Raw genomic sequence first — 45,041 nt, forward strand, 5'->3', positions numbered from 1 at the left:
TGAAGCCGAAGCCTTTTTCATCGTTGAACCACTTAACGGTTCCGGTTTGGCGATTAGACATGGTGTAACTCCTTGAACAAAGATAACTGCGACGCAGGAAGAACCCTGGCCGAGACTGAGTGCAAAGAGCAGGAAAAATTCTTGTAGATGGTTGGATCGAAATTCAACATATCGTGTAGAGATTCTCAGTGACACAAGCAGCACAGTGGCGCCACCTTAACCCTTTTTCCCGAACGTGCCAATGCTTCTTGCGAAGGTTTCTCTGTTTTAAGGATCAGCGGTGCGACAGTTCGTCGCCAGAACCCGTATTTTCAGCGTGTTCGGCGAGAATTGCAGCGCGCACTTTGAACCCGGCGGCGCGCCCGGTAAGATGCCGGACAGAATTTTTCCACCTCGCTATTCAGGACACCCGCCATGAGCATCAAATCGGACAAGTGGATTCGCCGCATGGCGCAGGAACACGGCATGATCGAACCGTTCGTCGAGCGCCAGATGCGCGGCAGCGACGACAGCCGGGTGATCTCCTACGGTGTGTCGAGCTACGGCTACGATGTGCGTTGCACCAGCCACTTCAAGGTGTTCACCAACATCAATTCGGCCATCGTCGACCCGAAAAACTTCGACGCTGGCAGCTTTGTCGATATCCACAGCGATGTCTGCATCATTCCACCGAACTCCTTCGCGCTGGCCAGCACGGTCGAATACTTCCGCATTCCGCGCAACGTATTGACCATCTGCCTGGGTAAAAGCACCTACGCGCGCTGCGGCATCATCGTCAACGTCACGCCGCTTGAGCCGGAGTGGGAGGGCCACGTGACGCTGGAGTTTTCCAACACCACTAACCTGCCGGCGAAAATCTACGCCAACGAAGGCGTGGCGCAGATGCTGTTCCTTGAGTCCGACGAGGAATGTGAAGTGTCCTATAAGGATCGCGGCGGCAAGTATCAGGGCCAGCGTGGCGTCACTCTGCCGCGTACCTGATCGTCCATCCGGCGGATGTCGGGAATTCTTTGGCGGGCAGACACTCTATGGGGTGTACTGCCCGTTTTTGTTTCTGGCAAAACGGGCCTTCGCTGAGGAGTGTTCCATGAAGATCGATCCGCATATCACTGCCGAACTGGCAAGGCTTGAGCCCAATCAGGTTGGCGTTTTAGCCTGGTCCTTGTTGGCACACCCGACCCTGAGCATGGCGGGGGGAATTCCCGGTCAGCCCGATCCTGATACCCCCAACGAACAACCGACCGAGCCGGGTGAGCCGACGCGTCCCGACGAGCCGCCACCGGCGCCAGTTGCCTAACTCAGATGCGATGGCCCGTCATTTGAAGTCCTCGAAGGCTTCAACTGACGGGCCATACTTCGTTATCACCGATGACAAATATCCTGCAGTTGTCATCTCGTTTGATCGCATAACCACCGGTGAACGCGCCGAACGCCGGCATCAAGCTGACGCGTTCGCCCACGCTGAAACACGCCAAACGCAAACTCTGCCGGCCCTTGCCATGCAGCCGATAAACCGGGTGCACATGACCGGCCAGCACATGTCTTTCGGGATGAGGAATCGGTTCATGCTGCAAGGCAAATGGCCCGAGCAGCATCGGTTCTGCAACCACTCTGATGTTAAGCGCCGCTGGTGGATCGCCCGCACGTTTGTCGTGATTGCCACGGATCAGCGTCATCGGCAGATCCGCGTGGCGAGCTCGCCATTGCGCCAGCGCGTTCAATGTGCTGGGCGAATGAGAGCCCGGACCATGAAGGAAATCACCCAGAAAAATGAGTTGCCGACAGGGATGCTGGCTCAGCAGTCGATCGAGCATCGCGATATTGCTCGCCGTCGTGCCTTGCGGAACGGGCTGCCCGAGGCTGCGATAGGCGCCAGCCTTGCCAAAATGGACATCGGCGATGAGCAGCGCCTGTTGTGCCGGCCAATACAGGGCTTTTTCCGGCAATAGCCAGAGTTCTTCACCGGCCAGATGCACAGGGTAGAGCGTACTCATCAGCGTTTGCCCGTGTCGGCAGATTGCTCCAGGTCGCCGACCATCCGTCTGATACGGTCAGCGAGTTTTTCCGAACTCATGCGCTCGCGCATACGTTCCACCAAGAGGGGAAACCCCAGGGGCGTAGGGCGTTTGATCCGGTGCATGTCCAGTTTCATTCCTTGGAGGCGCTCCAGCGTCTGTTCCAGCCTGCGAATATCCAGTTCTTCACGCAGGACTTCTTCCCCGGCTTGCGCCAGCAGCAGATTGTCACGGTCATATTGTTTGAACACTTCGAAGAATAATCCGCTGGAGGCTTGCACCTGGCGGGTACTTTTCGGTGCGCCTGGAAAACCGGCGAACACCAGTCCGGCGATCCGGGCGATTTCCCGAAAGCGCCGCAAGGCCAGTTCTCCGGCGTTGAGACTGGCCAGAACGTCGGCTAACAGATGATCGCAAGTGAATAACGCCTCGTTCAGGTGTTCTGCCCAATCAACCGGCGTGGCGCTGAGCAATTCCAGCCCGTAGTCATTGACGGCAATCGAGAATGTCAGCGGCTGACGCTCACTGACGCGCCAGGCCAGCAGGCTTGCAAGCCCCAGATGCACTTGTCTTCCGGCGAACGGGTAGAGAAACAGGTGCCAGCCTTCACGGGATTTCAGCGCTTCGGTCAGCAGGTGGCGGGTCGTGGGCAAGCCAGAGGCGCGCGCCTGCGTTTCCAGCAGGGGGCGCAGTGCCTGCATTTCCGGACCGGCAAACTCACCTTGCGCGGCGGCGCTCAAGCGCGTCACCACCGCTTGCGCCAGTTCACTGGAAAGCGGCATGCGTCCGCCGTTCCAGCGTGGTACGGCGGCTTTTTTAGCGGCGCTGCGTTTGACGTAAGCGGTCATGTTTTCCACGCGCACCAGTTCCAGCAAACGTGCGGCGAACAGAAAACCATCACCCGGTTTAAGGCGGGCAATGAAGCCTTCTTCGACGCTGCCCAATGGCTTGCCTGCGCCGCCCTTGCTCCAGAACTTCAACTGCATGCTCGCGTCGCTGACGATGGTGCCGATGCTCATGCGGTGCCGCCGCGCCAGTCGCGCATCGGGCACGCGCCAGACACCATGCTCATCCGGTTCGACCCGGCGGTAATCCGGATAAGCCGTCAGAGACATGCCGCCATGGCGTACGAAAGCCAGCGCCCATGCCCAATCGACGGGTGTGAGGTCGCGATAAGCCCAAGCGCCACGGACTTCTTCGTACAACGCTTCGGGTATAAATCCGCCCCCCAGTGCCATGCTGACCACATGCTGCACCAGCACATCCAGCGGTTGATGCGGCGACCATCGCGGTTCAATTTGTCTTTGCTCCACGGCATCGCGAGCGGCGGCGGCCTCGATCAGTTCAAGGCTGTGCGTCGGCACCAGCGTTACTCGTGAAGTGCGCCCCGGTGCGTGGCCAGATCGCCCGGCGCGCTGCATCAGACGTGCCACGCCCTTGGCTGAGCCGATTTGCAGCACGCGCTCTACCGGCAGGAAGTCCACGCCCAGATCCAGGCTTGAGGTACACACCACGGCTTTGAGTTGCCCGTCCTTGAGCGCCTGCTCAACCCAGTCGCGGGTGTCGCGGGACAGCGAACTATGGTGCAAAGCGATCAACCCGGCCCAGTCCGGGCGCGCCTCAAGCAACGCCTGATACCAGATTTCCGACTGCGCCCGGGTGTTGGTGAACACCAGGCTGCTGGCGCAGGCGTCGAGTTCGGCGACCACTTGCGGCAGCATCTTCAGACCGAGATGCCCGACCCATGGAAAACGTTCGATGGTCGGGGGGAGGAGGGTGTCGACTGTCAGGGATTTTTCGCTCTGGCCCTGAATACTCACGCCACCGCCCTGTGGGATCAGCACCTGTTCGGCGTGGGATTGATTACCCAGCGTAGCGGAGACGCCCCAGACGATCAGGTCGGCTTGCCAGTGGCGCAGGCGGGCGAGGGCCAATTGCAATTGCACGCCGCGTTTGTTACCGAGTAGTTCGTGCCATTCGTCGACAACCAGCATACGCAGGGTTGAGAGCGCAGTTTGTGCGTCAGCGCGGGCGAGCATCAGCGTCAGGCTCTCAGGTGTGGTGATCAGCGTGGTGGGCAGGCGTCGACTCTGACGGGCCCGTTCGCTGCTGGCGGTGTCGCCTGTGCGCAGGCCGATGCTCCAGGGAATGTGTAAATCATCGACAGGCATTTGCAGGGCGCGCGCAGTGTCGGCGGCGAGGGCGCGCATTGGCGTGATCCACAGCACGGTCAGCGGTTCGGCCAGCGGTTTGCGTTTGCGCGATGTTTCGACGGTTGGCGCGGATCTGGCGAAACGATTGAGTGCCGCAAACCACACGGCATAGGTTTTACCGGCGCCGGTGCTGGCATGGAGCAAACCGGATTCGCCGTTTTTGACAGCGGCCCACACCTGTTTCTGGAACGCGAAGGGCTTCCAGTGTCGGGCGCTGAACCAGGTTTTTGCGAGGTCGGGGGATTTCGCCATGCGGGCTGCGCGCATTCTGGAGGGGTTATTCCAGTGACCGCGGTGCCCGCTAACAAGTTTAATTTCGTCAGTAGCTCAATACCCTTGTGGGGGCGAGCCTGCTCGCGAAGACGTCGCCACATTCAACATCATCGTTGGCTGACAGATCGCTTTCGCGAGCAGGCTCGCTCCCGCAGGTTTTATGTGTGCAAATTATTTGAGGTTGCCGCTGAGGAATTGTTGGAGGCGCTCGCTTTTCGGATTGCCCAGCACGTCCTCAGGCGCGCCTTCCTCTTCGACCAGTCCTTGGTGCAAAAACAGGACCTGACTGGATACTTTGCGGGCGAAGCTCATTTCGTGGGTCACCATGATCATGGTCCGGCCTTCTTCAGCCAGCCCCTGAATCACCTTCAGTACCTCGCCCACCAGTTCCGGATCCAGCGCCGAGGTCGGTTCATCGAACAGCATGACTTCCGGCTCCATCGCCAGCGCGCGGGCAATCGCCACACGCTGTTGCTGGCCGCCCGACAGAAACGCCGGGTACTGATCCGCCACCCGCGCTGGCAGGCCGACCTTGTCCAGATAACGTCGGGCACGGTCTTCGGCTTCCTGTTTGCTGCAGCCCAGCACCCGGCGCGGGGCCATAGTGATGTTTTCCAGCACGGTCATGTGGCTCCACAGGTTGAAATGCTGGAACACCATCGCCAGGCGCGTGCGCAGGCGTTGCAGTTCATTGGCATCAGCCACATGCACGCCATGGTGGTCGGTGACCATGGCAATCGCTTGGTCGTCGAGACTCATCGCGACTTGATTGGGTTGTTCGAGAAAATTGATACAGCGCAAAAAGGTACTTTTGCCCGAGCCGCTGGCGCCGATCAGGCTGATCACGTCGCCAGTCCTGGCCTTGAGCGAAACGCCTTTGAGCACCTGATGGTCGCCATAGCTTTTGTGCAGGTTTTCAACGGTCAGTTTGTACATGGGACAGACATCCTCAAGGCGAAAGTAGGTAGCCGCTGCGATAGGCTTCAGCGCCCGCGACGTGGGCGATCACCATGCCGGCCGTGGCCATGCGCCGCAATGAGCGGGCGTACATCAAACCGGCAATGGTGCAATGAATGGGCGTGACCCGGTCGTTGATCGGGTCAATGATTTCGGCGATCTGCTGACCAGCCTCCAGGTATTGCCCCGCAGTGGCGCAATACACCAACAGGCCGCCGACTGGCGTGATCACCGGTTCCACCCCGGCCAGCGGCGTGGCGGGGAACGGCAGTGGCGGCTGCGGCTTGGTTTCGCCAACGATTGCATCGAACTGCACCAGATAATCGAGCAGCGCCTGGCAGTCGCGGCTGGCCATCGGGTGATTGACATCGCCCTGGCCGCGCAACTCCACGGTCACCGAGAAACTGCCCAGCGGAATCTCGAAGTGTTCGCCGAAACGTTCTTTGAGTTGCCACCAGAGCAGGGTGAAGCATTCATCGAACGACTGACCGCCGGAATCGGTGGCCAACAGACTGGCCTGGGATTCGATGTAACGCGCCAGAGGCTCGACCTGCGGCCACGCTTCGGGCGTGGTGTAGAGGTGAACCACCGATTCGAAGTCGCAATGCAGGTCGAGCACCATGTCCGCATCGCAAGCCAGCCGTTGCAGGATCAGGCGTTGGGATTGCAGTTGCGTACTGGCGGTCTGGCGGGCGAGGGCGCTGCGCAGGCTGGCGCGGATCAGCTCGAGGTTGCGCTGCGGGTCGTCGCTCAGTCTGGCCTCGATGTCGTTGCCGATTTCTTCGCTCAGGTCGACGAACCAGCGGTTGAAGTTCTGCCCGCTCTCCAGCTCGTAGCGGCCCAGCGGCACGTCCATCAGCACTTGTTCGAGGCCAACCGGGTTGGCCACCGGCACCAGCACGATTTCGCTGCGCAGGCGCCCGGCGGCTTCGAGCTCCTTCAGGCGCTGCTTGAGGTGCCAGGCCACGAGCATCCCAGGCAGTTCGTCGGCGTGCAGCGAAGACTGGATGTAGACCTTGCCTTTGGCCTGCTCCGGGCCGAAGTGAAAACTGTGAATCTGTCGTGCGGTCCCCGGCAGCGGGGCCAGCAAGTCATGTATCTGGTGGCGCATTTGAGCTAAGTCCTAGTGGGTCGGCCCGAGGAAGGCCAGCCATCGGCGTTCGGCGAGGCGGAACAGGCCGACCAGTGCGAAAGTAATGGTCAGGTAGATCAGCGCGGCGATGCCGAACGACTGAAACGTCAGGAAGGTCGCCGAGTTGGCGTCCCGGGCCACTTTCAAAATGTCAGGGACGGTCGCGGTGAAGGCCACGGTGGTCGAGTGCAGCATCAGGATCACTTCGTTGCTGTAATAAGGCAACGAGCGGCGTAGCGCCGAGGGCATGATCACGTAGGCATACAGCTTCCACCCTGTCAGCCCGTAAGCTTTGGCCGCTTCGACTTCGCCGTGGTTCATGCTGCGAATCGCCCCGGCGAAAATCTCCGTGGTGTAGGCGCAAGTGTTCAGGGCAAAGGCCAGAATGGTGCAGTTCATCGCATCGCGAAAGAAGCTGTCGAGAATCGGCTGCGCGCGCACGGCGGCCAGGCTGTAGATGCCGGTGTAGCAAATCAGCAACTGGATATACAGCGGCGTACCCCGGAACAGGTAGGTGTAGAACTGCACGGGCCAGCGGATGTAGAAGTGCGTGGAGACCCGAGCGATCGACAGCGGAATGGATGCGAAGAATCCGATGAAGATCGAGGCGCTGAGCAGCCACATCGTCATCGCCAGCCCGGTGATGTTGTTGCCGTCGGTATAAAGGAAGGGTTTCCAGTATTGCTGTAGAAGTTCGATCATCGTACGGCCTCCCGGGAGCCGGCGGCATAACGGCGTTCGAGCCTGCGCAGGATGATGTTCGAGGCGCTGGTGATCAGCAGATAGATCAACGCGGCGAGTACCAGAAAGTAGAACAGTTGATAGGTGCTTTTGCCGGCGTCCTGCGCGGCTTTGACCAAATCGGCCAAGCCGATGATCGACACCAGCGCGGTGGCCTTGAGCATCACCATCCAGTTGTTGCCGATGCCGGGCAGGGCGAAGCGCATCATCTGCGGGAACACCACCAGGCGAAAACGCTGGCCGCGTTTGAGGCCATAGGCGGTGGCCGCTTCAACCTGGCCGCGTGGCACCGCGAGGATTGCGCCACGGAAGGTCTCAGTGAAATACGCGCCATAAATGAAGCCCAGGGTCAGGACCCCGGCGCTGAACGGGTCAATCTCGATGTAATCCCATTCCAGGTAGTCGGTGAGCAGGGTCAACCAGGTTTGCAGGCTGTAGAAAATCAGCAGCATCAGCACCAGGTCGGGCACCCCGCGAATGAGCGTGGTGTAGAGCTGGGCGGGCAGGCGCACCAGTTTGACTTTTGACAGCTTGGCACTGGCGCCGATCAGACCGAGCAGCACGGCCACCAGCAGCGACATCGCCGATAATTTGATGGTCATCCAGGTGCCTTCCATCAGCAAAGGACCGAAGCCCTTGAGGCTGAAGGCAGAGAGCCCCAGATTTTGTAAGAGGGTTTCAAACATAAATCAGCAACCTGAGCGGGTGGAAAAGGCGCCCATCGAGTGATGGGCGCCGGGGTGTTATTTGCCGCTGTACAGATTCAGATCGCCAAAGTGTTTCTTCTGGATGGTGGCGTAGGTGCCATCATCGTGTAACGCTTTGATACCTTTATCCAAAAGTGCCTTCAGCGCAGTGTTACCTTTCTTAATACCGACAGCAGTTTTGGCTGGCAGCAATTCGCTGTCCACTGGCTTGCTGACGTCATAATCGGCGCCCTGTGGCGACTTCAAAAAGCCCAGTTCGGCTTGCAGCATGTCCTGGATGCCAGCGTCGAGACGGCCGGACGTCAGGTCGGAATACACCTGATCCTGGTTTTGATAGGCCTGGGTTTTCACGCCTGCCTTGTCCAGAACGGCTTTGGCATAGGCTTCCTGAATGGTGCCTTGCTCGTAGCCCACGGTTTTGCCCTTCAGGGACGCCACGTCCGCTGTCACGCCAGAACCTTTCTTGAACACATAAGCGGTTGGACCGGAGAACAGTTCGCTGGAGAAGTCGATGACTTTTTCACGGGCCGGGGTCACGGTCATCGACGAGATCACACCGTCGAATTTATTGGCCTTGAGGCCCGGAATCATGCCGTCGAAGTCACTTTCGACCCACTTGCACTTGACCTTCAGTTCGGCGCAGATCGCGTTGCCCAGGTCGATGTCGAAGCCCACCAGGCTGCCGTCGGCCGCTTTCGACTCAAACGGTGCGTACGAAGGGTCAACGCCAAAGCGCAACTCTTTGTATTCCTTGGCCAGCGCGGAGCCGGCGGCCATGCACAACGCCAGTGCAGAAAGGGTCAGCAATGCTTTTTTCATTATTCAATCCCTAAGAACCAATATGAGCGCTTGTGGCGCAGAATTATTGTTACTGGAACGCGTACGACCTATTAAAAGTAGCAATTTCCGAACCACAGTCCCGAACAAGTGTTTTAAAAGGTTGGGGAAGGGAGAGGAGAGAGTGATTGGTGCACAGAAACGGGCATCGTAAATACCTTGCACCAAATCAGTTCAAATGGCGTCGACGCGCGGCGTGGTACTGATCCAGTCAGGCCAGCAGATCTTGCAGTGTTGCCAGACTGTCCGCTTCTTCTACGGTTTTGTCCTGGCGCCAGCGCAGCATCCTTGGGAACCGCACCGCAATCCCGCTTTTATGCCGTCGCGACAGGGCGATCCCTTCGAAACCCAGTTCAAATACCAGGCTCGGCTTGACGCTGCTGACCGGGCCGAACTTTTCCACGGTGGTCTTGCGTACGATGCTGTCGACTTCGCGCATCTCTGCGTCGGTCAGCCCGGAATAGGCCTTGGCGAACGGTACCAATGTACGTTGACTCGACTCCGGCGGCCCGTCCCACACGGCAAAGGTGTAATCGCTGTAGAGGCTGGCGCGCCGCCCGTGACCGCGCTGTGCGTAGATCAACACCGCATCGACACTGAACGGATCGACCTTCCATTTCCACCAAACGCCCATGTCCTTGGTGCGGCCGATGCCATACAAGCCGTCGCGTGCCTTGAGCATCATGCCCTCGACACCTAATCGGCGGGAGGCTTCGCGCTGGCGGGCGAGGTCAGACCAATCGGTGCCGGTCAGCACCGGCGAGGCGAGCAACACCGGGCTGTTGCAGCGCGCAATGACCTCTTCCAATTGGGCGCGGCGCTTGGCTTGCGGCTGGTTGCGCCAGTCTTCGCCCTGCCATTCAAGCAGGTCGTAGGCAAGCACCACCACCGGCACCTCCTGGAGAATTTTCCGGTCAAGGTTTTTGCGGCCGATCCGCTGTTGCAGCAGGGCGAACGGTTGCACCGCTGGCGGCTCTGGCGATTGCGGATCGAAGGCGTCTTCAGTGCTCGGGTGGGTGCTTTTCCACACCACGATTTCGCCATCGATCACCGTGCCATCGGGCAGGCCGTGTACCAGCGCATCAAGTTCGGGGAAGCGCTCAGTCACCAACTCTTCGCCCCGCGACCAGACCCACAAGCGGCTGTCACGCTTGATCACTTGCGCACGAATGCCGTCCCACTTCCATTCCACTTGCCAATGACTGGCAGGCCCGATCAGCCCTTCAAACGCTTCAACCGGTTGCGACAAAGCATGAGCAAGGAAAAACGGGTACGGCTGACCGCCGCGCTGGGCATGTTCATCGGCAGATTCTGGCGCGATCAATTTCAGATAGCTGGCGGCGTTCGGTCGGTTGGACTGATCGGTGTAACCGACCAGGCGTTGCGCTATGCGCTTGCTGTCCAAGCCGGCCATTGAGGCCAACGCCCGTGTCACCAATAGTTTCGACACGCCGACGCGCAAACTGCCGGTGATCAACTTGATGCACAACATCAGGCTCGGTCGATCCAGTTGCGCCCACAGCGCCGGCAGTTGCTTGGACAGGTAATCCGGGGTTTCACCGCGCAGCGGCAGCAATTTGTCCTCGATCCATTGCGCGAGGCCGGCATCGGAGCTGTGCGGATTTTCCGGAAGCACCAGCGAAATGGTTTCCGCCAGATCGCCTACCGATTGATAGCTTTCCTCGAACAGCCAGGGTTCCAGGCCGGACACCCCGACCGCACGTTCACGCAGGATGCGCACCGGGACCAGTTGCCGAGGGCGTCCGCCGCAGAGGAAGTACACCGCCCACGCCGCATCTTGCGGTGCTGCCTGGGCGAAGTAGGCTTGCATTGCCGCCAGTTTGGCGTTGCTCGACGTGGTCGCGTCGAGCTCGGCGTACAACTCGGCGAAGGCTTTCATGCAGACGTCTCGGCAATGGTCGGTTCGACGGTGATGTTTTCGTCTTCGTCATCGCCGTATTCGGTGTTGAAGCCTTGAGCATCCAGACCTTGTTCACGCAGATGGCGCACCAGGACGCCTATCGAGCCGTGGGTGACCATCACCCGTTCGGCGCCGGTCTGATTGATCGCCCAGAGCAGGCCGGGCCAATCGGCGTGATCGGACAGCACGAAACCGCGATCGACCCCGCGCCGTCGGCGGGGGCCGCGCAGGCGCATCCAGCCGCTGGCGAAACCGTCGCTGAATTCACCGAAACGCCGCATCCAACTGCTGCCTCCAACCGAGGGCGGAGCAATGACCAAGGCCTGGCGCATGATCGGGTCGTTCTTTTTCAGGTCGCCGGCATAGATCGTCGGCGGCAGGTACACGCCAGCGTCGCGGTAAACCCGGTTCAGCGGCTCCACAGCGCCGTGGCTGAGGATCGGGCCGAGTGTTTCATCGATGCCATGGAGAATCCGTTGGGCTTTGCCGAATGAGTAACAAAACAACACGCTGGCTTTGCCGGCGGCGATGTTGGCCGACCACCATTGATTGATCTCGCTGAACACCTGTGCCTGCGGCTGCCAGCGGTAGATCGGCAGGCCGAAGGTCGATTCGGTGATGAACGTGTGGCAGCGCACCGGTTCGAATGGCTGGCAGGTGCCGTCCGGCTCGATCTTGTAATCGCCCGACGCGACCCAGACTTCGCCGCCGTATTCCAGACGTATCTGAGCCGAGCCGAGTACGTGGCCAGCCGGATGAAAGCTCAATGTGACGCCGTGATGAGTCAGGCGCTGACCGTAAGCCAGGGTTTGCAAGTGGATGTCCTGGCCGAGGCGGGCGCGCAGGATGCCTTCGCTGGCGCTGCTGGCCAGGTAATGCTGGTTGCCGGTGCGGGCGTGATCGCCATGGGCATGGGTGATCACCGAGCGTTCGACCGGCCGCCACGGGTCGATGTAAAAATCCCCGGCGGGGCAGTACAAACCTTCAGGGCGGGCGATAACAAGATCCATGTCGTTACCAGAATGGAGGGCTTGTTAGCTATGAGGTTTGGGCGTGCTCAGAAGTTCTATGGATTTTTCAGTGCGTGGGGACAAAGCCAATGTGGGCTTGTTCGCGAGGGTGTCGTGTCAGTCGAGATATTTCGTAATGACACAGCGCTTTCGCGAGCAAGCCCGCCACAGAGGGACGGCGTTTTATTTACCCGGCGTAAGGGTCAAGCGCGTCTTGCCGTAAACCCGCTCAAAGTTCTGCGGTTGCATCGGCAAACCGATGTACTGGCCCTTGAGCCATGCATCAATCCCGTTGAGGTAATTCGGGCTGACCGGATTGCCCGACTGGCCCGTACCGTTTTGCCCCATCAGCGGTTCGGTCTGGCCGAAGTCGACGATAAACCGCATCGACGGCGCATGGGTCGTGTTGAAGTCCTGCCCCCAGTTAAACGCCGCCGTGTTCAACGTCGTGTGATCGCCGCCCGCCGCCAGCGGCCCACGAACGGTCTGGCCATCGGCATTCTTCCACGCGTAGCTGTGCAGTTTGCCCCACTGCCAAGCCTTGTGATCGCCACCCAACAGACTGTCGCCGGCGGTAATCGCTGCGGCCAGGCTGCGGGCGAGAATCAGCGCTTTATCCTCTTTCTGCGCCGTGCGAATGTCATCCCAGAACGGACTGTCCTCGCGTCCCAGCAGATGATCAGCCTGGGCTGTGTAGGATAAGTTGCCATTGGCAATAAACGCTTTCCACGCCGGGCTGGACTCGGGGCCGAGTTCGTCGAGGAAGATCTGTTTCATGCTTTCTTGCAGGAACAGTTCGTAGATCGCCGCGTCGGCGGACGTCGGGCTGAGCTTGCCGTCGAACGCCATCAACCGGCTAAAGGCTTCGCGGGCCTTGCCGCGTTCAATCGGCGGCAAAGCGTCGATGGCCTGTTTCAGCGATTGTTTCATGCCCGGTGCTTCGAATACCTTTTTCAGCTTGGCGGCGAACGTGGTGGTCTGGTCGTATTGCATGGCAATCACGCTGCGACTGTCGTGTTTGCCGCTGCCGGCCAGTTCGGCCAAGCGTTCGCCACGCTCCGGCGCGGCCCAGGAGTTGGACAACTGCATGCCGTAACCGTGGGGGATGACACGCTGGTTGGCGGTGCCGAGCCAGCCCTGTGCCGGATCCTGATCGTAGGGATGTAGCATGGGGTCGGCGTAGCCGTCCCAATCGTAACGGCCTTCCCAGCCCGGCGATGGCAGCAGGCCTTCGCCTTCACGACGGTTGGGGAAACGCCCGGTGACTTGCCAGCCGATGTTACTGGCGTCGGCGAACACCAGATTCAGGGCGATCGCGCGGATTTCCCGGCTCGCGTCCGAGGCGCGCTCAACATTCTGCGCACGGCTCAGGTCAAAAAACGCGTCCAGGGATTTGTCGTCGGTAAAACTCGGCGTCTGCAAGGCCAGGCCAAAACCGTTGCCTTGTGCCGCCGCCTGAGCGCTATTGAGCAGGGCACCGTGACGGGTTTCGTACACTGCTTCGCGAATCGGCCGCTGGCCTTTGACGAAGTAGGTTTCGTTGCGCACGCCCAGCGGCTGCCATTTGCCGTTGACCTCGTAGGTCAGGCTGCTGCCCTGGCGGCGGATCTTTTCCAGAAACAGGTCCTGGTTGTCGCCGAGCACGCTGCTCAGGCTCCACGCCACTTTGCCGTTGAAGCCCCCGAGGACCATCGGCAAACCGGCGACGGTGACGCCGGCGGCCTGATATTTCGGCGCGCGGATCTGTACAAAGGTCCACAACGACGGCGCGGCCAGCGGACCGTGGCTGTCGCTGGCCAGCAGGCTTTTGCCGCTGCGGCTGCGTTGCGGGGCCATTGCCCAGTTGTTCGAAGAGGTGGCGCCGAGCAGGTTCAGTGCCGATAGCTGCTGGCTGGTGTTACTCAGTTCGTTCAGGCCCGGTATTTGCCCGTTGAGCTTGAGCCCTTTGAGCTTGTCGGCTTCAGCCAGCGGCAGGTTCTCGTCTGGTGCGGAGGGGGTCAGCCAGGCAAGTTTGTCGGTGGTCATGGTTTGCGCCAGGACCAGCGACGAGATCTCTTGCGGCAGATTGGCCGACTGGCTGAAGTTCAGCAGTGCAAAAATCAGCGCCGAATCTTCCGGTTTCCAGTATTCAGGCTTGTAACCGCTGGAGGCGAGATCCCCCGGCAATTTGTCGGCGTAGCGGAACAGGTAGGCGTTGACGCCCCGGGCATAGACTTCGAAGAAACGCTTGAGCCGTGGCGACGAGGCTTTATACAACTCGCCGGCACTTTTCTTCAGGTTGACGGCGCGCATGTAGCGGTCGGCATCCAGCATCGAGGCGCCAGACATTTCCGCCAGACGGCCCTGAGCCAACAGACGCAGCGTGACCATTTGGTTGATGCGATCGCTGGCATGCACGTAGCCGAGGCTGAACAGCGCGTCATGGAAGCTGTTGCTTTCGATCAACGGCATGCCCATGGCATTGCGCCGCACCGAAACGTTCTGCGCCAGCCCCTTGAGCGGTTGCACGCCGGAGGTGGGTGGGAGGCTGTCCTGAGCGTTCCAGGCCTGGCAACCGGACAGGCCCAAAACACTGGCCACTGCTGCGGCAACGCCGAACCGGGGAAGAAAATGTGTAAGGGCTGGCGAGGCCATGGCAAAGCTCCTGCGGGGGGTAGCGTCAGTAAAGGCGCTACGTTAGTGAGCAGGAGGATGCCGCGCAAGCGGGGGCGGGGGTTATTTCCAGATTTATGGCGGACGGTAAACCCCGGCATCAGGTCGTCCCGTGTGCGTTCGATCGCTTGCTTTGAGGAAGGGGGGGATGCTCAAGTGCACATTATTCAATGAACCGCGTGAGAGAAATCGCCATGGAGCTTCAGGCCAACGCCGCACTGATCATCATCGACCAGCAAAAAGGCATCCTGCATCCGCGCTTGGGGCGGCGCAATAATCCTGACGCTGAAGCGCGAATCCTTGATTTGCTGGGCATTTGGCGTAGCAGTGGGCGACCGGTGATTCATGTGCAGCACTTGTCGCGCTCGCCGGAATCAGTGTTCTGGCCCGAGCAGTCCGGAGTGGAGTTTCAGGCAAGGTTTATGCCGCAGGACGGCGAGTGGCTGATTCAGAAACAGGTCCCGGATGCATTTTGTGGCACGGGGCTGGAGGCGCGGTTGCGTGAAGCGCGGATCGCACAGGTGATCATCGTTGGCGTGGCGACCAACAACTCGGTGGAATCCACCACGCGCACGGCGGGCAATCTGGGGTTCGAGGCGTGGGTCGCGGAGGATGCGTGTTTCACCTTCGACCAGGCCGATTATTTCGGTACGGCGCGTTCAGCCCAGGAGGTACACGCGATGTCGCTGGGGAATCTGGATGGGGAGTATGCGACGGTGGTCAGTTCAGGCCGGATTCTGGCTATCGCCTGAGAAACCTGTGGGAGCTGGCAAGCCCGCTCCCACAAGGATCGCGATGCAAACAAAAATGGCGACTGACGTTGATTAACCTGTAGGCGTGAGCCTGCTCGCGATGGCGACTTTCAGGCAAAGAAGATCTGCGCCCGAGGCATCAGGCGCCGTGGCACTTCTTGAATTTCTTGCCGTTGCCGCATGGGCAAGGGTCGTTGCGGCCGACGTCTTTCAGGGCGTTGCGCACCGGTTCCTGGTGGGCGTGGCCGCAGTTCGGGCCGTGGACATGGCCATGGTCGTGATCGTGGTGATGGCCATGATCGTGGTTGCAGTCAGGGCCATGGACATGAGGTTGCTGAGTCATCGGTGTTGCTCCGGAATTAAATCGGCGGGGATTATCACGCCATTGCGCTCAAGGTGCACGTAGTGGGCGATGAATAAACCGGTTTCCATGTCGCCCTGCAGTCGGTAAGGAATCTGCTGGTTCGGCCTTTTCAGCATTTTCACCACCTCTTTGACCTGAGGCCACAGGTTGGTGCGAATCGGCACTTTGTAGAAAGCGCTGCGTTTGGCCCCGACAGTGATCCAGCGTTCATACGCACCCTCGGTCAGCAGCATGTCAGCCAAATGGATGCGGTATTCCAGGCCGCGCACGGTCAAGTCACTGCTGTTGGGGTTGTCGATGCGAAAGTGCAGGATGAATTTCTGCTCAAGTAACCTGGCGCGCACCACTTCGACTTTGACCAGATGCACGGCGGGGTCGACGCTGACATCCCTGAACCACGAGGCGCAACCGCCCAGGTTCAGGATCAGCATCAGAGATAAAGCCTGAAATGTGCGCCGTTGACTGAGCATCGCGTAAAACTCCCTTTCGCCTCAGTCTAGTCGCCGGCGGATTTACACGCCGAAATACCCCGCGCAGCACTTTTTAAACTTCTGTCCGCTGGCGCATGGGCAACTGTCATTACGGCCCAGCTTCAATTGCACAGTCGGGTCGATGAAGTACCAGCGCCCGGCGTTCTGTACAAACGAGGAGCGCTCGCGGTGACTGTGTTCGCCCTGGCTGTCATGCCAGCGTGCGGTGAAGGTGACGAAGGCATGTTCCGGCTGGCCGCCGAAGACTTCCGAGTTTTCGACGTCGAGGCCCAGCCAGGTGCTTTGTGCGCTCCAGGCGCTGATCGACTGACGATCAAGGCCCGATTGCTGGGCGGGCAGGGTGGTCGCCACCAGATAGTCGATCAGCCCCAGCACATAGGCGCTGTAACGCGAGCGCATCAAGGCTTCGGCGCTCGGCGCCGGGAGGCCGGCGTGATAGTGACCGCAGCAGGCATCCAGCAGATTGCCGCTGCCGCAAGGGCAAATAGCTGTACTCATTGCATTACCACCAGTATTTCCCGAAGTTTTCCGGATTGGCCCAGAACCGTGAATTCAGCCAGTCGGGGACTTGTTTGTAGTCAAGCAGGTCGTAGGTGAACAGGGTCAACACTTGATCGTCACGCTGAAAGCGCTCACTGGCTTGCAGTGCCAGTGAGTAAAAATCAGTCTCCTGCCAGCCACTGGCCGACAGATCCGCCATTACCGCGATGCGGCTGGCGTTGAGGTTGCGAATCCCGCCCAGAAGATTCAGGCCGTCACGCTTGGGCAAATGTTCCAGGCAATCGACCACCAGTGCCAGGTCGAAGCGCTGTGCCGCCAGTTCGGCAGGCAAGGTGCCGGGTTCGGCGTGGGCGACGCAGCAGTCCGGGTGCGCTTGTTTGAAAGCGGCCAGCGCCGGAAACTCGCTGGCGCCGATCAGCAGCAAGCGCGCCGGGGCGTAGCGATCCAGCAAAGCGGCCAACGCCTGTTGCGGCGTGCGGGAAGAAATGGCGACGTTCATCGAGGCTCCTCAATCAGACCGCCAAGACTAGCCTGCCTGACGGCGGCGGCAAAGCGTGGTGTGCCGCCGGTTTGCGGCCAATGCGCCAAAGTCCTGTGAACTCGGTCGCAAACAGCCATGGCCTATTGCTGGCGGAGATTAAAACTCCGGTCTTTACTCCCTGAATCGGTTCTAAGCCGATCCCTCAGGAGAAAACCAGATGAGCATAGTTCGGACAGCGTTACCCTTGATTCTGTTAACCAGTGTGTTGACTGGTTGTGCAGGTTTGCAGAAAACCGACTGGCCGACCTGTGCGGCGGTCGGTGGCGTCGTCGGTGCCGGTCTTGGTGCCACCGAGAGCTCCTCGTGGGCAGGTGGTGGTGCACTGATCGTCGGAGGCATGGCGGCGGCCTATTGCTGGGTTCATGGTGATGGCGATGAGGACGGCGATGGTGTGCCGGACAGTCGCGACAAGTGCCCGGGCACGCCTAAAGGCGTACAGGTCGATGCTGACGGCTGCCCTCCACCTGCACCGATGCCTATGGTCGAAGAAGCTGTAGTGGTCAAGGAAGAAACCATCGTCATTCGCGATGTCCACTTCCAGTTCGACAAAGCCACGCTCACGGGCTCTGATAAACAAGTGCTCGACAAGGTCGCCACACGTCTGAAGCAGGAATCCTCTACAGCGCAACTGACTGTGACCGGTCACACCGACAGCGTGGGCAGCGATGCCTACAACCAGAAGTTGTCTGACCGTCGTGCGCACTCGGTGGTGGAATACCTGATCCAGCAAGGTGTGCCGCGTGCCAGCTTCGTTTCGGTGTCCGGTATGGGTGAGATGCAACCTGTCGCCGACAACAAAACCGCTGACGGCCGTGCGCAAAACCGCCGTACCGAAATCAAAATCGTCCGCTAGACCTCTCGCATCCTCGGCTTGTGCAGTCGCGGATGCGGGTCTTTACTCCTGTGTAACCGGTATGGGCCGGTGACACAGGAGCTTTCAAAATGACTGTTTTCTCAAGGTCCGTCTTGCCGGTACTGCTGCTGGGCAGCTTGCTTACCGGTTGCGCTACTCACAGCGATGGCACTGCCCCCCTCAATCAACGTACCTGGCCGATCTGCAGCCTTATTGGCGGGCTGGTCGGTGGAGGTCTAGGCGCCATCGAAAGTGGTGGCTGGGCCGGTGGCGGCGCAGCGCTGGGGATCCTGACCGGCGGATTGATCTGTTATGCCCAGGATGGCGATGAAGACGGCGATGGCGTGTTCGATCGCCGCGACCGTTGCCCTGATACACCGGCCAATACGCCGGTCGATCACCGGGGTTGCCCACTGCCGCAATATCCGGTGACTGAAAAAGTACCGGAGCCTGCGCCTCAGACTGAAGTCATCACCCTGAGCGATGCCGGCGATGTACTGTTCGATTTCGACAAGTCCGACCTGACCCCGGCGGCCAAATCCCAGCTTGATACGCTGATGGATAAACTGCGCAATGCTGATGTGGTGAGCATCAAGGTGATCGGTCATACCGACAGCAAAGGTTCGGATGCCTACAACCAGGCATTGTCGGAACGACGCGCCAGCAGTGTGGCGGCGTACTTGCTGAGTCAGGGCCTGGCCCCGAACAAACTCACCAGTGAGGGGCGCGGCGAGAGCGAGCCGGTGGCCGATAACGCCACCGACGAGGGCCGCGCGAAAAACCGTCGAGTGGAGTTGCACATCAATCGTTAGGATGGCGCTGAAGTGCGCCAGCTAGAGCTGTCGGGCGACGATCTTCGTCGACCCGGCAGCGATTTGGCGGCCAAGCGAGTTTTTTTCATTTAACCCTCTGGCTTATCCCCCGTAGAAGCCGTTACTGTGCGTGCAAAGAATAATTCGCAATACAGGGGAGCGTATGAAAGTGTTTTGGGGGCTGGGGCGGTTATTGACCCTGCTGTTCTGCTGCGTGGTGCTGGTCAATCAGCTCATGCCGTTCGTACATCCGTTGCACCTGCTGGTCAATCTGGCCGGCGGTCTGCTGTTGCTGATCCATGTGCTTGAAGTGCTGTGCAACCGCAGCCTCAAAGGGCGCCCGCACCCTTGGCATGACCGTGGCCGCATCCTGCTGTTCGGCATCTTCCACCTGCAAACCATCCCGGCCCCGGCCGCTCCGGAGGCTTCTTCCCATGCGTAAACTCTGCCTGCTCGCTGCATTCATCAGCCCTTTGGCCTGTGCCCAAGTGGTCAGCGTCGAAGCCAACTCCCTGATGCGTCTGCCCAACACTGCCAACACCTTGCAGTTGGACAAGCTGGAAGTGGCCGATTACGGCACGTTGCTGATTCCACCGAATGTGACTGAGCTCAGCGTGGGTGAATTGCGCCTCGGTCATGATGCGCGTATCGCTATCGTCCCGGGTGAACAGGCTTTGGACATGAAAGTCGTTCGAGCCGAACTGAGTGATGGCAGCCAGATTACTGCGCGCGGTGCGCCGGGAACTTACGAAAAAGCTGCGCGTGCGGGGCGCAATCTGAATCTGCAATTCAAGGCACTGGATGCGCCGCAACTGGTGGTCGACGCTCGTGGCGGCCGCGGGACGCCAGGTTTTGTCGGTCTTGACGGTGGCAACGGTGAAGATCCGGGCTGCACCTGGGGTCAGGCCGGACACGGTGCCGACGGTAGCGATGGCAGCGACGGTCAGCCGGGCGCACCGGGTGGGTTGGTGCGTCTGCAAGTGCCGCGTGAATTCCCGGCCGAACAGATCAAGATCAACGTTGCAGGCGGTGCCGGTGGGCCAGCGGGCGTTGGCGGCAAGGCCGGCAAGGGTGGCAAGTCCAAGGGCTGTCTGGTGTATCGCGCCGATGGCGGCAAGAGTGGCAAGGCCGGGGCGGATGGCCAGGCTGGACCGGTTGGGGCCGCTGGCTCGGTGACTGTTCAGCGCCTCTAAAGATCAACGCCAGTGTTGTGGCGAGGGGGCAAGCAGCCTCGCCACAACAGTGTCCAGCGCAAATGATGGGTACCGATCAAAACATCGGTCGTGCCGCCGCAACGGCCACCAGCACCAGCCCGACCAGCAGATTAATCCCCACCACCCGGCGAATTCGCCCCAGCACCGCCGCACCTGCCGGCCAGTCCTTGGCCTCAACCGCTTTACGCAACTCTGGCAGCATCAAGCCCTGAATCCGGATGAACAGCGCCGTCATCACCACATACAACCCGATCATCACCTGCACATATTTCGGCGCGGTCTCAAACCCGACCTGCTGAAGATGCAACATGCCCACGCCGCTGACCGGCAACACGATCACGGCAACCCAGACCCAGCGAAAAAAACCTTGAAACACTTCCACCCACAGCGTCAGCCGATTTGGCCCGTCCAGAGCCTTCACTGCCGCAGGACGCAAGATCATCCAGGCGAAAAACATACCGCCGACCCACACCAGAGCGGACAGGACATGCAGCGGATAAACGAGGCTAAAAGGTGTCATTGGGGCACTCCGTTCTGCGCGGGATTAATTAGCGGGGTATGATAGCCGCCATCTGAAACCACTGAAAATTTATCCAGCGTTTTTTTGCGCCCGACAATCCATGATCAGCACTGAACTCAAAACCACGATCCAGGGCGCCTACTCGCGTTTTCTTGAAGCCAAGAGCCTCAAGCCGCGTTACGGCCAGCGCCTGATGATCGCTGAAATCGCCAAGGTTCTCGGGGATATCGACACCGACGACGAAGGCCGGCGCAGTGGCGACCCCGCGATTGTTGCGGTGGAAGCCGGCACCGGTACCGGCAAAACCGTGGCCTACAGCCTGGCAGCGATCCCTACGGCCAAACTGGCCGGCAAGCGTCTGGTGATCGCCACGGCGACCGTGGCCCTGCAAGAGCAGATCGTCTACAAGGATTTGCCCGACCTGATGCGCAACAGCGGGCTGACCTTCAGCTTCGCGCTGGCCAAGGGGCGTGGCCGCTACATGTGCCTGTCCAAGCTCGACATGCTGTTGCAGGAAGGCCACGCACAGACGGCCACTGCCCAGCTTTTCGAAGAAGAAGGCTTCAAGATCGAGGTCGATGAGGCCAGTCAGAAGCTGTTCACCAGCATGATCGAGAAACTCGCCGGCAATAAATGGGACGGCGACCGCGACAGTTGGCCCAATGCCCTTGAAGACGCCGATTGGGCGCGCCTGACCACCGATCACAGCCAGTGCACCAACCGGCATTGCCCGAACTTCGGCCAGTGCGCCTTTTACAAGGCCCGCGAAGGCATGGGCAAGGTCGATGTGATTGTCACCAACCACGATATGGTGCTGGCCGACCTTGCATTGGGCGGCGGCGCTGTTTTGCCTGATCCGCGCGACACCATTTACGTGTTCGACGAAGGCCATCATCTGCCCGACAAGGCGATCGGCCATTTCGCTCACTACACACGTCTGCGCTCTACCGCCGACTGGCTGGAAACCACCGCCAAGAACCTCACCAAACTGCTGGCTCAGCATCCATTGCCGGGCGATCTCGGCAAGTTGATCGAACAGGTGCCGGAGCTGGCGCGGGAGATCAAGGCCCAGCAGCAGTTCATGTTCAGCGCCTGTGAGCAGATTGCCGATTTCAAACCCGGTGAAGATGTCGAGGGCCGTGAGCGCCCGCGTCATCGTTTCGTCGGCGGGGTGATTCCCGAGCACATGCGCGAAATGGGCATCGAGCTGAAAAAGGGCTATTCGCGTCTCAATGATCTGTTCACCCGCCTGACCGACCTGCTCAAGGAAGGCATGGATGGCGAGGTCAACATAGGCATCGCCAGCAATCAGGCCGAAGAGTGGTATCCGCTGTTCGGCAGCCTGTTGTCCCGTGCCTCGGGCAATTGGGAACTGTGGACGGCGTTCACCGCCGAAGATCCGGAAGACAGCCCGCCAATGGCGCGTTGGCTGACACTGGCTGAAAGCGGTTCGCTGTTCGATATCGAGGTCAACGCCAGCCCGATCCTGGCGGCGGAAACCTTGCGCCGCAGCCTGTGGAACGTGGCGTATGGTTGCCTGGTGACCTCCGCAACCCTGACCGCGCTTGGCACTTTCGACCGCTTCCGCATGCGCGCGGGCCTGCCGAAAAAATCCATCACCGCCGTGGTGCCGAGCCCGTTCCATCACGCCGACGCTGGCGTGCTGCGGGTGCCGGATCTGAAAGCCGACCCACGCGACGCCGCGGCCCATACCGCCGCAATCATCCGTGATTTGCCTGACCTGGTCGAAGGTTCGCGCGGTACGCTGGTGCTGTTCTCCTCGCGCAAACAGATGCAGGACGTGTTCGACGGCCTCGACCGCGACTGGCGCAAGCAAGTGTTCATTCAAGGCAACCTGTCGAAACAGGAAACCCTGAACAAGCACAAAGCACGGGTCGATGGCGGTGACTCCAGCGTGTTGTTCGGTCTGGCCAGTTTTGCGGAAGGTGTCGATTTACCCGGGGCTTACTGCGAACACGTCGTGATCGCCAAGATCCCGTTCTCGGTGCCGGACGATCCTGTGGAAGCGGCATTGTCCGAGTGGATCGAGGCCCGGGGCGGCAATCCGTTCATGGAAATCTCCGTGCCCGACGCTTCGTTGAAGCTGGTTCAGGCTTGCGGCCGTCTGCTGCGCACCGAAGAAGATCGCGGCACCATCACGTTGCTGGATCGGCGACTGGTGACCCAGCGTTACGGCAAGGCGATCCTCAATGCGTTGCCGCCTTTCCGTCGTGAAATATCCTGAGACATCGGTGGGCCGTTTTGCCCGCCGCGTTGTCTATCTCTCTGCCATCGCGTTTCCATTGGCCTTTGTTGGTCGCTAGGGAGAACTCCGTTCTTATGATCCGCCGTTCGTTGCCTGCCGTGTTTGCCTTGCTCTTTGCTGCCCCGTTGCTGGCGGCGCCTGCTGGTCAACAGACCCTGTTCAATTTTGTCCGTCCCGCTGACGTGGTGAAAGTCGCGACCGAAAACGCTGACCTGCCGCAAGCCAATGCCGAACAAACGGCTGAAGGTGAAGTGCTGCGTCGTGTGACGTTCAACCCGGTGGCCCGCCCGACCTTGCGTCTGACGCCACAAACCGGCGCTTGGGACTGGTCACAATCGGGCATGATGACCCTGCGTTTGCAGAGTGCAATGAACTGGGCCGTGACGGTTTATGTGCAGATCCAGAGCAACAACGGGCAGACGCTGACCAGCCGCGTCGATTTGCCGGCCGGCCCTGCACAAACCCTGTTGGTGCCGCTGGTCGCCACTTCACCGCTCAGCCAGGGCATGAAAGCCGGGCCGCCGATGCCGATGCTGGTCGAGGGTCAGCGAATATTGCTGGCCAGCAGCAGCGGCGAGATTGATCGCAGCCAAGTGGTGTCGGTGAGCTTGTCGATGGATCAGCCAAAAGTTGCCCAGAGCCTGTTGCTCGAGCGTTTCGGCGTGGAGGACGGCGATGCGGTCATGCGAGCGGTGTATAGCAATCTGGTCGACGCTTACGGGCAGTCGACCCGCAGCAAATGGCCGGAAAAGGTCAGTAATGATGAACAGCTCAAAGCCGCCGCCGGTAAAGAACAGCAACAGCTGAAAACCTGGCTGGCCCAGCGCGAAAAATCATCGCTGGACACGTTCGGCGGCTGGAACAAAGGCCCGGCGTTCAAGGCCAGCGGCTTCTTTCGCACTGAAAAGCGTGACGGCCGCTGGTATCTGGTGACGCCTGAGGGGCATCCGTTCTACTCCCTTGGCGTCAACACCGTCAGCCCGGAGGTCAACCAGACTTACGTTGCCGGTCGCGAGAACATGTTTGAAGCCTTGCCCAAACCTGACGAACCGTTGGCCGGGCATTTTGGCGAGGACGACCACCGTGGTGGCAATGGCGCCGATCAGGGCCGAGGTCATGCCAGCGGGCGTTGGTACGATTTTTACGGTGCCAACCTGCAGCGCCTGTATGGCGAACCGTGCAAGCCGGCCAGCGCCACCAAGGCTGGGGTCGCCGAGGCGGCCAAGGCGGGTGCGGCTGAGCAAAGCGCAGCAAACGCTGCAGAACCGCTCGCTACGTCTGAGCAGCCCAAGGCTGGCGTTGCTGAAGCGGCCAAATCGTCATCATCCAATCCGCCCGCTGCTGTGCCTTGCACCGCTTCGGTCGATGAACAGAAGTGGGTGAGCCACACCCTTGATCGCCTGCAAGCCTGGGGTTTCAACACCGTCGGTAACTGGAGCGCGCCGTCGCTTGGCAACGCCGCTCGCGTGCCTTACACCTTGCCGCTGTCTATCGTCGGCGATTACACCAGCATCAGCACTGGCAGTGACTGGTGGGGCGGTATGCCGGATCCGTTCGATCCGCGCTTTGCCATGGCCACCGAGCGCGCCGTGGCCATCGCTGCCCGCGATCACCGCGACGATCCATGGCTGATCGGCTACTACGCCGACAACGAGTTGGCGTGGGCCGGCCCTGGCGAGGATCCGAAATCCCGCTATGCGCTGGCTTACGGCACCTTGAAAATGACCACTGACGTGCCGGCCAAACGTGCGTTCCTCAAGCAGTTGCGCGACAAATACCGCAATCAGGCCGGGCTATCGAAGGCGTGGGGCATTGATCTGCCCGCGTGGGAATTGATGGAAGACCCGGGCTTCGAGCCGCCGTTGCCGAGCGCGGAACACCCGGAAATCGAGGCCGACTTCAAATACTTCCAGAAAGTGTTCGCCGACACCTATTTCAAGACCATTTCCGACTCGCTGAAATGGCACGCGCCGAACCAGTTGCTGCTCGGCGGCCGCTTCGCTATCAGCACCCCAGAGGCCGTGGCGTCCTGCGCGCAGTTTTGCGACGTGCTGAGCTTCAACATGTACACCCTCAAGCCGCAGGACGGTTATGACTTCGCCGCCCTGGGCGCCCTGGACAAACCGGTGCTGATCACCGAATTCAACTTTGGCTCCACCGATCGCGGCCCGTTCTGGGGCGGTGTGACGCAATTGGCCAAGGAAGAAGACCGCGGTCCGGCGTACGCCAACTTCCTCAAACAGGCGTTGAGCGAACCTTCGATTGTGGGTGTGCACTGGTTCCAGTATCTGGATCAACCGGTGACCGGGCGCTTGCTCGATGGCGAGAACGGCCACTTTGGCTTGGTAGGCGTGACAGATCTGCCCTATCAGGATTTCGTCGAGACGGTGCGCAAGAGTAATTTGCAGGCGATTGATCAGTTGGGCAAAGAGGCTGGGAAAGCCGCGGCCGCGGCGGGTCATGAGGCTGAAGGTGGGCGAAAGGCTGAAGCCGGCAAAGGGCCAGGGCGGGGCGTAGGCCATGCGGGTGGGCATTCCGGCAACGGTCACTAGTCTTTACGTGCGCGTTAGCGCTCTTCGCGAGCAAACCCGCTCCCACAGGTTGTTCGTAAACTTTGTGGGAGCGGGCTCGCTCGCGAAGGCCTCGATTGTTGCACCACAGCATCAACCGTCCAGCCCATAGCTGTTCCCAAATCCCTCAAGGGCTGGAACAATGCGGGCCACTTTGTAGAGCGTTTTCGCGGGGGAGTTGCGGGTGCAGATTCAGGGACATTACGAGCTTCAATTCGAAGCGGTGCGCGAAGCTTTCGCCGCACTGTTCGACGATCCCCAGGAACGCGGCGCAGCGTTGTGCATTCAGGTCGGCGGAGAAACTGTTCTCGATCTCTGGTCCGGTACCGCCGATAAGGACGGCGCTGAGGCCTGGCACAGCGATACCATCGCCAACCTGTTCTCCTGCACCAAAACCTTCACCGCTGTCACGGCACTGCAACTGGTCGCCGAAGGCAAGTTGCAGCTCGATGTTCCGGTGGCCCGCTATTGGCCGCAGTTCGCCGCCGCCGGCAAAGAATCCGTCACCCTGCGCCACTTGCTCTGCCATCAGGCCGGTCTGCCGGCCTTGCGCGAACTGTTGGCGCCCGAAGCCCTTTACGACTGGCAAACCATGGTCGACGCCCTGGCGGCCGAAGCGCCGTGGTGGACGCCGGGCACCGGTCACGGGTACGCCGCGATCACATACGGCTGGCTGATCGGCGAATTGCTGCGTCGTGCTGATGGTCGCGGCCCTGGCGAATCGATCGTCGCCCGTGTCGCCAAGCCATTGGGCCTGGATTTCCACGTAGGCCTGGCCGATGAAGAATTCCACCGCGTGGCGCACATCGCTCGGGGCAAGGGCAATGCCGGCGATGCGGCCGCGCAACGTCTGCTGCAAGTGACCCTGCGCGAACCCACCGCCATGACCACCCGCGCTTTCACCAATCCGCCGTCGGTGCTCACCAGCACCAATAAGCCGCAATGGCGACGCATGCAGCAACCGGCGGCCAACGGCCACGGCAATGCGCGCAGTCTCGCCGGTTTCTACGCCGGACTGCTCGACGGCAGCCTGCTCGAAAGCGACATGCTCGAAGAGCTGACCCGTGAGCACAGTCTCGGCGAAGACAAGACCCTGCTGACCCGGACCCGTTTCGGCCTCGGCTGCATGCTCGATCAACCGGACGTGCCCAATGCCACCTACGGCCTCGGCCCAAGGGCGTTCGGTCATCCGGGGGCGGGCGGCTCCATCGGTTTTGCTGACCCTGAGCATGATGTCGCGTTCGGTTTTGTGACAAATACCCTTGGGCCATACGTCTTGATGGATCCGCGCGCGCAGAAGCTCGCGCGGGTGCTTGCCACTTGTCTATAAAGCATCAAAGGAGGTTCCAGGGCTGGAACCTCGACACGATTTTCGATTCAAAGCGACTGTTTATCCGGGCGATAGTGCTCTGATTTTTCATTACTTCATTTTGTGGATTTTCAATGTCATCTAAAAAGACGCTCGCCCTGGCCTTGTGTGTTGCGATCACCGGTTGCGCACAGACCCCGAAAAACGATGCGGACGGCAGCAGTTGGTGGCCGTTCGGATCTTCCGACAAGGTGGCGGCCAAAGAGCCGGCCCCGGCCCCGTTGAAGCCTCCCGCCACTGCCCCGGTTGCCAAAGCCGAGAGTAGCAACCCTTGGTACTGGCCGTTCGGTTCCGATGATTCGGCTACCAAAACTGAAGCAAAAAACGAAGCCAAACCGGCCGCCGTGGCCAAGGCTGACGCTGAGGCGGGCGGTAAATGGTGGTGGCCGTTCGGCGGCAAGGATCAGAACACGGCCAAAATCGTGCCGATGCCTGACCCGAAAATCACTCAGGCCTGGCTCGACGATTATGAGCCGCGCCTGCGCGAAGCGGTCAAGGACAGCAATCTGCAACTCGAGCGTCGCGACAACGTGCTGGTCGTAACGGCGCCGGTCGAAGGCTCGTTCAACCCGGATCGTCCCGCCATGCTGCTGCCGGTCACCCTAGGCCCGTTCACCCGCGTTGCGAAAATCCTCGAAGCCGATCCGAAAACCGCCGTGCTGGTTCTGGGGCACAGCGACTCCAGTGGCGCCGCGCCCGCCAACGTCAAATTGAGTCAGGAACGTGCCCAGGCCATTGCGGCGATTTTCCGTCTCAGTGGCTTGCAACGTGATCGCCTGATGCTGCGCGGTATGGGTTCCGAAGCGCCGCGTGCGGCCAATGACAGTGCAGAGGGGCGTGCCCTGAACCGTCGTGTGGAACTGCTGGTCACTCCGCAGAACACCATGGTTGCGCTGTTGAGCAAGTACAACATGCCGGCGCCGAGGCCAGTGACCCTGGTCGCTAAGCAGGACGTCAAGCCAGCGGCCAAACCGGTGGCCCCGGCACCCGCGGCGAAGAAAGCTGCCGCACCGGCGACTAAAAAAGCGCCGGTCAGGAAAGCTGCTGCCAAGGCGCCGGCGAAGAAAGCACCGGCCAAGGCTCCAGCCAAGAAAGCCGCTCCAGCCAAAGCCGCTGCAACAGACAAGAAAGTCGCAGCGACCGATACCACCAAAAAGTGATTCGCTAACGAAAAGGAATGCGCCATGACCCAGGCTCTGGCAGATATGCGTCGTGATTACACTCGGGATGGTTTGACCGAGGCTCAAGCCCCGCGGGAGCCGTTTGCGCTGTTTCACCAGTGGTTCGCTGACGCGGTGAAAACCGAGCAGGCGCCGGTGGAAGCCAACGCCATGACCCTGGCCACGGTTGATGCGCACGGGCGTCCGCATTGCCGCATTCTGCTGCTCAAGGGCTTGGATGAGCAGGGTTTCACCTTCTTCACCAACTACGACAGTGCCAAGGGCCAGCATCTGGCGGCCAATCCGTTTGCCGCCATGACCTTCTTCTGGCCGTCCCTTGAGCGCCAGGTGCGTATCGAAGGGCGGGTGGTGAAGGTCACTCCTGAGGAATCCGATGCGTATTATCAGGTGCGCCCGCTGGGCAGCCGTCTCGGTGCCTGGGCGTCGCCGCAGAGCCGGGTGATCAACGGGCGTGGCGAGCTGGAGGATTTACTCAAGGCTACCGAGCAGCGCTTCAGTGACACTCAGCCTGACTGCCCGGAACATTGGGGCGGTTACCGCCTGCTGCCCGAGCGCATCGAATTCTGGCAGGGCCGTCCGAGCCGTCTGCACGATCGCCTCAACTACCGCTTGCAGGGCGCCGACTGGATTGTTGAACGTCTGGCACCTTAAGCAGTCTACCGAGCGGGATAGCCTGCCGCAGCGGCCTCAAGCCATTGCGGCAGATCCCGACGCTTGATCTTCTGCGTCTGTGCCTGTTTCAATTTTTCGAGCATGAAGGCGCGTTTGCCTTCATCCTTGCCGGCCAGCGACAATGCCAGATCGCGATCCATCCAGCGTTTGATCCGCACGTAAAGCCACCAATGGAAGTACAGACCGGCAACGCTAGTGACGACAATGATCAAGTAATCCATGAAAATCCTTGGGTCGGCGGCGCAAGAAATGGAATTTGGCGCTAATGTTGGTGAGTTCGCAGGGCGCCTGTACCGGGCCTGAATGAAAGCAATTTTATCCGGGTTGCGCCGTGACAGGCGTCAAGCTGCGGAGTTTAATGATTACCTGTCCTTTGGAGTTGATGCTATGCGTAAGTCTGTTCTGCTGGTTGCTTCCTTTTCCACGATGGCGATGTTGCTTACCGGCTGCCAATCGAGCCTGACCGGTGACTCCTACTCCCGTGACGAAGCACGTCGCGTGCAGACGATTCGCATGGGCACCATCGAGTCCCTGCGACCGGTGAAAATCGAAGGCACCAAGACCCCGATCGGCGGCGCAGCAGGCGCAGTGGTTGGCGGTGTCGGCGGCAGCGCCATTGGTGGCGGTCGCGGCAGCATCGTCGCAGCGGTCATCGGCGCGGTGGCGGGTGGTCTGATCGGTTCGGCGACCGAGGAAGGCCTGACGCGTACCCAAGGTGTGGAAATCACCGTGCGTGAGGATGACGGCAGCATGCGTGCCTATGTGCAGCAGGTTCAGGAGAATGAAGTGTTCCGTGTTGGCGAGCGCGTGCGCATCTCCACCGTTGGCGGGACCAGCCGCGTTTCGCACTAAGCGCGAGCGAGCGGTAAAAGAAAACCCCGATCAGGTGACTGGTCGGGGTTTTTGTTTTTTGCTTACAACCCGGGTAAGTCAGTAATCGGCACATGTGCCCAAAAAGAACTCCAAACCGTTCGGAAGGCTAACTTTGAGAAGAGTTTCCAGCGCAGATACCTGATCTGTGCTCAATAACAACTCCCCGGGTTCCAGTTCACTTAGGGGTTTGGACTCAATGAGCTGTGCGACTTTTTCATTCATCTCGCTACCGGTGATATCTAACTCGAATTGCAGAGAGTCGTCTTGAGCGTCATCGGGGTAAAAGCCGGTTATAGAAAGGTAGCGCATGTCTCAATCCTTAGTTTCTAGAGGTTCTTCTGTCCGGCACTGCAGGCCCGGTTTGCTCACCCGTCAGGTGATTGAACTCGCCCAAATGAGTAGTTCCCAATTTGTCGTATTTTTCGACCGCGTTACTTTTGTAATCCCATTCATAAATTCGACCTTTGCGGTCTACCCAGCGTGCTCGCCGCTTCCCGCCACCTTTCACCGATGATTTCGACTTTACTCTAACTGCATCAGGGAAGGCGGGTAGCGTCTTAGGGGGGTCGTAGTAAGCATGGTCGCGCGCCCTGCTTAGAACGATGTACACAGGCCGAATTCCAGAATCCGCCGGAAACACCAGAATGAAATCCCGATACTCCGGCGGATAAACCGGATTCACCAGAATCCCGTCTGCTGCTTTCGTTGGCGGATAAACCCAGATGTGCGGCGCCTGCGGAGCGGCCTCCAGTGCAGGAATGCCAAGAATGTCCGCACCATCCACGACCGGTGTCCAGATCAGTTCGACGCCTTCACCCAAGTCAGCAATGAACTGACTGCCACGCGCAGTGAACTGCACGACATCCACCATTTCCCAATCACGGTTCTTGCCGGTGTAGAAGCCGTAACCCTTGAGGCTGCCGTCGGCCTGTTGCTCTACCCGCAAACGAACGCGGGTGCGGGCCTGTTTCAGGGCGCGCAGTTGATCATCGGTGTAGAGGGCGCTGTCGCCCAGGCTTGAGGGCATGAACAGCGCGACCAGTCCAACCAACGTGGCGGCAGCAGTGCTGGCGGCAACGGCAGGCAATGCTTCGAATGCAGATCCGGCCAGAGCGAAGTTGCCAAATCCTGTCGGGATGGCCGTCGCACTGATGTTCTTCAACGCGACGGCACCGTTGATATCGGCTTCGCGGGCACCGAGCAGGATCAGTTCGCCGTAGTCTTTCAAACTATCGGTCGGCACCATCCCCGAAGGATTGGAGTAATCAATGATTGCGTCTGGCAACTTGCAAGATTTGGCAAAGACGCATCCGGCGCGCAGGGGGTCAGGCTTTGTCGCAGCGATTTCACGACTGCGCTCGAAGGCCTCCTGGCGCGCCAGCATGGCGTCGTAAGCGTTTTGTCTGGCATCGCGCGCAGCCAGTTCACTGGCCGCCATATAGCGGTAGGTGACGTAATGCCCGTCGCCTTGTGGTGGGTTGGGAACCCGGGGAATGTCCTTGTTGCGAGCCACTGATCGTCCTTTCGTTCATCCATCGACCGTCCCTGGGGAGGGGCTGGGCGACGTTAACGAAGCAGGCATTTTGTGGCTGTAGGACGCGTCTCTAAAAGCGTAGGATTGTTCGACTACAATAATTTATCGAGTACGAACTCTTTGAATCAGGGGGGCTGGATAGCTGACTTGATTTCAATCAGTTCTCCATCAGTGATTTCTGCTATTTGTGTCAGCCCTTCGCTGCCTTCATCCGAGTTATCGAAAATGTAGGCTCTGTTGGATGTAAGGATAGTTTCAGACAAAAGCTCCAGAGATCTCCAGTAACGGGCCTTTATTTTTTCAGGAGGAACGCTATGTCCACCTTGCGATACGCGGTAGGCAACCCTGGCTATATTGATTTCAGGATCAGCTGTAGCGACGTAATAAACGTAGACTCTGTAGCCAGAGTCATGAGCCTCGGCGAGCAGGTTAACTTTGTCTGAGGAGGACATGACCGTTTCAAACGTAAAGCTGATGCGTTCTTTGATCAGCGACCGGCGTATGAAATCGGAAAGGGCTGAAGCGACGTAGGAGTCGATTTCAGTATTTGCGAAGCTGAGTCTTTCACCTTCAATCGCAAGTGAGTCCAGCTTTGCCAATGAACGTGGGGATTTCTTTGAAAGCGCATGTTCACGGAAAAATTCAAAAATCCCTGCTTTATGAGATTCGATTCGATATGAGGTGAAGTCAACGTATCCCGTATCGTTAATCGCCCGTTCGATATCATCAGGATTGATGTAGTTTCCAAGCAAATGGGCAGGAACAAGTCGATTGAAGGTGCTTTTTCCCTATCCATTAGGTCCCGCAAATATCCGTATTCTTGGTGTGCTCAAGAAGTAACCTGTTTTGAAGATTTATTGATGTGCAGGCGAGTACCGTTTTTCAGGTTTCCATAAGTGCCGATCGAGCGCAAAGCAACGGAGGTCTTCTCCGTCACCTCGAACAGTTGGCCAGCTTTAGCAACAAGAACGGCTGCGCTGTTGGCAAGTGCCATCCTATAGGCGTTATTGAATGCCTTCAGGGCGATATCTGGAATCCGGGATTCCTGCACGGCAATCTGATCATCCGTCATTGGGCGTTTTTCTGCTTTACGTGACATGGATGGCTCCGAGAAATACCGTGCTCGAGAGGCGGCTGAGGTTAACGAAAGACATAGCACACTTGCGCGGCTCATTGCTAAGCCTTGCGCGAAGCGTGCTGATACTCATGACGCAGCTGGTTTCTCAGATTGTAGGGTGCTTTGGCGGCTCGCCGCCGCCGTCACCGCATACCCGATCAATGCCGCCAGAATCGAGCCGGTCAAAATGCCCATCCGGTCCATCCCGGCGTAATCGCTGAGACCTGGCTCAAAGGCCAGCGAGCCAACGAACAGGCTCATGGTGAAGCCGATGCCGCAGAGAATCGCCACCCCCAGCACCTGACCCCAATTCGCACCTTGGGGCAGGGTGGCGATGCCGATCTTGACTGCCAGCCAGGTCAGGCCAAACACGCCAACGGTCTTGCCCAGCAGCAGGCCCACAGCGATACCCATCGGGACGTGGTGGGTGAAGCTTTCGACGGTCACGCCACTCAGCGAAAGGCCGGCGTTGGCGAAGGCGAACAGCGGCAGGATGCCGTAGGCCACCCACGGGTGCAGCGCGTGTTCGAGGGTCAACAGCGGCGAAGGCTCGGCGTTTTTTGTCCGTAGCGGAATGCAGAAGGCCAACGTCACACCGGCCAGCGTTGCGTGGACGCCGCTCTTGAGTACGCAAACCCAGAGGATCAGGCCGATGATCATGTACGGCCCGAGCTTGACCACCCCCAGGCGGTTCATCGCCACCAATGCTGCGATGCACGCTGCCGCCAGACCCAGTGACAGGGTCGAGAGTTCGCCGGAGTAGAAGATCGCAATGATCACGATGGCACCGAGGTCATCGATGATTGCCAGGGTCATCAGGAACAGTTTCAGCGACACCGGCACACGCTTGCCGAGCAGAGCCAGCACGCCGAGGGCGAAGGCGATATCGGTGGCGGTTGGAATCGCCCAACCGTCGAGGGCCGGCGGGTTGTCACGGTTAAGGAACCAGTAGATCAGCGCTGGCACGACCATGCCGCCGATCGCCGCGGCACCGGGCAGGACAATCTGCGAGGGTTTCGACAACTGGCCGTCAAGCACTTCGCGCTTCACTTCCAGACCGATCAGCAGGAAGAACATTGCCATCAGACCGTCGTTGATCCACAGCAGCATGGGTTTGGCGATTTTCAACGCACCGATCTGCGCCACCACCGGAGTATCGAGCAGCCCGGTATACAGCCACGACAGTGGCGAGTTGTTGATAATCAGAGCCAGAATGGCCGCGGCGATCAATAACAGACCGCTGGCAGCTTCCAACTGAAAGAAACGCGTGAAAGTGCTACGCAGAGGCAAGGTCGCTCTCCATCGAATAGTCAAAAGGTGGAACACCCTAACCCGGACTGTTGGTTGTTAAAACAAAACTCATATTCTTTTTTTGTTATATGTCGTTACAGAGTGGTTTGCCGTTGGCCCTGCTGAGCCTAGCAGTTACTCGACATATTGAAACTCAGCTGTACCTGTGCGTGATGCAGGTTTTTTCCTAAGCTGACGACTGAGCCTTTTGACGAGGCTGATTTCCTGCCAGATTCAACGAGAACCCTCACCATGAGCGACAACCGACAGTGGGCCCGCGAAGCCATCCGAATCATTGAAGCGGACTTCCAGCGCAGCGCCGACACCCACCTGATTCCCTTGCCGCTGCCGGGGTTTGCGGGCATTGAGTTGTACTTCAAGGATGAATCCAGCCATCCCACCGGCAGCCTCAAGCATCGGCTGGCGCGTTCGCTGTTTCTCTACGCGTTGTGTAATGGCTGGCTCAAGCCCGGCGCCCCGGTGATCGAGGCATCCAGTGGGTCGACGGCGATTTCCGAGGCGTATTTCGCACGGATGCTGGGCTTGCCGTTTATCGCGGTGATGCCGGCGACCACCTCCAAGGAAAAGATTGCCCAGATCGCTTTCTATGGCGGCCAGAGCCACCTGGTGAACGATCCGACGCAGATTTACGCTGAATCCGAACGTTTGGCCCGTGAGCACGGTGGCCACTTCATCGATCAGTTCACCTATGCCGAGCGCGCCACCGACTGGCGAGCGAACAACAACATCGCCGAGTCGATTTTTCAGCAAATGCGCTACGAGCGGCACCCCGAACCGAGTTGGCTGATTTCCAGCCCCGGCACTGGCGGCACCACAGCAACCCTTGGCCGCTACGTGCGCTATCGCCAGCACTGCACCCGCGTGTTGTGCGCCGACGCCGAACGCTCGGTATTCTTCGATTACTACAAGAGCGGCGATGCGAGTCTGCGTCTGGATTGTGGTTCGCGGATTGAAGGCATTGGCCGGCCTCGGGTGGAAGCGTCGTTCTTGCCCAAGGTGATCGATGCGATGGTCAAAGTGCCGGACGCCTTGTCGCTGGCGGCCATGCATTATATGGCGCAACGTCTGGGCCGGCATGTCGGTGGGTCAAGCGGCACCAACCTGATCGGTGCGCTGATGGCGGCGCAGCAGATGAAAGCAGCGGGTGAGTCGGGGTCGATCGTGGCGATTCTGTGCGACGGCGGCGAGCGCTATGCCGACACCTATTACGATCAGGACTGGCTCAAGGCGCAGGGTTATGAGTTGGAGGGGTTGATTGCAGCGGTGGCGGCGACAGCCGAGCGCGGTGAGGCGCTGCCAGCTTCAGTGTTGCGCGCCAATATCTGAATAAAACGCAGCAACCAATGTGGGAGCGGGCTTGCTCGCGAAAGCGTCGGGTCAGTCATCATTGTCGTCGACTGACACACCGCCTTCGCGAGCAAGCCCGCTCCCACAGGTTTAAGTGATCAAGCTTGCAGGCCGAGAATGTCGCGCGCCACAGCTTCGGCGATGCGAATGCCATCCACACCCGCCGACAGAATCCCGCCCGCGTAACCCGCGCCTTCACCGGCCGGGAACAGGCCTTTGACGTTCATACTCTGCAACGACTCGTTGCGGGTAATGCGCAACGGCGACGATGTACGGGTTTCAATCCCGGTCAGTACCGCATCGTGCAGCGAATAACCGCGAATCTGTTTCTCGAACGCCGGCAACGCTTCACGAATGGCTTCAATGGCGAAGTCCGGCAAAGCCAGCGCCAGATCGCCGAGCGCTACGCCCGGTTTATAGGACGGTTCAACTTCACCCAGTTCGGTCGAAGGTGTGCCATTGATGAAGTCACCCACCAATTGCGCCGGGGCCTTGTAGTCGCTGCCGCCGAGAATGAACGCGTGGGACTCCAGGCGTTCCTGCAACTCGATCCCGGCCAGCGGTCCGCCCGGATAATCGACTTCCGGGGTGATGCCGACGACGATGCCGGAGTTGGCGTTGCGCTCGTTACGCGAGTATTGGCTCATGCCGTTGGTGACCACCCGGTTCGGCTCGGAAGTTGCCGCTACCACGGTGCCGCCCGGGCACATGCAGAAGCTGTAGACCGAACGACCGTTCTTGGCGTGGTGCACCAGTTTGTAATCGGCGGCGCCGAGTTTTGGATGGCCGGCGTATTTGCCCAGTCGCGCACGGTCGATCAGCGATTGCGGGTGTTCGATACGGAAACCCACCGAGAACGGCTTGGCTTCCATGAATACGCCGCGCCCGTGGAGCATGCGGAAGGTGTCACGGGCGCTGTGGCCCAGAGCCAGAACCACGTGCCTGGAATGCAAGGTTTCGCCGCTGCCCAACTCGACGCCGACCACTTGGCCGTCTTCGATCAGGACATCGGTGACGCGCTCCTGGAAGCGCACTTCACCACCCAGGGCGCGGATCTCTTCACGCATGGTCTCGACCATACCGGTCAGGCGGAACGTACCGATGTGCGGTTTGCTGACGTAGAGGATTTCTTCCGGTGCGCCGGCCTTGACGAACTCGTGCAGCACTTTGCGGCCAAGGAACTTCGGATCCTTGATCTGGCTGTACAGTTTGCCGTCGGAGAACGTGCCCGCGCCGCCTTCGCCGAACTGCACGTTGGATTCGGGGTTGAGCACGCTTTTACGCCACAGGCCCCAGGTGTCCTTGGTGCGCTGGCGCACTTCGGTGCCGCGCTCGAGGATGATCGGCTTGAAGCCCATTTGCGCCAGCAGCAAGCCGGCGAATATGCCGCACGGGCCGAAGCCGACCACGATCGGGCGTTGACTCAGATCGCTCGGCGCCTGTCCGACGAACTTGTAGCTGACATCCGGCGCCACGTTGACGTTACGGTCATCGGCGAACTTGCCCAGCACCTTGGCCTCGTCGCGTACGTTGAGGTCGATGGTGTAGATGAAGCACAGTTCGGAGGACTTTTTGCGCGCATCGTAGCTGCGCTTGAACAAGGTGAAATCGAGCAAGTCATCGCTGGCGATGCCCAGGCGTTGCACGATGGCGACGCGCAGGTCTTCTTCGGGATGATCGATTGGCAGCTTGAGTTCAGTGATTCGTAACATGGCGAGGATCCGGGTTCGCGGGGCGCACAACTGCGCCAGGGCGTTTGAAGGCCGCGATTATAAGCCGCAAAGGCCGGATCCGGTGAGGCAAAAACGCTCAGTCGTTGCGCGATCCGCCGAAATACCCGCAGCCTCGCTGCACTTTGCCATCGATACGCAACTCGGCACTCATGTGTTGCACGCTGCCGGTATGGCTGTCGACACAGCGTTGTGGCGCAACCCACAATTCGATGCGTTGATTGTTGGCTTCGCTGCTGAGATTGAAGCGGCCGTCGCCCAATTGCTCCTCAACATAAGGCACGGCGAGCGGTGGTTGACCTTCGCGTTCGATGACCATGCCTCGACCGCTGACCTTGGCGTTCCATTCCGGGCCGTGGCCGGCGGCGCGCAGGATCAGCAATTTGAAATTGGGATCATCACAAGCCGTGCCGGAACGCTCGACGCGATAGAGTTGAGTCAGGTCGAGGCGCTCGCCGACAGTTTTCCCGCGTACGTCGGCGAACAGTTTGCCTTGCTCGTCGGCGAGGGTCGCTGCCTCTTGCAGGATGCTGGTGCCGCCAATGTCGTTGACCACGAACCGGCGCTGATCCTGGCACGGCTGGAACACCAGTTTGCCGTCGGCAGCAGTCAGTTGCCCCTGCATCCGCGTCTGGCCGACATGGGAGGCACTTTGTCGCGGGCCATCAAGCAACTGGCAGGCGGCGAACAACGGCAGCAGGGCAACAAGGACTAACGAACGGGCAACACGCATCTTCGGCTCTCCAGACAAGTGCGGCCACGTTACGCAGGCTGACCGTTGATCACAAGGGTTTAGCCCACGCGAAACGTCTGACCGGTTTGCAGGCCTTCGACACTTTTTGCGTAGGCCAACGCCACATCCGCCGCAGGAACCGGTTTGTAGCCTCGGAAATACGGGGCGTAGCTGCCCATGGCTTCGAGTAACACGGTCGGGCTGATCGAGTTCACGCGCAGACCGCGTGGCAATTCGATAGCCGCCGCGCGCACGAAGCTGTCCAGTGCGCCGTTGACCAGTGCGGCCGAGGCGCCACTGCGGATCGGATCGTGGCTGAGCACGCCGGTGGTGAAGGTAAACGAAGCGCCGTCATTGGCAAATTCACGGCCGATCAGTAACAGGTTGACCTGGCCCATCAGTTTGTCCTTGAGGCCAAGCGCGAAGCTGTCTTCGGTCATCTCATCCAACGGGGCAAAGGTCACATTGCCCGTAGCACAGACCAGCGCATCGAACTTTCCGGTCTGTTCGAACAGGTTGCGGATCGACGCGCTGTCGCTGATATCCACTTGCAAATCACCGCTGTTGCGACCGATACGAATGACTTCGTGGCGCTGCGAGAGTTCGTTGTCTACGGCTGAGCCGATGGTGCCGCCCGCGCCTATCAACAGAATTTTCATCGAACTGTGCCTCAAGTAATTGAATGAGGTTTCAGTCTAGAGTGGTTTTTTCTGCGGATAAGCGTGCTAATGGGCAACCTTTGGTTTTCAAATGGAAACAATCCATGAGCGAAATGGATGATCTGGCCGCGTTTGCCGTGTTGATCGAGGCCGGTAGTTTTACTCTCGCAGCGCAGCAACTGGGCTGCAGCAAGGGGCAGTTGTCCAAGCGCATCAGTCAGCTGGAAGCGCAGTTTTGCGTGGTGCTGCTGCAACGCACGACTCGGCGTTTGAGCCTGACGGCGGCGGGTGCGGCGTTGTTGCCGCAAGCCCAAGCGTTAGTCATCCAGGTCGAAAGAGCGCGTCAGGCATTGGCGCGCTTGAAGGATGACATGGCCGGCCCGGTGCGCATGACCGTTCCGGTGTCGCTGGGAGAAACCTTCTTTGAGGGGCTTGTGTTGGAGTTCTCGCACAAATATCCCGAAGTGCAGATTGAGCTTGAGCTAAACAACAGCTATCGCGATTTGTCCCGGGACGGTTTCGATCTGGCAATCCGTAGCGACGTGACCAATGACGAACGACTGGTGGCCAAGCCGTTGCTGGCCTGGCAGGAAATGACCTGTGCCAGCCCCGCCTACCTCGAACGTTTCGGCGAACCGACGACGCCGTTGGCACTCGCTGAACATCGGTGTTTGCTCAACAGCCACTACAGCGGTCGCGAGGAGTGGCTCTATCATCAGCATCACGAGTTGCTGCGGGTACGGGTGTCGGGGCCGTTCGCCAGCAATCATTACAACTTGCTCAAGAAAGCCGCGCTCACGGGGGCGGGGATCGCCCGGTTGCCTTCGTACCTGCTGCAAACGGAATTGGCTGACGGGCGATTGCGCTGGCTTCTGCGCGACTATCAGACCCGCCGTATGCCGATGTACCTGGTGCATCCGTATCAGGGGGGGCTGCCAAAGCGCACACAAGTGCTCGCCGATTATCTGATCGACTGGTTCAAACGCAGCGGCGAGGCGCTGGATCGGCTTCAGCGATAGCGCTTGGCAATCAGGTGATCAATCGAGATTTTCCCCGGCCCGGTCGCCATCAGATACAGCAACACCGCCGCCCAGGTACCGTGAGTCGGGTAGGCATCCGGGTACACAAAGAGCTGAATGGTCAGGGTCATGCCCAGCAGCGCCAGCGCCGAAAACCGTGTGGCGAAGCCGATCAGAATCAGGATTGGAAAGAAGTGCTCGGCGAACGCGGCCATGTGCGCGGCGATTTCCGGCGACAGCAGCGGTACGTGGTATTCGCTCTTGAACAAGGGGATCGTCGAGTCGGCCAACCGTGGCCAGCCAGGTTCAAAGGTGCCATCGATCAAGTCGATGGCCAGCCCCTGGACCTTGGTCTGCCCTGATTTCCAGAACACCGCGGCAATCGAAAAGCGAGCAATGAAGGCAATCAGGCTGTGCGGGATTTTTTCCAGCAGCGTGATGGCGGCAGTGATGAGGTTGTTCATGGGCACTCCTTGTTGTTGTGCAAATGGCTGATGGCGTTGTGGGCGATCAGCAGCGCCAGAGTTTGGCTGAGGTCGAACGCAGGGCTGTTTTCCACGGCTGCCAGTAGGGGATGGCCGTCGATCAGATTGCCGATAAACGCCCTGGCGCCGTGTTCAAGGACAAAGACTTCAACGTCGAGACCGTTGCGCAGCACCAAGGCGTGTTGTCCCTGGCTGATGTGGATGCCTTCGAGCGTCCCGTCGTGTTGATGCGCAGCCCAGATCGCGACCACGGCATAGGCTGAATCGAGCAGGTGCACTGACGGATGCAGTTGGAAACACAGCTCGCCCAGACCTTGCGGGCTGGCGAGGGCTGCGCTGATCTGCTCATGTTGCACCGGGGCTGCGTCGGCGGCGTGATAGGCGAGGGTGCGCAAGCGTTCAAGCCGTGCGACGTCGGCCAGATACGGCACGCTGGAGGCCGGTTCAAACGTGGCGATGAAGTCCGCCAGACCTGCGCCGTAGCGGCTCATCAGCGGACTGTCAGGCGGCTGGCGCTGTATGAAAATGGCCGCCATGGCACGGAAAAACGCCTCACCGACCAATAGCGCAACCACCGGGTAGCTGTCAGCCAGTGCGTTGATCAATGAACTTTGCACATTGTTGCGATACACCGAAAAACGACTCGCCGGATCGGCGCCGTTGGCGCTGCACAGGCCCTCGGGGCAAGGTAACTGTGGGTCAAGTAGCGCAGCGCTGAACGCCGCTTGAGTGCTCATGGCTGACTCCCGACGTGCGTCAAAAGGTCATCGGCCTGCTGCGCCTCGGCCAGCAAAACATCGAACGCCGGCACCTGATTGTCACGTTCGATCAACGTAGCCACTGGGCCGATACGCTCCAGCACTTGCCGGTACAAACCCCAGACGGCTTGATCAATCGGTGCGCCGTGATCATCGATCAGCAAACGGTCGCCGAGGCTGTCGCTATCTTCGGCGAAACCGGCCAGATGAATCTCGCCAACCGCCTGCAGCGGCAGGGCATCGAGATAGGTCAGCGGATCACGCTGATGGTTCACACACGACACATGGATGTTGTTGACGTCCAGCAACAGACCGCAGCCGCTACGGCGGATGACTTCAGCGATGAAGTCGGGTTCGTCGATGCTTGAGCGCTGAAACGCCAGATAGGTCGCCGGATTCTCCAGCAACATGGGGCGTTTGAGGGTGTTCTGTACCTGATCGATATGGTCGCAGACGCGGTTCAGCGTCGGCATGTCATACGCCAGCGGCAACAGGTCATTGAGGAACACCGGGCCGTGGCTCGACCAGGCCAGATGTTCGGAAAAGGATTGGGGTTGATAACGCTCGATCAGCACGGCCAGTCGTTGCAGATGTTGGTCGTCCAGTGCGCCTTCGGCGCCAATGGACAACCCGACACCATGCAGTGACAGCGGATACTGCTGGCGAATCAAACCGAGAAAATGATGAAACGGGCCGCCGGCCACCATGTAGTTTTCGGCGTGGACTTCGAAGAAACCGATGTCCGGCAAGGAACCGAGCACTTCACGAAAGTGCCCGGTCTTGAGCCCCAGCCCGGCACGGGCAGGGAGCCCGGTGTGGGCTGCCTGAGTGCAGGGGAGGGCAGGCTCGGGGGATGTGAACATGATTGTCACTCAGGCAGACCGGTTATCAGGACTTGGCTTTGAAGGCTTCCATCTGACCGAATCCGGTCGGCGAGGTTTTGCTTTCGGTGGTGGTGCAGGTGCCTTTCGGAACGAGTTTCCAAGCATTGGCCTGGTAGTCCATTTTGGATGTGCCGGCGCAAGTGGTGCCTGCACCTGCGGCACAATCGTTTTGACCTTTCATGGCTACGCCGAAGCATTTTTCCATGTCATCGGCAGCGTGGGCGGTGGAAACGGCGGCGATGCTCAGGGCAGAACCGAGGGCCAGAACCAGGGCAGTGGCGGACAGGGTGCGAGTGGTAGCAGTCATGATGTTTCTCCAGTCTTGTTCAGGTTTTTACAAGCGTTTTTGCGCTTGCTTACCCCTCTAGAGAAAGCTCATGGCAATGCGTTACAGCCCACCGCAAATCTTTTTTCAAAGACCCCTGCAAGCGTTGTCGCAGCGGTAGCCCCTGCAGGGGGCGCGTATCAAGATGTGTTCTATAGTGATTTTAGAGGCCCATCGAGGCGGGCCTATTTACCAGGACGGTATCTCATGACAAAGGATCGCTCGCCTTCAGTTGTGCTATGGCGCAGGACTGCATCCCTGGCTTTGGCCTGCACGTTGCCCTTGATGTTCTCGACGGTCGCAGCCCAAACCGTCTCCGATCCGCTGGACACGCTCAGGCGCATCAACCACAACTACAACACCCTCAAGGATGCCTGCCAGGAACCCGATACCGGCGCCGCACGCGGTCTCTATTATTGCAGTGGCGTGACCTTGCGCATGGTCAATGACGGGCCGTTCAACCCTTGGGATTACAGCCCTTACGCGATCAAGATCGGCGCGACGTCCTACTCGTGGATCCGCAAGGACCTGAGCACGCGAATCCTCATTCACCCCGCCGGGTTGGTCCTGCGCACGCCAACCGATGCTGCGGCTTTGAACTTGCCGGTCAAGGAGCAGGGTTTCACCTGCATCTACGCCTTCGATGGCGGTACCGGGCCTGAGCGCAAATGGTACGGCTGCGGTTTCTTCGACAGCCGCGAACCACCGCGTGCCGCGCAAGGCGTGATGAACAACCGCAATGCCGCGTTGGCCTACGGTACCTGTGCAGAAGCGGGCGTCACCACTGCCGAGCAATGGACACAGAAATACACCGGGCTGATGAAAGGGCCGATCCAGTACGGCCAGTGTTCCTGGAACGCGGAGAAAACCAGCGACTGGCACGCGATGATCCGGGTGCACGAATCCCGGCCCAGTACCACCAACAAGGATCCTTTTTCCTTCAGTGGCCAGGTCAACGAGTTCATGTTGAAAAATGCCACGGCGACCCGCGACGGCAGCGAAAACATGAAGTACATCGATGCCTTCATCTACAACGTCAACAGCACGCAAAACTTCGCCACTCGCGGTGATCAGGCGCCGCCGAAACCCGAGAATGGCCTGAACAGTGCGCGCAATTTTCAAAAGAAACTTCAGACCCAAGGCTACAGCGTGCCGATCCTGCGACTGGACTTCACTAAGCCGGCAGCGGAGCGCTTCAGCTACGTGGCGGCGGATCAGGCGATCGACGAAATGGTGGTGGCGGGTGTTCCTGCGCCCAAGTACATCGCCGCAGCGACGTGGATCGAGCGTTACGACCCCGGCAGCAAGAAAAACGAGTGGTCGCTCAAGGTCACGCCCACCGCTCAAGGCCAGGCGATTCAGTCCAGTGATCAAGAGGCTTTGTACAAGGAGCTGTTTGCGCTGCGTGGCGCCGACAGCCAGTGGCGCGATTACGAAAAATCGGCGGGCAGCATGCGTGGTCAACTCAGTTGCCTGATCCAGAACTATCCGGCCAAAACCCAATGGAACCTTGAACCGTTCCGTCCCAATGTGAGCCCGCAGGACTCAGCGAAAGCCGGCTGCAATCCGCTGGCGCCCACGGCGGCGCAATACATCGCTTCTGCCGACTGGATCAAACGCTACGACCCTGGCACCCGTCAGGATGAGTGGAGCCTGAGCATCGTGCCGACGGCGGTGGGGCGCGCACTGCCCAACGAGCAGGTCGGCGCTTTGTACGACCAGTTGTTCGCCCTCAGGGGCTCGGACAGTCGCTGGCGCGATAACGAAACGTCCGTCGGCAGCATGCGTCAGCAATTGAACTGCGTGCTGGTCAATTACCGCAACAAGACGCCGTGGAATCTCGAGCCGTTCCGGCCGGCGTTATCGGACAGCGAAACCCGGGCAGCGGGTTGTAATCCTGTCCCGCGTTGAAGGTGTGTGTTGGCTAATCAAGGAGATGCAAGCCATGCAAAAACGTTTGAACACAATCGCGCCATTGCTCTTGTTACCGCTGCTGGTGCAGGCGACATGGGCCAATGCCGAGTCATGCGACGAGACCCTGAAAAAGGTCGAAACGTTGTACAACAAAACCGTCGACAGCTGCGGTCAGGATCCCGCCTCGGACTGTTCGGGATTGTTGGTGCGCGGCACGCACCGTGCCGATCCGGCCAAGGGGCAGAAGTGGGATGTGTGGAATCCCAGCCCGAAAGCGCTGGAACTGGGCACATTCGCCGCCTCTTATATGCGTGCCGACGGCATCAGTTATGAAGACCCCGGCATGAGCACGCAGAACGGCTACCTGATTACGCCGAGGGATCTGGTACGCGACCCTGAAACGCCGGTGCATGTCTATTGCGCGTTTCCCAACGACGCCTGGACTGATTTTCGCAACGACCGTGGCTGTGGCGACAACAAAAACACCGCCCCGACCGAGGCGGTCTGCCAGGCCATGAAGCCGCCGATTGCGACGCCGAATGCCTGGGTGGCGCACTTTACCCAGTACAACAACAACCGTCAGCAGGACCAGTTGCAGTGCGGTTTCAATATGCGCAATCCCATGAGCAGCAAGGAGCGGGTCGACGCCTTTCGCAACTTCATGGGCGCACGCAAAGTCATCAACAGCCGTGAGTTTCAGACGCAGACGGAGTTGCGCCTGGGCAACCCGAAAACTGACGAATTGCCGATTCTGGCGTTTTTCTACAGTGACCAACGCGGCTTGAACGATGCCATGGCCAACCAGCGCGACTACAAGGCCAAGACCGGCAAGGATCGCAACATCATCAAGATCGATTTCCCGAGAACCCCGGTCGGCAAGGCCAGCTTCTCGTGCATCCAGGCCGCCACGCCAGCGGCGCCGAAGTTCTGCGAAAAATACATCGAGTCGAGCACTTGGGTGCAACGTCCCGACCCGAAACTGGGACCGAACACCTGGTCACTGCAAGTCGTGCCGACCGCGTGCGGTCGAGCGATCAAGGATGATCAGACTGACCGGATGTTTGCCGAGTTGTACAACAAACACAAAGACGATCAGCAATGGCGGCAGTACAGCGTCAACGGCGGGTCGTTGCGGCGGCAGATGGTTTGCCACCTCGCGGCAACCTATGAGGGCAAGCCTGTGCGCAACAAACCCGAGTGGAACCTTGAGCCGGCGCGTCCTTACGTCGATCAGGCCACTGCCGTGGCCCAACACTGCAACCCTTATTAACGGCTTTTGATTTTGTGAGGGCGGTGGGTTGAAGGTTTGTAGCGCGCACAAAAAAACGGCCCGAAGGCCGTTTTCCTGTTTAGCGAAAAGCCTCAACCGCCCAGATACGCCTCGCGTACTTTCGGGTCGGTCAGCAGCGCTTCACCGGTGCCTTGCATCACTACGCGGCCGTTCTCCAGAACGTACGCACGATCAGCGATTTTCAAAGCCTGGTTGGCATTCTGCTCGACCAGGAACACCGTCACACCGTCCTTGCGCAGCATTTCGATGATGTCGAAAATCTGCTGGATGATGATCGGTGCCAGGCCCAGCGACGGCTCGTCGAGCAGCAGCAGTTTGGGCTTGCTCATCAGCGCACGGCCGATGGCGAGCATTTGCTGTTCGCCGCCGGACATGGTGCCGCCACGCTGGTTGAAGCGTTCTTTCAGGCGTGGGAAAAGGCCGAGAACCTTGTCCATCTGTTCCTGATATTGCGCATCGGTGAACGGCAGATCATCGGTGCCTTCGAGTTCGATGCC

The 45,041-nt window shown here is 59.6% G+C and carries 47 protein-coding genes; 17 read left to right on the top strand and 30 right to left on the bottom strand.

What is annotated here, in order from left to right; genetic code table 11:
* Positions 1-61, bottom strand: a 61-nt coding sequence (locus ACIOWA_RS18740; protein WP_005739132.1) for a cold-shock protein, incomplete at its 3' end; no start/stop codon positions are given.
* A 353-nt stretch (positions 62-414) separates the two neighbouring features.
* Between ACIOWA_RS18740 and dcd the strand changes: the two genes are divergently transcribed.
* Together dcd and ACIOWA_RS18750 are read left to right on the top strand one after the other, a co-directional pair.
* Positions 415-981: a dCTP deaminase gene (gene dcd, locus ACIOWA_RS18745; protein WP_085724551.1), complete on the top strand. Its 567-nt coding sequence runs from the start codon at positions 415-417 to the stop codon at positions 979-981.
* A 106-nt stretch (positions 982-1,087) separates the two neighbouring features.
* Positions 1,088-1,297 carry a hypothetical protein gene (locus tag ACIOWA_RS18750; RefSeq protein ID WP_339430617.1) on the top strand — a complete coding sequence of 70 codons (210 nt, stop codon included), beginning with the start codon at positions 1,088-1,090 and terminating at the stop codon, positions 1,295-1,297.
* Positions 1,298-1,337: 40 nt separating this feature from the next.
* Here ACIOWA_RS18750 and pdeM read toward each other — a convergent pair whose 3' ends face one another.
* The 10 genes from pdeM to ACIOWA_RS18800 form a co-directional block, all read right to left on the bottom strand.
* Entirely contained in the window at positions 1,338-1,994 is a 657-nt protein-coding gene (pdeM, locus tag ACIOWA_RS18755) for a ligase-associated DNA damage response endonuclease PdeM (protein ID WP_401161276.1), read from the bottom strand.
* Positions 1,994-4,480: a ligase-associated DNA damage response DEXH box helicase gene (locus ACIOWA_RS18760; RefSeq protein WP_401161279.1), complete on the bottom strand. Its 2,487-nt coding sequence runs from the start codon at positions 4,478-4,480 to the stop codon at positions 1,994-1,996. Before ACIOWA_RS18760 ends, pdeM begins: the two co-directional genes overlap by 1 nt.
* 192 nt (positions 4,481-4,672) lie before the next feature.
* Positions 4,673-5,437 (bottom strand): ATP-binding cassette domain-containing protein, encoded by a 765-nt coding sequence (locus tag ACIOWA_RS18765; protein WP_339430620.1) that lies wholly within the window; start codon positions 5,435-5,437, stop codon positions 4,673-4,675.
* A gap of 13 nt (positions 5,438-5,450) precedes the next feature.
* Complete coding sequence (locus ACIOWA_RS18770) at positions 5,451-6,569, bottom strand: succinylglutamate desuccinylase/aspartoacylase family protein (protein WP_339493712.1); 1,119 nt, start codon at positions 6,567-6,569, stop codon at positions 5,451-5,453.
* 12 nt (positions 6,570-6,581) lie between these two features.
* On the bottom strand, positions 6,582-7,292 hold the full coding sequence (locus ACIOWA_RS18775; RefSeq protein ID WP_221731458.1) for an ABC transporter permease: 711 nt from the start codon (positions 7,290-7,292) through the stop codon (positions 6,582-6,584).
* Positions 7,289-8,017, bottom strand: a complete 729-nt coding sequence (locus ACIOWA_RS18780; protein WP_339430622.1) for an ABC transporter permease — start codon at positions 8,015-8,017, stop codon at positions 7,289-7,291. Before ACIOWA_RS18780 ends, ACIOWA_RS18775 begins: the two co-directional genes overlap by 4 nt.
* 57 nt (positions 8,018-8,074) lie before the next feature.
* Complete coding sequence (locus ACIOWA_RS18785) at positions 8,075-8,857, bottom strand: transporter substrate-binding domain-containing protein (protein WP_221731456.1); 783 nt, start codon at positions 8,855-8,857, stop codon at positions 8,075-8,077.
* A gap of 229 nt (positions 8,858-9,086) precedes the next feature.
* Positions 9,087-10,775 carry an ATP-dependent DNA ligase gene (locus ACIOWA_RS18790; protein ID WP_401161283.1) on the bottom strand — a complete coding sequence of 563 codons (1,689 nt, stop codon included), beginning with the start codon at positions 10,773-10,775 and terminating at the stop codon, positions 9,087-9,089.
* Positions 10,772-11,806, bottom strand: coding sequence for a ligase-associated DNA damage response exonuclease (locus ACIOWA_RS18795; RefSeq protein ID WP_401161285.1), 1,035 nt, complete (start codon positions 11,804-11,806; stop codon positions 10,772-10,774). The genes ACIOWA_RS18790 and ACIOWA_RS18795 overlap by 4 nt, the downstream gene beginning before the upstream one ends.
* A 183-nt stretch (positions 11,807-11,989) precedes the next feature.
* Entirely contained in the window at positions 11,990-14,440 is a 2,451-nt protein-coding gene (locus tag ACIOWA_RS18800; RefSeq protein ID WP_401161288.1) for a penicillin acylase family protein, read from the bottom strand.
* Between the two features lie 212 nt (positions 14,441-14,652).
* Between ACIOWA_RS18800 and ACIOWA_RS18805 the strand changes: the two genes are divergently transcribed.
* Positions 14,653-15,210, top strand: coding sequence for a cysteine hydrolase family protein (locus ACIOWA_RS18805; protein WP_401161330.1), 558 nt, complete (start codon positions 14,653-14,655; stop codon positions 15,208-15,210).
* A 139-nt stretch (positions 15,211-15,349) separates the two neighbouring features.
* Here ACIOWA_RS18805 and ACIOWA_RS18810 read toward each other — a convergent pair whose 3' ends face one another.
* From ACIOWA_RS18810 to ACIOWA_RS18825, 4 genes are read right to left on the bottom strand one after another with little or no spacing between them, the layout of a single operon-like run.
* The gene (locus ACIOWA_RS18810) at positions 15,350-15,553 is read right to left on the bottom strand and encodes an SEC-C metal-binding domain-containing protein (protein ID WP_401161290.1); all 204 of its coding nucleotides are present in this window, start codon (positions 15,551-15,553) and stop codon (positions 15,350-15,352) included.
* A complete protein-coding gene (locus ACIOWA_RS18815) occupies positions 15,550-16,044 on the bottom strand; it encodes an LEA type 2 family protein (RefSeq protein ID WP_401161292.1) in 495 nt (164 codons plus the stop codon). The genes ACIOWA_RS18810 and ACIOWA_RS18815 overlap by 4 nt, the downstream gene beginning before the upstream one ends.
* Positions 16,045-16,086: 42 nt before the next feature.
* Positions 16,087-16,563 (bottom strand): YchJ family protein, encoded by a 477-nt coding sequence (locus ACIOWA_RS18820; RefSeq protein WP_401161294.1) that lies wholly within the window; start codon positions 16,561-16,563, stop codon positions 16,087-16,089.
* A 4-nt stretch (positions 16,564-16,567) separates the two neighbouring features.
* Positions 16,568-17,065, bottom strand: a complete 498-nt coding sequence (locus tag ACIOWA_RS18825) for a DUF6231 family protein (RefSeq protein ID WP_401161296.1) — start codon at positions 17,063-17,065, stop codon at positions 16,568-16,570.
* A 199-nt stretch (positions 17,066-17,264) separates the two neighbouring features.
* Between ACIOWA_RS18825 and ACIOWA_RS18830 the strand changes: the two genes are divergently transcribed.
* The 4 genes from ACIOWA_RS18830 (at position 17,265) to ACIOWA_RS18845 (ending at position 19,965) form a co-directional block, all read left to right on the top strand.
* On the top strand, positions 17,265-17,960 hold the full coding sequence (locus ACIOWA_RS18830; protein ID WP_221731448.1) for an OmpA family protein: 696 nt from the start codon (positions 17,265-17,267) through the stop codon (positions 17,958-17,960).
* 89 nt (positions 17,961-18,049) lie between these two features.
* Complete coding sequence (locus ACIOWA_RS18835; RefSeq protein WP_339430629.1) at positions 18,050-18,772, top strand: OmpA family protein; 723 nt, start codon at positions 18,050-18,052, stop codon at positions 18,770-18,772.
* 163 nt (positions 18,773-18,935) lie between these two features.
* Entirely contained in the window at positions 18,936-19,214 is a 279-nt protein-coding gene (locus ACIOWA_RS18840) for a DUF1145 domain-containing protein (RefSeq protein ID WP_401161298.1), read from the top strand.
* On the top strand, positions 19,207-19,965 hold the full coding sequence (locus ACIOWA_RS18845; protein ID WP_339430631.1) for a collagen-like protein: 759 nt from the start codon (positions 19,207-19,209) through the stop codon (positions 19,963-19,965). Before ACIOWA_RS18840 ends, ACIOWA_RS18845 begins: the two co-directional genes overlap by 8 nt.
* A gap of 76 nt (positions 19,966-20,041) precedes the next feature.
* Here ACIOWA_RS18845 and ACIOWA_RS18850 read toward each other — a convergent pair whose 3' ends face one another.
* On the bottom strand, positions 20,042-20,506 hold the full coding sequence (locus tag ACIOWA_RS18850) for a CopD family protein (RefSeq protein ID WP_339464416.1): 465 nt from the start codon (positions 20,504-20,506) through the stop codon (positions 20,042-20,044).
* Positions 20,507-20,606: 100 nt separating this feature from the next.
* On the opposite strand from ACIOWA_RS18850, the gene dinG reads away from it, so the two are divergent.
* The 5 genes from dinG to pdxH all read left to right on the top strand — a co-directional run bounded on the left by dinG (position 20,607) and on the right by pdxH (position 28,543).
* Entirely contained in the window at positions 20,607-22,751 is a 2,145-nt protein-coding gene (gene dinG, locus ACIOWA_RS18855) for an ATP-dependent DNA helicase DinG (RefSeq protein WP_339464417.1), read from the top strand.
* 95 nt (positions 22,752-22,846) lie between these two features.
* Positions 22,847-25,324 (top strand): beta-agarase, encoded by a 2,478-nt coding sequence (locus tag ACIOWA_RS18860; RefSeq protein WP_339430633.1) that lies wholly within the window; start codon positions 22,847-22,849, stop codon positions 25,322-25,324.
* Positions 25,325-25,526: 202 nt separating this feature from the next.
* On the top strand, positions 25,527-26,672 hold the full coding sequence (locus ACIOWA_RS18865; RefSeq protein ID WP_221731441.1) for a serine hydrolase domain-containing protein: 1,146 nt from the start codon (positions 25,527-25,529) through the stop codon (positions 26,670-26,672).
* 113 nt (positions 26,673-26,785) lie between these two features.
* Positions 26,786-27,871 (top strand): OmpA family protein, encoded by a 1,086-nt coding sequence (locus tag ACIOWA_RS18870; RefSeq protein ID WP_401161302.1) that lies wholly within the window; start codon positions 26,786-26,788, stop codon positions 27,869-27,871.
* A 24-nt stretch (positions 27,872-27,895) separates the two neighbouring features.
* Complete coding sequence (gene pdxH / locus ACIOWA_RS18875) at positions 27,896-28,543, top strand: pyridoxamine 5'-phosphate oxidase (protein WP_339430635.1); 648 nt, start codon at positions 27,896-27,898, stop codon at positions 28,541-28,543.
* 5 nt (positions 28,544-28,548) lie between these two features.
* Here pdxH and ACIOWA_RS18880 read toward each other — a convergent pair whose 3' ends face one another.
* Entirely contained in the window at positions 28,549-28,785 is a 237-nt protein-coding gene (locus ACIOWA_RS18880; RefSeq protein WP_339430636.1) for a hypothetical protein, read from the bottom strand.
* A gap of 166 nt (positions 28,786-28,951) precedes the next feature.
* On the opposite strand from ACIOWA_RS18880, the gene ACIOWA_RS18885 reads away from it, so the two are divergent.
* Complete coding sequence (locus tag ACIOWA_RS18885) at positions 28,952-29,416, top strand: glycine zipper 2TM domain-containing protein (protein WP_024776354.1); 465 nt, start codon at positions 28,952-28,954, stop codon at positions 29,414-29,416.
* A 78-nt stretch (positions 29,417-29,494) separates the two neighbouring features.
* Here ACIOWA_RS18885 and ACIOWA_RS18890 read toward each other — a convergent pair whose 3' ends face one another.
* The 5 genes from ACIOWA_RS18890 to nhaA all read right to left on the bottom strand — a co-directional run bounded on the left by ACIOWA_RS18890 (position 29,495) and on the right by nhaA (position 33,378).
* Positions 29,495-29,746, bottom strand: a complete 252-nt coding sequence (locus ACIOWA_RS18890; RefSeq protein ID WP_401161305.1) for a pyocin S6 family toxin immunity protein — start codon at positions 29,744-29,746, stop codon at positions 29,495-29,497.
* Positions 29,747-29,756: 10 nt separating this feature from the next.
* A complete protein-coding gene (locus ACIOWA_RS18895) occupies positions 29,757-30,950 on the bottom strand; it encodes an S-type pyocin domain-containing protein (RefSeq protein ID WP_401161307.1) in 1,194 nt (397 codons plus the stop codon).
* A 146-nt stretch (positions 30,951-31,096) separates the two neighbouring features.
* The gene (locus ACIOWA_RS18900) at positions 31,097-31,723 is read right to left on the bottom strand and encodes a zeta toxin family protein (RefSeq protein WP_401161309.1); all 627 of its coding nucleotides are present in this window, start codon (positions 31,721-31,723) and stop codon (positions 31,097-31,099) included.
* A gap of 77 nt (positions 31,724-31,800) precedes the next feature.
* A complete protein-coding gene (locus ACIOWA_RS18905; RefSeq protein WP_401161311.1) occupies positions 31,801-32,070 on the bottom strand; it encodes a hypothetical protein in 270 nt (89 codons plus the stop codon).
* 105 nt (positions 32,071-32,175) lie between these two features.
* Complete coding sequence (gene nhaA, locus ACIOWA_RS18910; RefSeq protein WP_339430641.1) at positions 32,176-33,378, bottom strand: Na+/H+ antiporter NhaA; 1,203 nt, start codon at positions 33,376-33,378, stop codon at positions 32,176-32,178.
* 252 nt (positions 33,379-33,630) lie between these two features.
* On the opposite strand from nhaA, the gene ACIOWA_RS18915 reads away from it, so the two are divergent.
* Positions 33,631-34,725, top strand: coding sequence for a PLP-dependent cysteine synthase family protein (locus ACIOWA_RS18915; RefSeq protein ID WP_339430642.1), 1,095 nt, complete (start codon positions 33,631-33,633; stop codon positions 34,723-34,725).
* Positions 34,726-34,844: 119 nt separating this feature from the next.
* Here ACIOWA_RS18915 and ACIOWA_RS18920 read toward each other — a convergent pair whose 3' ends face one another.
* The 3 genes from ACIOWA_RS18920 to ACIOWA_RS18930 all read right to left on the bottom strand — a co-directional run bounded on the left by ACIOWA_RS18920 (position 34,845) and on the right by ACIOWA_RS18930 (position 37,868).
* On the bottom strand, positions 34,845-36,458 hold the full coding sequence (locus tag ACIOWA_RS18920; protein WP_339430643.1) for an NAD(P)/FAD-dependent oxidoreductase: 1,614 nt from the start codon (positions 36,456-36,458) through the stop codon (positions 34,845-34,847).
* A gap of 97 nt (positions 36,459-36,555) precedes the next feature.
* Positions 36,556-37,209: a hypothetical protein gene (locus ACIOWA_RS18925; RefSeq protein WP_339493696.1), complete on the bottom strand. Its 654-nt coding sequence runs from the start codon at positions 37,207-37,209 to the stop codon at positions 36,556-36,558.
* A gap of 59 nt (positions 37,210-37,268) precedes the next feature.
* Entirely contained in the window at positions 37,269-37,868 is a 600-nt protein-coding gene (locus tag ACIOWA_RS18930) for a short chain dehydrogenase (protein ID WP_401161314.1), read from the bottom strand.
* 104 nt (positions 37,869-37,972) lie between these two features.
* On the opposite strand from ACIOWA_RS18930, the gene ACIOWA_RS18935 reads away from it, so the two are divergent.
* Entirely contained in the window at positions 37,973-38,887 is a 915-nt protein-coding gene (locus ACIOWA_RS18935) for a LysR family transcriptional regulator (protein ID WP_339464422.1), read from the top strand.
* Here ACIOWA_RS18935 and ACIOWA_RS18940 read toward each other — a convergent pair.
* Genes ACIOWA_RS18940 through ACIOWA_RS18955 form a run of 4 tightly spaced genes read right to left on the bottom strand, consistent with a single transcriptional unit; the run spans position 38,878 to position 41,321 of the window.
* Positions 38,878-39,351, bottom strand: a complete 474-nt coding sequence (locus tag ACIOWA_RS18940) for a DoxX family protein (RefSeq protein ID WP_401161317.1) — start codon at positions 39,349-39,351, stop codon at positions 38,878-38,880. The genes ACIOWA_RS18935 and ACIOWA_RS18940 overlap by 10 nt on opposite strands.
* Positions 39,348-40,109 carry a DUF2063 domain-containing protein gene (locus tag ACIOWA_RS18945; protein ID WP_401161319.1) on the bottom strand — a complete coding sequence of 254 codons (762 nt, stop codon included), beginning with the start codon at positions 40,107-40,109 and terminating at the stop codon, positions 39,348-39,350. Before ACIOWA_RS18945 ends, ACIOWA_RS18940 begins: the two co-directional genes overlap by 4 nt.
* Positions 40,106-40,993, bottom strand: a complete 888-nt coding sequence (locus ACIOWA_RS18950; RefSeq protein ID WP_401161321.1) for a DUF692 domain-containing protein — start codon at positions 40,991-40,993, stop codon at positions 40,106-40,108. Before ACIOWA_RS18950 ends, ACIOWA_RS18945 begins: the two co-directional genes overlap by 4 nt.
* A 25-nt stretch (positions 40,994-41,018) precedes the next feature.
* Positions 41,019-41,321, bottom strand: coding sequence for a DUF2282 domain-containing protein (locus ACIOWA_RS18955; RefSeq protein WP_401161323.1), 303 nt, complete (start codon positions 41,319-41,321; stop codon positions 41,019-41,021).
* Between the two features lie 225 nt (positions 41,322-41,546).
* On the opposite strand from ACIOWA_RS18955, the gene ACIOWA_RS18960 reads away from it, so the two are divergent.
* Positions 41,547-43,250: a DUF2599 domain-containing protein gene (locus tag ACIOWA_RS18960; RefSeq protein WP_401161325.1), complete on the top strand. Its 1,704-nt coding sequence runs from the start codon at positions 41,547-41,549 to the stop codon at positions 43,248-43,250.
* Between the two features lie 34 nt (positions 43,251-43,284).
* The gene (locus ACIOWA_RS18965; protein WP_339430652.1) at positions 43,285-44,523 is read left to right on the top strand and encodes a DUF2599 domain-containing protein; all 1,239 of its coding nucleotides are present in this window, start codon (positions 43,285-43,287) and stop codon (positions 44,521-44,523) included.
* A gap of 92 nt (positions 44,524-44,615) precedes the next feature.
* On the opposite strand, the gene ACIOWA_RS18970 is transcribed toward ACIOWA_RS18965, so the two are convergent.
* A partial coding sequence (locus ACIOWA_RS18970; RefSeq protein WP_401161327.1) for an ATP-binding cassette domain-containing protein occupies positions 44,616-45,041 on the bottom strand: 426 nt, incomplete at its 5' end.

Source organism: Pseudomonas sp. NPDC087614 (assembly GCF_044743485.1).
Classification (GTDB): domain Bacteria; phylum Pseudomonadota; class Gammaproteobacteria; order Pseudomonadales; family Pseudomonadaceae; genus Aquipseudomonas; species Aquipseudomonas baetica_A.

Coding starts and splice junctions, on each gene's coding strand:
- ACIOWA_RS18885 (WP_024776354.1), top strand. CDS start 28,952: ATGCGTAAGTCTGTTCTGCTGGTTGCTTCCTTTTCCACGATGGCGATG.
- ACIOWA_RS18835 (WP_339430629.1), top strand. CDS start 18,050: ATGACTGTTTTCTCAAGGTCCGTCTTGCCGGTACTGCTGCTGGGCAGC.
- ACIOWA_RS18820 (WP_401161294.1), bottom strand. CDS start 16,563: ATGAGTACAGCTATTTGCCCTTGCGGCAGCGGCAATCTGCTGGATGCC.
- ACIOWA_RS18930 (WP_401161314.1), bottom strand. CDS start 37,868: ATGAAAATTCTGTTGATAGGCGCGGGCGGCACCATCGGCTCAGCCGTA.
- ACIOWA_RS18945 (WP_401161319.1), bottom strand. CDS start 40,109: ATGAGCACTCAAGCGGCGTTCAGCGCTGCGCTACTTGACCCACAGTTA.
- pdeM (WP_401161276.1), bottom strand. CDS start 1,994: ATGAGTACGCTCTACCCTGTGCATCTGGCCGGTGAAGAACTCTGGCTA.
- ACIOWA_RS18780 (WP_339430622.1), bottom strand. CDS start 8,017: ATGTTTGAAACCCTCTTACAAAATCTGGGGCTCTCTGCCTTCAGCCTC.
- ACIOWA_RS18815 (WP_401161292.1), bottom strand. CDS start 16,044: ATGCTCAGTCAACGGCGCACATTTCAGGCTTTATCTCTGATGCTGATC.
- ACIOWA_RS18785 (WP_221731456.1), bottom strand. CDS start 8,857: ATGAAAAAAGCATTGCTGACCCTTTCTGCACTGGCGTTGTGCATGGCC.
- ACIOWA_RS18955 (WP_401161323.1), bottom strand. CDS start 41,321: ATGACTGCTACCACTCGCACCCTGTCCGCCACTGCCCTGGTTCTGGCC.
- ACIOWA_RS18950 (WP_401161321.1), bottom strand. CDS start 40,993: ATGTTCACATCCCCCGAGCCTGCCCTCCCCTGCACTCAGGCAGCCCAC.
- ACIOWA_RS18940 (WP_401161317.1), bottom strand. CDS start 39,351: ATGAACAACCTCATCACTGCCGCCATCACGCTGCTGGAAAAAATCCCG.
- ACIOWA_RS18925 (WP_339493696.1), bottom strand. CDS start 37,209: ATGCGTGTTGCCCGTTCGTTAGTCCTTGTTGCCCTGCTGCCGTTGTTC.
- ACIOWA_RS18965 (WP_339430652.1), top strand. CDS start 43,285: ATGCAAAAACGTTTGAACACAATCGCGCCATTGCTCTTGTTACCGCTG.
- ACIOWA_RS18915 (WP_339430642.1), top strand. CDS start 33,631: ATGAGCGACAACCGACAGTGGGCCCGCGAAGCCATCCGAATCATTGAA.
- ACIOWA_RS18920 (WP_339430643.1), bottom strand. CDS start 36,458: ATGTTACGAATCACTGAACTCAAGCTGCCAATCGATCATCCCGAAGAA.
- ACIOWA_RS18825 (WP_401161296.1), bottom strand. CDS start 17,065: ATGAACGTCGCCATTTCTTCCCGCACGCCGCAACAGGCGTTGGCCGCT.
- ACIOWA_RS18800 (WP_401161288.1), bottom strand. CDS start 14,440: ATGGCCTCGCCAGCCCTTACACATTTTCTTCCCCGGTTCGGCGTTGCC.
- ACIOWA_RS18765 (WP_339430620.1), bottom strand. CDS start 5,437: ATGTACAAACTGACCGTTGAAAACCTGCACAAAAGCTATGGCGACCAT.
- ACIOWA_RS18830 (WP_221731448.1), top strand. CDS start 17,265: ATGAGCATAGTTCGGACAGCGTTACCCTTGATTCTGTTAACCAGTGTG.
- ACIOWA_RS18770 (WP_339493712.1), bottom strand. CDS start 6,569: ATGCGCCACCAGATACATGACTTGCTGGCCCCGCTGCCGGGGACCGCA.
- ACIOWA_RS18775 (WP_221731458.1), bottom strand. CDS start 7,292: ATGATCGAACTTCTACAGCAATACTGGAAACCCTTCCTTTATACCGAC.
- dcd (WP_085724551.1), top strand. CDS start 415: ATGAGCATCAAATCGGACAAGTGGATTCGCCGCATGGCGCAGGAACAC.
- ACIOWA_RS18935 (WP_339464422.1), top strand. CDS start 37,973: ATGAGCGAAATGGATGATCTGGCCGCGTTTGCCGTGTTGATCGAGGCC.
- ACIOWA_RS18790 (WP_401161283.1), bottom strand. CDS start 10,775: ATGAAAGCCTTCGCCGAGTTGTACGCCGAGCTCGACGCGACCACGTCG.
- ACIOWA_RS18890 (WP_401161305.1), bottom strand. CDS start 29,746: ATGCGCTACCTTTCTATAACCGGCTTTTACCCCGATGACGCTCAAGAC.
- ACIOWA_RS18750 (WP_339430617.1), top strand. CDS start 1,088: ATGAAGATCGATCCGCATATCACTGCCGAACTGGCAAGGCTTGAGCCC.
- ACIOWA_RS18805 (WP_401161330.1), top strand. CDS start 14,653: ATGGAGCTTCAGGCCAACGCCGCACTGATCATCATCGACCAGCAAAAA.
- ACIOWA_RS18795 (WP_401161285.1), bottom strand. CDS start 11,806: ATGGATCTTGTTATCGCCCGCCCTGAAGGTTTGTACTGCCCCGCCGGG.
- ACIOWA_RS18845 (WP_339430631.1), top strand. CDS start 19,207: ATGCGTAAACTCTGCCTGCTCGCTGCATTCATCAGCCCTTTGGCCTGT.
- ACIOWA_RS18880 (WP_339430636.1), bottom strand. CDS start 28,785: ATGGATTACTTGATCATTGTCGTCACTAGCGTTGCCGGTCTGTACTTC.
- ACIOWA_RS18760 (WP_401161279.1), bottom strand. CDS start 4,480: ATGGCGAAATCCCCCGACCTCGCAAAAACCTGGTTCAGCGCCCGACAC.
- dinG (WP_339464417.1), top strand. CDS start 20,607: ATGATCAGCACTGAACTCAAAACCACGATCCAGGGCGCCTACTCGCGT.
- ACIOWA_RS18840 (WP_401161298.1), top strand. CDS start 18,936: ATGAAAGTGTTTTGGGGGCTGGGGCGGTTATTGACCCTGCTGTTCTGC.
- ACIOWA_RS18960 (WP_401161325.1), top strand. CDS start 41,547: ATGACAAAGGATCGCTCGCCTTCAGTTGTGCTATGGCGCAGGACTGCA.
- ACIOWA_RS18810 (WP_401161290.1), bottom strand. CDS start 15,553: ATGACTCAGCAACCTCATGTCCATGGCCCTGACTGCAACCACGATCAT.
- ACIOWA_RS18870 (WP_401161302.1), top strand. CDS start 26,786: ATGTCATCTAAAAAGACGCTCGCCCTGGCCTTGTGTGTTGCGATCACC.
- ACIOWA_RS18850 (WP_339464416.1), bottom strand. CDS start 20,506: ATGACACCTTTTAGCCTCGTTTATCCGCTGCATGTCCTGTCCGCTCTG.
- pdxH (WP_339430635.1), top strand. CDS start 27,896: ATGACCCAGGCTCTGGCAGATATGCGTCGTGATTACACTCGGGATGGT.
- ACIOWA_RS18860 (WP_339430633.1), top strand. CDS start 22,847: ATGATCCGCCGTTCGTTGCCTGCCGTGTTTGCCTTGCTCTTTGCTGCC.
- ACIOWA_RS18905 (WP_401161311.1), bottom strand. CDS start 32,070: ATGTCACGTAAAGCAGAAAAACGCCCAATGACGGATGATCAGATTGCC.